Origin of the sequence: Patulibacter minatonensis DSM 18081 (assembly GCF_000519325.1) — a bacterium.
Lineage (GTDB): Bacteria > Actinomycetota > Thermoleophilia > Solirubrobacterales > Solirubrobacteraceae > Patulibacter > Patulibacter minatonensis.
In genome coordinates, this window is the sequence record NZ_KI912613.1 from 145631 (window position 1) to 200774 (window position 55144).

Genomic DNA, 55144 nt, shown 5'->3' on the forward strand with positions numbered 1-55144 from the left:
ATCATGGGCGTCGTCCCGGCCGAGAAGGCGGGCGTCGGCTCGGCCGTCAACGACGCGACGCGCGAGCTCGGCGGGACGCTCGGCGTCGCCGTGATCGGCAGCGTCTCGCTGTCGCTCTACCGCGAGGCGTTCGAGGGCGACCGGCTCCCCGCGGCGGTCCTCGAGCCCGCCCGCGAGTCGATCGGCTCGGCGCTCGGGGCGGCCGCGCGGCTCGCGGCGAGCGGGGACGGCGGGGCCGCCTCCGCGCTCGTCGCGACGGCGCGCGGCGGCTACCTCGACGGCCTGCAGGCCGGGTGCCTGGTGGCCGCCGGCGTCGTGCTGGTCGGGGCGGTGCTCGTGCTGCTGTGGCTGCCGGCGCACCCGGGGGCGGGGCGCGAGGACGCCGACGGCCGGACGTCCGGGGTCCCCGACCTCGACGACGCGGTCACCGACCCCCCGACGCCCGCACCCGCTCCTCCGGCGCCGGGCCCGGCACCCGTCGTCACCGGCGACCTCGCCGTCGGCACCTCGGCCGCCGTCCACCGGATCGTCGCCGCGGCCGAGGCCTCCGCCGCGGAGATCGAGGCCGAGGCCCGGAGCCGCGCGTGGGCCACGGCGCAGGCGGCCGATGCGGACGCCGCCGCCGTCCGCGCGGCCGCGGTCGCCGACGCCGTCGAGCTGCGCGACGCCACCCACGACGCGATGACCCGGGCGATCGCGCGACTGACCGCCGTCGAGGAGGCGTCCGCGAGAACGCTCGCACCGCTCGGGATCGACCCGCGCACCGACGACGCGCTCACCCGCTGACGCGGTCGACGCCGTACGACCGCGTCCCACCGCTCCGGCCCACCCCCGCCCAAGGTGGGGCATGCCCCCGGATCCGGGCCGGACGCCGACGCACTGTCGTACCCTTGACCGGTGCCCGTCGTCCTCAGCGAGCGTCACGAGGAGCTCGCGGACCAGCTCGTCGAGCTCTTCCTCGCGGAGGGCTTCCGCGGCCTCACGCTCGGCGACCTGACGCAGCGGCTGCGGTGCTCGAAGACGACGCTCTACGCGCTGGGCGAGAGCAAGGAGCAGCTCGTCGGCAACGCCGTCGTCCGCTTCTTCCGCGCAGCGACCGGCGAGGTCGAGGCCGCCACCGCCGCCGCCGACGGGGCCGAGGCGAAGATCGCCGCCTACCTCTCGGCCGTCGCCGACGCCCTGCGCCCCGCGTCGGCCGACTTCATCGCCGACGTCGCCGCGCACCCGACCGCCCGCCGGGCCTACGCGAGGAACACGAAGATCGCCGCCGGCCGCGTCCGCGACCTGGTCAACGAGGGCGTCGCGTCGGGCGACTTCCGCGAGGTCCACGCGGCCTTCGTCGCGGACACGATCGCGGCGACGATGCAGCGGATCCAGTCCGGCGACGTGCTGCGCACCACGGGCCTGCACGACGCGGAGGCGTACGAGGAGCTCGCGCGCCTCGTGCTCCGCGGCATCCGGTCGTAACCCCGCCGCCGACGGCGCCTCCGCCGACGGCACGCCGCGCCTCCCCGGCGCGCCACCCCTGACGCGACCCCTCGCGCGCCGCCCGTGTGCGGTGTACAGTCCGCGCCGTCCCCCGCTTCCGAGTCCCCACGACGAAAGCGGTCCCCATGCGTACGCGACTGACCCTCGCGACCCTCGCCCTGACCCTCGCCGCCGCAGGCTGCGGCGGCGACGACGGCGATTCCTCCGACGGCCCTTCGACGCCCGAGCAGGCGATCGAGGCGTCCCTCCGCACCCTCTTCACCACCGACGACGACGAGAACTGCACCCGGCTGGCGACCGCCGGGCTGGTCCGGAGGACCTACGGGTCGGTGGAGAAGTGCCGGGGGGCCGGGCGGCGCAGCGCGAACGCGAGGTCGATCGACGTCGAGCGCGTCCGGGCGTCGAGTGCGCGTGCGTCGGCGCGGGTGACGCCGACCGGGAGCGATCTCGACGGCCAGGACTTCGACGTCCGCCTGCGGCGCGTCGGCGGCGACTGGCGCTTGGACGCGATCGGTCTGCCGAAGAACCAACGGGCCGAGCTGCGCCAGGGTCTGACCGCCGGCCTGCGGTCCGAGCGGTACTCGGCGCGGGTGCAGCGCTGCACGCTCCGGAGGCTCACGGGCGCGGTCCGCCGCCTCGACGTCGTGGACTACGCGAGCGACGAGAGCGACCTCCCGAAGCCGTTCCAGCGCCGCCTCGAGAAGACGCTCATCGCCTGCAACCGCTGATCGTCCGGCCGGGCCCACACCCTCCCGCGATCGGTCAGGAGCTGCGCACCCCTCCGCGGCGGCAGGGCACCCCGGGTGCCGCCTCCGCCGGCCGTGTGCATCGGGCGCGCCGGGCCACGTCCGGGAGTCCGGGACCCGCCTCGGGCGGCCGTCCGCGACGTCCTCTACGACGGCCGCGTCCTGAGCGCCGCCGCGGCGCGCTCGGCGGTCCCCCGCGCCCACGCGCCGGTGGACGCGAACGCCAGGACGACGATCGCCACCGCGCAGCCGGCGACGATCCACCAGCCCGGGTGGCTGCTCTCTGCGACCGCCGCGCCGCTCGTCGCCGTGCCGACCGCGACGGCGCCGACGATCGCGACGCCCAGCGACGACCCGACCTGCCGGCTCGTCGACGCGACCGCCGAGGCGACGCCCGCCTGCTCGGCGGGCATGCCCGAGACCGCGGTGTTCGTGATCGGCGGGTTGACCGAGCCGAAGCCGACCCCGAACAGCACGTAGCTCGCGAACAGCCACGCCACCGACGTGTCGCGCCCCAGTCCGGTGAGCATGATCGCGCTGACCACGATCGCGGCGCCCCCGGCTGCCAGCGACCAGCGCGTCCCGAAGCGCCCGACGATCCTGCCCGTGACCGGCGCGACGACGACCGTGGTCACCGCCATCGGCAGCGTGTAGAGCCCGGCGTGCAGCGGCGACAGCCCGCGCGCCTCCTGCAGGTACAGCGTGTTCAGGAAGAGGAAGCCGCCGAGCGACACGAACGCGAGCACGGCGATCAGCGACGCCCCCGCGAACGGTGCGGAGCGGAAGAACCGCGGGTCGATCAGGGGTTCGTGGCACCGCGACTCGTAGACGACGAGCAGGACGAGGCTCACCGCCGACACCGCCAGCAGGCCGAGGGTCTGCAGCGACGCCCAGCCGGCGTCGGGCGCCTGGATGATCGCGAAGACGACGGTGGCCAGGAACACGATGACGAGGACCTGCCCGACCGGGTCGATCCGGCGGGCGGTCGGAGCCCGCGACTCCGGGACGAACCGGTGGGTCAGGACCATCGCCGCGACGCCCACCGGCACGTTGATCCAGAAGATCGCGCGCCACGACTCGAGCTCCACGAGGCCGCCGCCGACGACCGGCCCGAACGCCATCGACAGGCCGATCATCGCGCCCCAGACGCCGATCGCCTGGGCGCGCTCGCGCGGGTCGTCGAACGTGTTGCGGATGATCGACATCGCGACGGGGTTCAGCATCGACCCGCCGACGCCCTGGAGCATCCGGAAGACGATCAGGAGCTCGATGTTCGGCGCGAGGCTGCAGAGGAGCGACCCGGTCGAGAACACCGCCAGCCCGATCTGGAACATGCGGACGCGACCGATCCGGTCGCCGGTGGATCCCGACAGCATGAGCAGGCTCGCGAGCACGAGCGTGTAGGCCGACACCGCCCACTGCAGCCCCGCGGTCGAGGCGCCGAGGTCCGCGCGCATGTTCGGGAGCGCGACGTTCACCGCGGTGCTGTCGAGCACGACGACGAAGAGGCTCGAGCAGCAGATGGCGAGGATGAACCACCGGCGCGGATCCCGGACGACGTCGGCGGCGGTGGCCGAGCCGGTCGGGGCGGGCTGCTCGGCGGGGGTCACGGCCATCCCCTCCAGTAGACCACCGCGGGCGACCGGACCACCTGGTGACGCGGATCGCGACCCGTGACGCGTGGGCCGTCCGACCGCACCCGACCACCTCGTGCGCACGGAGGAGGCACGGAACGGCCGTCGCCCCTCCGACGTCCGTCGAGTCCGGAGGCCGGAACGTGGCCGGTGCCGGTCAGCGCGGTACCCGTCCGGTATCAGCGCGGCCGACCCCTCCCGACGGCCGACCGGGACGCCGATGATGGGACGGTGAGGGACGATCCGGGGCAGACGCAGGAGCGGGGCGGGACGACGGTCCCGGCCCTCGCGACCACGCCCGAGACCCTGCCCGACGGGCTCTACCGCGAGGTCTTCGAGGGCGCCGCCGCGGGATTCGCGATCACCGCGCTCGACGGACGGGTGATGCGGGTCAACGCGGCGTTCGCGGCGCTCGTCGGTCGGGCCGCCGGCGACGTCCGGGGCCGGCTCGTGCCCGAGCTCGTCCACCCCGCGGACGCTGCGTGGTGGGAGGCCGCCGCGGGCGCGGCGCTGGACGGCTTCCGGGAGCGCTCGGAGTTCGAGTCGCGCTTCCCCCGACCGGACGGGCGCGTCGTCACGGCGTGGCTGGCCATCGCGCTGATCCGCGACGACCGTCGCCGGCCCGTCTGCTTCACCGTCCAGCTCGTCGACGTCACCGCGCGGCGGGTCGCGGAGTCCGAGGCGGTCCTCGGTCGCGCGCGGCAGCGCCTGATCCTCGGGAACCTGCCGGGCACGATGGTCGTGCTCTACGACCCCGACCTGCGCGTCGTCGAGGCGGACGGGCTGACCGGCGACGCGTCGGGCGTCACGCGCGAGGGCGTGCAGGGCCACCACGTCCGCGAGTTCTTCTCCACCGACGACGCGACGCCGATCATCGAGGCCCTGGAGGCCGCCCTGGAGGGGACCCCCGGATCGCTCGAGTACGACACCGCGGACGGCCGGCACTTCCACGTCGAGACGACGCCCTTCGTCGAGGACGACCGCGTCGCCGGGGTCCTCACCGTCTGGCACGACGTGACCGCGCGCCGCGACGAGGAGCGCGCACGACGCGACGCCGACCGCCAGTTCCTGACCCTCTTCGAGCACGCGCCGATCGGGATGGTGCTCGTCGGGCTCGACGGCACGTTCGAGCGCGCGAACGCCGCGGTCAACACGATCACCGGGTTCGACGAGCCGACGCTCCGGGACCTGCCGCCGTTCTCGTTCGTGCACTCCGACGACGTCCCGCTCGTCCAGGAGGCGTTCTCGGCGGTCGGGATCACGAGCGACACGGCGTCGTTCGAGCACCGCATCGTGCGGGCCGACGGCGAGATCCGCTGGGTCCAGGCGCAGGTCACGATCATGCGGACCGACGCCGGCGTGCCGCGCAACATGCTCGCGCAGGTCATGGACGTCACGGACCGCAAGGCCACCGAGGACCGGTGGATCCAGCGCGCCACCCACGACCCGCTGACGGGGCTCCTGAACCGCACCCGGTTCGACGAGGAGCTCGGCGCCCACCTGACGCGGTGCCGGCGGTACGGCGCGACCGGTGCGGCCCTGTTCCTCGACGTCGACCGCTTCAAGGCGATCAACGACACCCACGGGCACGACGTCGGCGACCGCGTGATCGACGTCGTCGCCCGCACCCTGAGCAGCACGCTCCGCGAGTCGGACGTCGTCGCCCGGCTCGGCGGCGACGAGTTCGCCGTCCTCCTGCCCGCGGCCGACCGCGAGCAGGCCGTCCGGGTCGCCGTGAAGGTCGGTGCCGCGATCGCGGGCCTGCGGATCCCGGCGGGGAACGAGCCGACCACGACCCCCGACCGGTCGTCGATCCCGGCGATCACCGCCAGCATCGGGATCCGCGTGCTCGGCGACCCTCTGCCCCTCTCCGCCGCCGACGCGCTGCGCGACGCGGACCGGGCGATGTACGCCGCGAAGGCCGGCGGGCGAGGGCGCTGGGCCGTCCACGCGGCCGACACCCCGGCGGCGCGGCGCGACCGCTGCTGACGACGCCGCGTTCCGGAGGCAGGGCGCGGCGAGGAGGAGGTGAGGCACGGCGCGCGGGAGCCGCGCACGGGAGGCCGGGCGCGGCGCGCCGGACCGCACGGGGATGCCGGGACGCGCCTCAGCCCGGGCAGCCCGCGCCCCAGAGCCCCAGGCGAGCGGCCCGGGCGTGGCGCTCGGCGTGCTCCAGCGCGGGGAGCAACGTGAGGTCCTGCCCGCGGGCGTCGACGCGGGCGAGTCCGGCCTCGACCTGCACGAACGCGAGGTCGCGGGAGCCGTCGGACGGCTGGACGTAGCGCAGCAGTCGGCCCGCGCCGTCGCGGTCCGGCGCGGGCGGGTCGCGGATCAGGTGCACCAGGCGATGGTCCGCAGCCCACCGCGTCGCGTTCGCGGCCGCCTCGTGCCCGCACGGCTGCGCCGACGTGCCCGCGCCGACGTCCGCCGGGGCGGCGATCCCGAGGACGCCCACGCGCTCCGCCCGCCCTTCGGCACGGACGATCAGCGTGTCGCCGTCGACGGCCCGGACGACGTGGTCGTCCCCGGTGATCGAGCGGAACGAGCGGTCGCGGTCCCTGCGGTCTCCGGTGGAGAGCACGACCGCCGCCACGACGCCGCACACGGTCGCGAGGCCGAGGAGGACGCGGAGGAGGGTGCCGGAGGTCGAGCCGCGGAGGGGACGCATGGGACGGACCCGCAGGCTAGTGGGCTCACGACGCACGAACTTCCCGCAACGTGCGGGAAACCGCTGGTCCGCACGTCCGATTCCGCCGCCCGTCGTGCGAACGTGTGTTCGCATGAGGCCGTCCGGCAACCGCACTCCCGACCCCGGCCAGGACCGCCTGCAGATGGCCCTCCGCGCCCGCAATCCCGACCGCGCGCTCGAGGCCGCGCGACTGATGGGCGACGTCCCCCTGAGCGCCGCCGCGCAGATCACGTCGCTCCTGGCCGAGCGCGACGACCCGCGCTACGACGTCGCCGCCGCGCGACTGGCCGCCCGCCTGACGCTCGAGCGCCGGCTCGGCCTCGAGGACGCCGACACCGTCCTGACGAGCGTCGCCCGGCTCCCGGACGAGGAGGCCCTCGCCCAGCTGCTCGGGTACTGCCGGCGCGCAACCCCGTGACAGCCGTGGACCGAGGACGACGCGACGGGCGACCCGTCACACCACCTCGCGACAGGTAGTTGTACGGTGAAAGAGTGTCGTCGTCGAGTCCAGCACCAGCGGAGCCCGGCGAGGACCTCCGGCTCCGGCGCGGGTCCGACGACTACCGGCGGCTGTCGATCGCGATGTTCGCCGCGGGCCTGGCGACGTTCGCGCTGCTCTACACGACCCAGCCGCTGCTGCCGCTGCTCTCGCGCGAGCTGCACGTCAGCTCCGCCACCTCCAGCCTGACGCTCGCCGCGACGAGCCTCGGCGTCACGGTCTCGCTGCTGCCGGCCGGGTGGCTGTCGGACGCGTGGGGCCGGACCCGCGTGATGAAGCTGTCGCTGATCGGGTCGGCGGTCCTGATCATCCTCGCGGCGGCGTCGCCGAACTTCGAGGTCCTCGTCGGCATCCGCTTCCTCCAGGGCGTCGCGCTCGCCGGGCTCCCCGCGGTGGCGATGGCGTACCTCGTCGAGGAGGTCCACCCCTCGTCGCTCGGCAGCTCGATCGGGCTCTACATCGGCGGCAACGCGATCGGCGGGATGGCCGGCCGGCTCGTCGGCGGCGCGTTCGCGGACCTCGGCGGCTGGCGCGTGTCGCTCCTGGGCGTCGGGCTGATCAGCCTCGCCTGCACCGCGGTCTTCCTGAAGCTCGCTCCCGCGTCGCAGCACTTCACGCGCAAGGCGTTCGCGATGCGGCCGACGCTCACGAGCCTGCGCGACCACCTGCGCGACCCCGGCCAGCTGCGCCTCGACGCGATGGCCGCGCTCCTCATGGGGACGTTCGTCGCGGTCTTCAACGGCCTGAGCTTCCGGCTGGAGGACGCGCCCTACGGCCTCGGCGAGACCGCGATCGCCGCCGTCTTCCTGGTCTACCCGCTCGGGTCGCTGAGCTCCGCGGTCGCCGGCCGGCTGGCCGACCGCATCGGCCGCCGCGCCGTGCTCCCCGTCGGCGTCCTGATCGCGGGGGCCGGGCTCGCCCTGACCCTGCTGCACCCGCTCCCCCTCGTGATCCTCGGCATCGCCGTCCTCACCATCGGCTTCTTCGCCGCGCACTCCGTCGCCTCGAGCTGGGTCGGCCGCCGCGCCGCGCACGCGCCGGCGCAGGCCTCGGCCCTCTACCTCCTCGCGTACTACCTCGGGGCGTCGATCGCCGGACCGCTCGGCGGCACCGCGTGGGACAGCGGCGGCTGGAACGAGGTCGTCCTCGTCGGCGCGGTCCTCCTCGTCCTGGCGTTCGTCGTCTCGCTCCGCCTGCGCGGCACCCCGCCGCTGCGGCAGCCGGGCGAGCCGGAAGCGCCGGTCGTCGTCTAGGGGATGAGGGCCGGGCCCCGACCCGAGCGACGCGGGTCCGGGACGCGCCGGACCGCGGCGGGGCCCGGGCCACCCGGAGGGGATACCGTCCACGACCGATGCCCGCGACCCGTCAGCGCCCGTGAGCGGCGCCGCGCACGGCGGCAACGAGGAGCTGCTCGGCCTCGACACGCCGCTGCACCGCCTGCCGCCGCAGACGAAGGTCGCGGCGCTCGGGCTGTTCGCGATCGCGGTCGCCCTGACGCCGACCCACGCGGTGTGGGCGTTCGGGCTGCACCTCGTGCTCGTGCTCGCCGCGGCGACGGTCGCGCAGATCCCGCCCGGCGACCTGCTCCGGCGGCTCGTGATCGAGGTCCCGTTCGTGCTCTTCGTCGTCGTGCTGCCGTTCGTGGCGACCGGCGACCGCGTCCACGTCCTCGGGATCCCGCTCGCGACCGACGGCCTGTGGCTGGCGTTCGGGATCGTCGCGAAGGCGTCGCTCGTGCTGCTGGGCACCGCGGTGCTGGCGGCCTGCACGCCGCCGGCGTCGATCCTCGCCGGCGCCGAGCGACTCCACGCCCCGCGGGTGATGACCGCGATCGCCGGGTTCGCGATCCGCTACGTCGAGGTGATCCTCGCCGAGCTCGCCCGCATGCGGACCGCCCGGATCGCGCGCGGGGACGACCCGCGGTTCATCTGGCAGGCCCGGGCGACCATCCGGTCGGCGGGCACGCTGCTCGTCCGCTGCTTCGAACGCGGCGAGCGCGTCCAGCTGGCGATGGTCAGCCGCGGCTGGGACGGCGGCATCCCCGCCGGGCTCCTCACCGCCCCCGCGAAGCCCGCCGAGTGGGCCGGCGCCCTGTCGCTGCCGCTGCTCGCCGCCGCGACGGTGATCGCCGCGCGGCTCGTCGGCGGCTGACGGACGGCGGCGGGGCGGGCGGCCGGGCGGGCCGGGCGAGCCGGGCGGTGCTCGTCGGGTTCGGTACCCCCGCGGTACGCAACCCGACACGAAGCGCCCTGCCGTCTGCGGCCCGCGGTGCTCGTCGGGTTCGGTACCCCCGCGGTACGCAACCCGACACGAGGCGCCCTGCCGTCTGCGGCCCGCGGTGCTCGTCGGACTCGGTACCCCCGCGGTACGCAACCCGACACGAAGTGCCCCACGTCCGCCGCCCGCCGGCGCGCACGTCCGACCGCCGCCTTCCGCCCACGCCCCGCGTCCCACGCCCGCCGTCCGACGGCCCGCACCCCCACGACCCGCCACCCCCGCGGGTACGATCGCGCGGTCCGGCGAGCACCACGGCGAGGGAGACGGTCCGCGATGAGGTACCTGGCGTTGATCTACGGGAACGCGGAGATCTGGAGCGGCGACCCCGAGCGGTTCCGGGCGATGGTGGCCGAGGTCGACCGCTTCAACAGCGAGCTGACGGCATCCGGGGAGATGGCCGCCGTCGAGGGTCTCGGGCACGGGGTCGTCGCGATCCGTGGTGGCGGCGACGGTCCGGTCGTCACCGACGGCCCCTACCTCGAGGCCAAGGAGCACGTCGGCAGCTACTTCCTGCTCGACGTCGCGTCGCCCGAGCGCGCGCTGGAGATCGCGTCGTCCTACCCGGCGCTGACCCACTGCGACGGCGGTGGCCTGGAGCTCTGGCCGCTGATGCAGCCCGGCGGCCCCACGGAGTGAGCGTCGGCGGTCCCGTCGAGGCCGTCCTCCGGGACCTCACCCCGCAGGTCCTCGGGCTGCTCGTCCGCCGCCACGGCGACTTCGCCGCGTGCGAGGACGCGGTCCAGGAGGCGCTGATCGACGCCGCCCGCCAGTGGGACGAGGTCCCCGAGCACCCGCGCGGGTGGCTGATCACGGTCGCGACGCGCCGGCTGATCGACCGGCGGCGGGCGGACGACGCGCGGGACCGGCGCGAGGAGCGGGCGTTCCTCCTCGAGCCCGCCCCCACGACCGACGTGCTCGACCCGGACCGGGGCGACCCGTCCGCGGAGGAGGACGACACCCTCGGCCTGCTGTTCCTCTGCTGCCACCCGGACCTGTCGGCACCGTCGCAGCTCGCGCTGACGCTGCGGTCGCTCGGCGGCCTCGGCACCGACGAGATCGCCCGCACGTTCCTCGTCCCGGAGGCGACGATGGCGCAGCGGATCTCGCGCGCGAAGCAGAAGCTCCGGGGCGCGGCGTTCGGCGTCCCGCCCGCACCCGAGCGTGGCCCCCGACTGGCCGTGGTGCTGCAGGTGATCTACCTCCTCCACACCGAGGGCCACACCGCCGGTGCGGGGCCCGACCTGCGGCGTCCCGACCTCGAGGCCGAGGCGCTCCGGCTGGCCCGCCTGCTGCACGCGGAGCTGCCGGAGGAGGGCGAGACCGCGGGCCTGCTCGCCCTGCTCCTCTTCTCCCACGCCCGCCGCGACGGCCGGACGGACGACGGCGAGCTCGTCGCGCTCGCCGACCAGGACCGGTCGACCTGGGACCACGAGGTGATCGCCGAGGGGGTGGCGCTGATCACCGGCGCGCTGGCGCACCGGGAGCTCGGGCCCTACCAGCTGCAGGCCGCGATCGCCGCCGTCCACGCCGAGGCCCCGACCGCCGAGGAGACGGACTGGCCGCAGATCGTCGCGCTGTACGACCTGCTGCTCCGGATCGCGCCGAACCCGGTGACCGCGCTGAACCGGGCCGTCGCGGTCGGCGAGGCCGACGGACCGCGGGCCGGGCTCGCGGCGCTCGACGCATCAGCGGACGACCCCCGGCTCACCGACCACCACCGCACCTGGGCCGTCCGCGCGCACCTCCTCGACCGCGCCGGCGACCACGACGCGGCGGCCGCGGCGTTCGACGAGGCCGCACGGCGCACCGACAGCCTCCCCGAGCGCCGGCACCTCGAGCACCGGGCGGCGGCGCTCAGGGCCGGACGGGGCTGACCTCCCGGGCCGGTCTCCGCGTGCCCGGCCCCCGTTCGGGGCATCATCCAGCCATGAGCCTCGCCACCCGTCTGCAGGAGCGTCTGAGGAGCACCCTGGGCGGTGGGGCTCCGGGCGTCGCGCTGCCGGTCCCGCCGGTCGGATTCACCGACGGCACGGTCGCGCTGCGGCCCTGGCGCCCGTCGGACGGCCTCGACCTCTCCGCGCTCTGCGACGACCCGGAGATCCACCGGTTCACCGCCGTCCCCCGCGACTACCCGGCGCGCGAGGCGGCCGGCAATGCCGCGTTCGCCGAGGAGCAGCGGCTCGAGGGCCGCGGCGTGCACCTGGCGATCACCGACGCCCACGACGCGGTGCTGCTCGGGGCGATCGACCTGGCCGTCAGCGGGCCGGACCGCGACGTCGGCCGGGTGTCGTTCCTCCTCGGCGCCGCCGCACGGGGCGAGGGCCACGCGACGCGGGCCGTGCGGCTGCTCGAGGGGTGGGCGTTCCGGACTGTCGGGGTCGGCGGTCTGGAGCTGCGGCCGCAGCGCGAGAACGCGGCGGCGATCGCGGTCGCCGATCGCTGCGGGTTCGTCCGCGGGACGGACGGGGGCGACGGCCGGGTGACGTTCACCCGGCCGGCGTAGCCGGACCCGCGGCGCGCCGGACGGGCGCCACGGTCGCGGCGGGGTGGCGGGCGACGGGCGCCCGCGCGATCAGGACCAGGGGCCCGACGGCACCGACGGCGGCACGCGCAGCGGGGTCGTCGGAGGCTGTCCCGGACGCGGGGGCTTCACTCGGGCTGATTTTCGCGGCATGAGCAGGCGAAACACGCTCCGCAGGCGTTGCATGACGCGACCGTACACATCAGGGCCGCCGAAGGCAACATAACTCTGCAACCCGACCGGCGTCTCGGGCGGAGCCGACCGTCGCGACCCGTCGGCGCACCCCGACGTCCGTCCGTGCGACCCGTCGATCCGCCCCCGCACGCGTACGGTGCTCCGGTGCACGTGGCCCGGCTCGTTGTCCTCGCGATCTGCTGCTCGCTCGCCGCGGCGGGGTGCGGCGGGTCCGCGGCGTCCGGCGACGAGACTCCGGAGCAGGTCCGGGCGACGCTCCACCGCTACTTCGTCGCGCTCCGGGACGGCGACGGCGCGGCGACGTGCGGTGCGCTGACCGCGACCGGGCGACGCTGGCTGACGTCGGCGTTCGCGCGGAGCGCCGGCGGCGGTGCTCCGGTCTGCGAGGAGGCGATCGTGCTCTTCGCCGGCGCGCGGAAGCAGCTCGAGGCAGCCGGGGATCGCGAGGGGACCGTGCAGCGCCTCGGCCTGGAGCTCGGCGTGAACGCCACCAGCACCGTCGACGGCATGTCGGTCGAACGCACCGGCGACCGTGCCACGGTGACGATCGACGTGCTGCCCGAGCACCCGACCATGCGCCGGGTGGACGGTCGCTGGCTGATCGACGGCTTCGGCGACTGACGACGCCCGGGATCCGGCACCGGGGTCGCACCTGGTCGGCATCCGACCGTCGCCGACCGTGCCTCCCGCGGCCGGGCACGCCGGGGTCGCACCTGGTCGCTCTCCGACCATCGCCGACCGCGGTGCCCGCGGCTGCCGTCCGTCCGCCGGCGCAGGCCCGATTCCCCGACCGTCCGCGGCCCGACGGACCTCGACGCCGGAGCGGGAGCGCGACAGAACGGGGGCCGGGTGCATCCGCCGGGCCGTCGACGCCGTTCCCAGTGCATCGGAGTCCGGCGCCCCCGCCGGGTCCCCACTCCCCCATCCGCCGACCTGGAGCTCGCACCGTGCGACCCATGCATGTCCCCGTCCCGGGCGCCGCCCAGCGCCTGCTCCGACCCGTGCTCGACCGGGTCCCCGCCGTGGTCGACCGCGCCGTCCGCGTCGAGACCGCCGTGCACGACTTCAGCGTCCGGCGGAGCGTCCTGATGCTGCGGATCTCGCTCGGCTTCGTCTTCATCGTGTTCGGCGTCCTGAAGTTCTTCCCCGGCCTCTCGCCGGCGCAGCAGATCGCCGAGCAGACGACCGCCGTCCTGACCTTCCACCTCGTGCCGGTCAGCGGCCTGCTGTTCGTCGTCGCGTTCGTGGAGGTCCTCGCCGGGATCCTCCTGATCCAGGGGCGGTACATGCGCGCGGTCGTCTGGCTGCTCCTGTTCGAGATGGTCGCGATCCTGTCGCCGCTCGTGACCCTCCCGGGCGAGCTCTTCAACGGCCCGCACCACCTGCCGAGCCTGCTCGGGCAGTACATCCTCAAGGACGTCGTGCTCTTCTCGGGCGTCCTCGTCCTCGCGGCCCACACCCGCCGGGGGAGCATCGTCGTACCGCAGGACGACGAGCGCACGGACGTCGCCGCCGCGGCATCCCCGGTGCCGGCGGGCTCGGCACCGATCGCCGTCGCCGGACCGGCCGGGACGCCCGTCGCCGCGCTCGCCCCGGTGTTCGTCGCGGCCGCCGACGACACCGCCTCGGCCGGACGCCCGCCGGCGACGCCGGTCCCGGCGTCCGTCCCGGCTGCCCGCTCCCGTGCCCGCCGAGCGCGAGGTCCGCAGCCGACGTTCGCCCGTGCGTGGCCCACGCCGACCGCGACGGCCGTACCCGGCGCGCGCCCCGGCCGGACCTCCCCGGTCCTCACCGCGTCGGCCTTCGTCGCCGTCGGGCTCCTGGCGCTGACGAGCCGGAGCATCGCGCCGACGCCGTCGCGCTGACGGGCGTCCAGCGGCCGGCGCCGGCTCGACCGTCAGAACCGGCGGATCGCCACCCGGATCCGCTGCTGCTTCCCCGACCCGGACGGCCAGGCGGTCAGCGCCCAGCGCCCGGCCGACCGCACCACCCCGGAGGCGCCGCCCTGCGAGCCCGCGCGGGCGGGGGCGGACAGCGGCGAGATCCGGCCGGTCGGCCCGACGATCCGGGCGTGCCAGGTCGAGCGCGATCCCGTCGCGCCGAGCTGCTCCCATGCGACCAGCGCCCGCCCGCCGCTGAGCGGGGTGATCGCCGGTGCCTGCACCCCGGCGCGGGCCAGGCGCGCGGCCGGTCGCAGACCGGAGGGCGCGAGGACCCGGGACACCAGGCCACCCCCGCGGCCCTTGCACGCGCGACCACTCGCTCCGCAGTCGTCCTCGCGGTCCGTCGTCCAGACCGAGGCGGCCAGGTCCGTGCCGACCGGCGCACCGTCGAAGACCCCGACGAAGTTCCCGTCGACGGCCGTCACCGCCGTCCCCGGGTCCGCACCGGCGAGCCCGGACGCCACGGCGCCCGTCCCGTCCCCCGTGTCCCCGGCGACGACCGTCCGTCCCGCCGAGCTCGTGCGGACGCCGAAGTCGCGGAAGAAGGTCTTCGCCGGACCGAACGGGAGCGGCGGCCCGAACGTGCCGCCGTGCGGCCGCACGTGGACGTTCGAGCGCTGGTCGGGGGTGTCCTCCGCCGTCGCGAGGACGGCGCGACCCGTGGCGTCGACCTGCAGCGTCCGGTCGGTCAGCGGGCCGACGTTGCCGCGCCCGAGGTCCTGCTCCGGCGCGTCGGGGTTGCCGGCGGCGTCGAGGTGCTGCGTGACGACGTGGACCGGGTCGCCCCCGAGCTTCCCGGGCAGGCGCTCGTAGGCGAGCTGCCAGCCGCCCGTCGGGTCGAAAGCGGCCGCCACCCCCTCGGAATAGAACTGCGGCGCGGGGATCGAGAGGTGCTTCCAGGGGCCGTCGGCGGTGGCACGGACGTCGACCTCGACCGTCTTCGCGGTCGCGGTGTTGCCGTCGGCGTCCACGCCGCTGACCGCGGCCGGCCGGATCACGAGGACGGCCCCGCCCGGCCCCACGGCGAGATCGCCGCCGAACTGCGGCGTGCTCCTGCCGGGGATGCGGTGGACCTTCCACGCGCCGCCGGACCCGGCGCGCGTCCGGACGACGATGCCGCTCTCGGCGTTCGTGACGATCGTCGCGGTGCCGTCGTCGGCGACCGCGGCGGCGCCGAGACGGACGGTCGAGGCGTCGACCGACGGCGCGGCGGACCACCCGGCCGCCGTGGCGCCCGGCGCGGACGCCCCGGCGACGGCGAGACCACCGGCGGCGAGGAGGGTGAGTGGGATGCGGGGGGAGCGCATACGGAGTAGAACGCGCCGGTGACCCCGGAGTTGTGGTGCGCGAGCAGCCGCGGCGCCGGATCAGGCCTGGAGGCCGGCGACCGCCGCGCCGACCGTGCCCGCGCTCATCGCCGAGAACGACAGCACCGTGACGACGCGGTAGCCGAGGGTGCCGGACGCCGACTCGCGCCACGCCATCGGGAGGAACAGGAGCGGGTTGACGACCGCCCCGGCGATCAGGACGACGCGGTTCCACGTCGCCAGGTCGGGCAGGACCGCGCCGACCGCGATCAGGATCACGCCCATCACGATCAGGTCGATGTGGGCCTGCAGGAGCCTGCCCGGGCTGGTGATCCCGGCTCTGCGCAGGACCTCGGGGTAGGCGACCTTCAGCATCACGACCCAGCCCGACAACGCACCGACGGCGAGCTCGATCAGACCCGCCTGGACGACGACGTTCACGACGCGGGCGGCCGCGCGGCCCGCTCGCCGTGCACGGCCCGGTCGATCGGGGGCCGCATCTCAGCGGTCCCCGGCCTCGAGCTCGTCCAGCCACTGCAGCCGGCCGGCGACCGGGACGTCGTAGACGGCGGTCGGTGCCGACGAGAGCGGGATCACGGTCGCCACGACGTCGTCGTCGAACAGGTCGATCCGGCTGAGGCCACCGATGTCGTCCCACGCGCGCATCTGGCCTTCGGGCGGCAGCGGGTCGCTCGTCACGCCCAGGGCCGGGGCCGACCAGACCGGGATCCGCGCGAGCGTGCCCGCGGACACCGCGTGGGCATGGCCGCAGACCATCATCCGGACGTCCGTGCCCTTCACGACGCGCCGTAGGCGGTCGGGGTCCCGCAGGCCGATCCGCCCGAGCATCGGGTGCACGGTCGGGATCGGCGGGTGGTGCAGCGCCAAGAGGGTGCCGTGCTTCGCGTCCTTCGCCAGCACGTCCTCGAGCCACTCGAGCTGTCCGGCCCCGAGCTCGCCGTGTGGGCGCCCCGGGACCGTCGTGTCGAGCCCGACGATGCGCAGCCCGTCTACCGTGATCGCGCGGTGCAGCGGCTCGCCGTCGAGCATGCCCTCGCGGAACGGGCCGGCGAGGTCGTGGTTGCCGGGGATCGCCAGGACCGCCGCGCCGAGCTCCGCCGCGACGGGGTCGACCGCCGCCCGGACCCGCGCGTAGGACTCGGGGCTCCCGTCGTCGCTGAGGTCGCCCGTGAGGAGCAGCGCCAGTGGCCGGACCTTCGAGAGCAGGATCGTCTCGAGGGCGAGCGCGAGCCGGACGTCGGCGCCGGACTCCTCCGCCACCAGGTGGGGATCGGAGAGCTGCAGGACCGTGCGTTCCGGGTGGCGCATGGATGGACCGTACGAGGCGCGGGGGCGGATCGGTCGTGCGCGGTCGCGGCGACCCGTTCGCGGGGCGCCTCGCGGGGCCTCCGGGGCCGGTCGCGGCCCCGTCCGTCCACCACCTGTCGCGCTCGTCGCAGCGATCGGGTATCGTCGTTAACCAGTGAGGGTCCTTGATCGGGGGATTCGGGGTCCTCACGTGACGCGCGGCACCGCGCCCGATCCATGAGGCACCGCGAGGTGGGATCGGTCGGCGCGGGAACGCCGGCAGGAGCTTCGCTCGGCCGAGAACCAGTGCCGGTGGCCCTTCGGGACCACCGGCACCGCGTCGTTCTGCGGGACGCGTCGACCGCCTAAGGTGCGGCCATGGGCGCACGCGAGGAGGACCGGGAGAAGGCCGCGGCCGCCGATGCCGCCGCCGGGCTGGTCGACGACGGGATGCTCGTCGCCCTGGGTTCGGGGTCGACCGTGGCCCTGGTCGCCGCCGCGCTGGGCGCCCGCGGATCGAGGGCCCGCTTCGCGGCGGCCTCCCCCGCCACCGCGACCGCCGCGACCACGGCCGGCCTGTCGCTCGTCGACGCCGCCTCCACCGGCCGCTACGACCTGGCGCTCGACGGGGCGGACCAGGTCGCCGCCGACGGCTGGGCGATCAAGGGCGGCGGCGGGGCCCACACCCGTGAGCGGATCCTGATCGCGGCGGCGGACCGCTTCGTCTGCGTGGTCGGGTCGTCGAAGCTCGTCGACCGCCTCTCGTGGCCGGTGCCGCTGGAGCTCCAGCCCTTCGCCCTCGCCGCGACGCTGGAGCGCCTGCCGCGCGCGACGCTCCGGGACGCCCCGCCGACCGCGGACGGCGGCGTCCTCGCCGACCTCGACGCCGACCTCACCGACCCCGGCGCTCTCGCCGCCCGCCTCGACGCGACGCCGGGCGTGATCGACCACGGCCTCTTCGCCCCCGACGTCGTCCGTGAGCTGCTCGTCGCCCACGGGGACGAGGTCGAGCTGCTGGCGCGGTGAGTGCGGCGCCGGCCCGGCGCTCAGCCGGCGGCCGCCACGTCCAGCACCACCGCGGCGTCCGCCACCGGCGCCCGGTCCGCGTCGACCGCGGCCACGTTCAGCAGCCTCGTGGTGCCTCGGGTCCATGCGCCGCGATCCTCGTGGATGTGGCCGAAGATGCAGGCCTTCGGCGCGACGCGGTCGATGCAGTCCAGCTGGGCGGTGCTGCCGACGCGGTCGCCGCCCGTCGTCCGGTCGCCGTAGCCGCGCGGCGGGCCGTGGACGACGAGGACGTCGGTGTCGTCGGGGACCCGGGCGAAGCGCTCGGTCAGGAACGCCTCGTCGGCGTCGCCGCGGGGCGCGTTGAACGCCCAGTCGAAGAACCACGGCGTCCACGGCACGCCCCAGAACCGGACGCCGTCGATCGCGCAGCCGGAGTCCTGCAGGTAGGTCCAGGGCAGCTCGGGCGGGCGGACCGGGCCGTCCTCGAACACGTCGTCGTGGTTGCCCGCGATGCCGACGATCCGTCCTGCCGGGCGCTCGGCCAGCCACGGGCGGAACGTCGCGTGGAGCCAGGCGGCCTGTCCGGGCGGGTCGTGCACGAGGGGGAACGGCACGAGGTCGCCGGCGATCACGAGGACGTCGCACTCCGGGGTCTCCGGCAGGTGCCCGTGGAGGTCGGCGATCGCGGCGATGCGCACGGGCCGATCGTCGCACCTCGGACGGCGGGCGTCGCCCGCGGCCGTTCCCGCGCGCACCGGCACCCGCCGCCGCAGCGTTCCGCCCGCGCGGTCGCAGACCACGCCCGGCGAGGGCACGTCACCGCAGCCTTCGGCCCGCGCGGTCGCAGGCAGCAGGGGCACCGTGGGCACCGCGCGATCCGCACCTTCGCCGTCGCGCGCGGCCAGGCAGCGGCGGAGGGTCCCGACCGGCGCGCGCCGGCCGGGGCCCCGCCGTCACCGCCCGAGGTCCCGCCTCACGGTGCGGACGACGGCAGGACCGTGATCGTCGTCGTGCCGCGCGGGCCGTCGGACCCGGACTCCGCGGCCAGGACGACGAACGTCACGATCGTCGCCGTCAGCATCAGCGCGAAGAGGGCGGTGACGACCTGCAGCGAGGTGATCCTCCGCCCCGTCGTGGGTGATGCGCCGGTCGACCGATCCATGGTGGTCATGGTGGCGTACCCGAGCGATCTGGCGCTTCGGCGTTCACGGGTCGACCGATCGGCTGATCCGCAGCTCATCCGGCGCAGCACCGGATCCACCCGGCAGGTCGATGTGCTCCCGGCCCCGCGGCAGCAAGGTGGATGTCGCACCGCACGACGACCCCGGAAGGACGGACCCGATGCCGATCATCGAGGTGGACCAGTTGCACAAGCGCTACGGGAGCACCGTGGCCGTGCAGGACGTGAGCTTCAGCGTCGAGGAGGGCGAGATCTTCGGGATCCTCGGCCGCAACGGCGCGGGCAAGACGACGACGGTGGAGTGCCTCGCCGGGCTCCGTGCCCCCGACGGCGGTCGCGTCCGCGTCGCGGGCCACGACCCGCTGACCGACACGGCACCCGTCCGCCGGATCGTCGGCGTCCAGCTCCAGGACGCCGCGCTCCCGGACAAGCTGCGGGCCGGGGAGGCGGTCGACCTCTACGCCTCGTTCTACGACGAGCCCGCCGACCCGCGGGCCGTGCTCGGCGCGCTCGGGCTGGCCGACAAGGCCGACACCCGGTTCAAGGACCTCTCGGGCGGCCAGCGGCAGCGGCTGTCGATCGCGCTCGCGCTCGTGGGCCGGCCTCGCGTCGCGATCCTCGACGAGCTGACGACCGGCCTCGATCCGCACGCCCGGCGCGAGACCTGGGCGCTCGTCCGGCAGATCCGCGAGATGGGTGTGACCGTCGTCCTCGTCACCCACGTGATGGAGGAGGCCGAGCGGCTTTGCGACCGCGTCGCCGTCATCCACGACGGCCGCGTCGCCGCCCTCGACACGCCCGCCGGCCTGATCGCCACGGCCACCGACGGCGGGCCCCGCGCGTCGCTCGAGGACGCGTTCGTCGCGCTCACCGCGCCGGCGGACGCGGACGGCGCGCGGCCCTGGCCGTTCCCGTTCCCGGTCGCCCGCTGACCGGCCGACCGCGTCGGCCGGGGTCACGAACGGTCGCCCAGCGACCACGAGTGACCTCCACCCACCGACCACCGACGACCGCGGTCCCGAATGGTCGCCCACCGACCACCCGTGACCTCCGAACCGCCCACCACCCCCGAAGGAGTCCCCCATGTCCACCACCGCCACCCCCGACGCCCTCTCCCCCACCACCGCGCGCGGCCCGTCCCCCGGCCGACGCCGCCGGCCGTCGCAGCTCCTGCGCACCCAGGCGCGGCTGTTCCTCCGCGAGCCCGTGACGCTGCTCTGGACGCTCGCGGTGCCGCTGATCATCCTCGTGGCGATCGGCGCGGCCGCCGGCGGGAAGCACGAGCAGGACCTCGGCGGCCTGCGGGTGATCGACACGTACGTCCCGACGCTGGCCGTGTTCTCCCTGGCGATGCTGGCGGTCAACGTGCTCCCGCCGACGCTGGCGACCGACCGCGAGCGCGGGATCCTCCGGCGGCTGGCGACGACCCCCGTCCGCCCGAGCCGGCTGCTCGCCGTCCAACTCGTCATCCACGCGGCGGTCGCCGTGGTGTCGCTGCTCGCCGTCGTCGCGGTCGGTCGCCTCGCGTTCGACGTCGCGCTCCCCGACCCGTTCCCCGCGTTCCTCGTGATCCTCGTCCTGACCGGCGCGTCGCTCCTGGCGATCGGCGTGCTGATCGCCGCGATCGCCCCCACCGTCCGCGCCGCCAACGGCCTGGGCGCCCTCGCGTTCTTCCCGCTGATGTTCTTCGGCGGCCTCTGGATCCCCCGCGAGACGATGTCCGACACCCTGCGGCACGTCAGCGACGCGACCCCCGTCGGCGCCGCGGTCGGCGCGTTGCAGGACGTCACGACCGGCGGCACGTGGCCGTCGGTCGGGGCGCTCGGGGTCATCGCCGCGTGGGGGATCGTCGTCGGCGTCCTCGCCACCCGCCACTTCCGCTGGCAGTAGGGTCGCGGCCAGGATCCCCCGTGCTGCAGGACGACGCGACCCCTCCCCCGCTCGCCGACCGGCTGCGCCACGTCGAGCCGCCGGCGTTCGGCGCGATCCAACTGGCGCTGCTCCTGATCTCGACGGTGCTGGCCGCCGCCACGGACGACCCGTCCGACGGCCGGCTCGCCGCCGAGCTCGGGCTGAGCGCTCTCGCCGCCGTCTGGGTCCTCGTCGGTTGGCGGTGGCGGCGGCCGCAGTGGTCGGTCGCGACGCCCGCCGGCACCGCGCACTTCGTCGTGCTGCTCGTGCTGACCGGGGCGCTCGTCGCCCTCTCGCCGCTCTACGGCTTCTTCGCGTGGACCGGCTACCTGTTCGTCGTCCGGGCGGCGAAGCGCCGCCGGTTCCTCCTGGCGGTCGCGCCGGTGGCGATGATCTCGGCCTGGTCGCAGACGGGCGGGACCGCGGGCGACTCGGCCGGCGACCTCGCCGTCTGGGTGCTCCTGGCGGTCGTCAACACGGCGGTGGCGGGGACCGTCATCTGGTTCTCGTGGGTCGGCAAGGAGCAGGACGAGCACCGCCGGCGGGCACTCGCGGACCTGACGGTCGCGCACGCCGAGCTCGAGCGCTCCGCGGCGGAGAACGCGGCGCTGCAGCAGCGGCTCGTCGAGCAGGCCCGCGAGGCCGGGATCCAGGACGAGCGCGGCCGGATGGCGCGCGAGATCCACGACACGCTGGCCCAGGGCCTCGTCGGGATCGTCACGCAGCTGGAGGCCGCCGAGCAGGCCGACGAGCGCGGCGGCGACTGGCGCCGGCACCACCGCACCGCGGTCGCGATGGCGCGCGAGGGCCTGACCGAGGCCCGGCGCTCCGTCGACGCGCTGCGTCCCGAGGCCCTGCAGGACGCCCGGCTGCCCGACGCGCTCGCCGACGTCGCACGCGAGTGGTCGGCGCGGCACGAGGTCCGGGTCGAGGTCACGACGACCGGCGACGCCCGCCCGCTGCGCCCCGAGGTCGAGGTGACGCTGCTGCGCACGGCGCAGGAGGCCCTCGCGAACGTCGCGCGCCACGCGTCGGCGGACCGCGTCGGCCTGACGCTCTCGTACATGGGCGACCAGGTCACGCTCGACGTCCGCGACGACGGCGTGGGGTTCGACCCGGAGGCGTGCGCGCGGGAGCTCGCAGCGCGCGACGGTCGAAGGGCGGACGGGCGTAACGGCGACGGATCGCACGGCCCGACGGCGACCGAAGACACGGACGGACCGCACCGCCCGACAACGGCGACCGGCGACACGGCCGGACCGCACGGCCCGACGACGGGCGCCGCAGACCCGGACGCCCGGAGGACGGCGGACGGTGACCCGCCTCGCGACCGCGCCGCCCCCGGCCACGAGGGCGGCTACGGCCTGATCGCGATGCGCGAGCGCGTCGCCGGCCTCGACGGGACGCTGGAGATCGAGTCGGAGCCCGGAGGGGGCGTCGCGCTGTCGGCGACGGTCCCGGCGCGGTTCCCGGAGGAGACCGCATGACCGACGACGTCCCCGCGCCCGTCAGCCTCCTGATCGTCGACGACCACCCCGTCGTCCGCGACGGGCTCGGCGGGATGTTCCGCGGGGCCGACGGGTTCGAGGTGCTCGGCACGGCGTCCGACGGCGCCGAGGGCGTCGAGCTGGCGCTGCGGCGGAAGCCCGACGTCGTGCTGATGGACCTGCGGATGCCGGGCACCGACGGCGTGACGGCGATCGGCGAGCTCCGCCGACGCGGGTCGACCGCGCACGTCCTGGTCCTGACGACGTTCGACACCGACCGTGACGTGCTCCCCGCGATCGAGGCCGGCGCGACCGGCTACCTGCTCAAGGACGCACCGCGCGAGGACCTCTTCCGCGGCGTCCGGGCCGCCGCGCGCGGCGAGTCGGTGCTCGCCCCGTCGGTCGCGGCGCGCCTGCTCGGCCGGGTGCGAACGCCGGAGCGCGACCCGCTCACCGACCGCGAGCTCGAGGTCCTGAAGCTCGTCGCCCGCGGCACGACGAACCGCGAGGCCGCCAAGACGTTGTTCGTCTCCGAGGCGACGATCAAGACCCACCTCCTGCACCTCTACGCGAAGCTCGACGTCGGCGACCGGGCGGCCGCGGTCGCCGCCGCCTACGAGCGCGGACTGCTGACGCCGGGGCAGCTCGGCGAGCCGTGAGCCGCACACGGCCGGGCCGCGCGCCGGGACGTCTCGTGCTCCGCCACCAGCGACCGTCCTGAAGCGCCTCCGCCGACCTTCGCGGAAATCGGGTGTCACAGCTTTCGGGTGCTCGACACTCCCCGGGCAGATGGCCAGTTCGTCCCTCGCCCGGTCGCGCACCGAGCCCGTGCAGTTCACCGCCTTCTACGAGGCCGAGGCCTCGCGGGTGCTGCGGTTCTTCGCGCGTCGCGTGCTCGACGGGGAGGTGGCGCTCGATCTGACCGCGGAGACGTTCGCGCAGGCGTTCGCCGCCCGTGGGCGGTTCCGTGGCGCGGACGACGAGGACGGGCGCGCGTGGTTGTTCGCGATCGCCCGCGCGCAGCTGGCGGCCTTCCTCCGTCGCGGGTACGCGGACCGCGCGGCGCAGGCGCGGCTCGGGCTGGAGCGGCCACCGGTCACCGAACAGGACCTGCTCCGCGTCGACGAGCTGGCCGGGCTGGCGGAGCTCCGCGAGGCGGTCACCCGAGCGCTCGCGCGGCTGCCCGCCCGCCAGCGCGACGCGGTCCGGCTGCGCATCGTCGACGAGCTCGACTACCCCGAGGTCGCCCAACGACTGAACGTCAGCGAGCAGACCGCACGCGCCCGCGTCTCGCGGGCCCTGCGGCGGCTGGCAGAGGAGGTGTCGCCCGCATGAGCGACCTGCACGACGTCCCGTTCCTCGTCGCGTTCGGCGAGGAGCTCGATCGGATCGCGACTGCGACGCCGCCCCCGGTCGCGCCGGGGCGACGCCGGTGGCGCCTGCCGATGCTGGTGCTCCCGGTGGCGATGCTGGCCGTGGGCGGCACGTCCGCGGCCGGGACGCTGCTGGTCCTGGACGGCTCCCCGATCCCCGGGTTCGCGCGCTCCGACGACGCCGCCCAGATCCGCCCGACCCTGGGGACCGCCCGGATCGCCGCGCTGCGGGCCCCGGATCCCGATCGGACCGCGGCCCCGTGGACGCTGCGTCTGTCGACGTCGGGGGACCTCAGCTGCGTCGCGGTCGGCCAGGTCGAGGGCGACCGCTTCGGCCTCGTCGGGCTCGACGGGCGCTTCCGCGGACTGCCGGTCCGCGGCGGCGACTCGTGCGCGACCGCCCCGCGCCCGGGGGCGCCGATCGCCGGAGCGCGGACCCTCGCCGGGAGCGACCGCGACGAGGTCCGCACGGTGCTCTACGCGGACGGGGGCGCCGACCTGACGGCGGCCCGCGTCCGCCTGCCAGGCGGCGAGAAACGCGACGTGCCGGTGTCCGACGGCGCGACCGTCGCGGTCCTGCGCGGCTATCCCGAGGACGCCCGCCCCACGCTGGAGCTCGAGTGGCGCGACGGGAAGCGCTTCCGCCAGACGTACGGTGCCAGCGACCTCGTGATCCCCGACCCGTACGGCGGCCCGGCGTGGAAGACCGAGGCCGGGGTCTTCGATCGCGGCGTGGGGCGCACCATGCCGTTCTGCTTCCGCGTGCTCCCGGCACGCGAACCGGTGCCCTACTGGGGCGGTCCGGCGATCTGCGCCGGCGGCAAGCGCCGCGTGCTGTTCGACGTGCTCACCCTGCGGCCGGGGCAGGGCGGTCCGGCCCGCGGCTTCGCCACGCGCTGGCGCTGGCGCGGCCCGGCCCGCACGTTCATCGCCGGTGCCAACCTGCCGGTCCGGTCCCTCACGCTCACCCTGCCGGACGGCACCCGACGACCGCTCGGGACCAACCGCGTGGGGCGGATCCTCGAGGTCCTGCCGGCCACCCCGACCGGGGACGTCTCACGGGTCCGCATCGACGCCGTCCTGAAGGACGGCACCACCACGACCTATCGCCCGGGGCAAGGCGTGACCCGGCGCTCCGGAGGACTGCGATGACCACCCGCCCCCTGCTGGTCCTTCCCGCGATCGCCGTCGCCGTCGGTGTCGCGGCAGGCGTCCTCAGCAGTCGCGACGACGGTCCCCGACCGACGGTCCCCGTCGCGCTCGCCGCGGCATCGGGCATCGCCGACGGGCCGACCCGTCTGCCGCGCATCAGCCCGCTGCAGGCGCCTTCGACGCCGAGGATCGTGCTCCGGCGGCGGGACCCCGGCGGCGGGGCGGACTGGGCGGTCCGCAGCTTCACCGCGAAGGCGTACGGCGGAGCGGGGCGGATGCCGTGCCTGCAGCTCGGGCGGATCCGCGGCGGTCGGTTCGGCTGGATCGTCCCGGGCCAGACCCGGCTGCTCGCGCAACCCCTGACGGGCTACGGCGACGTCACGACCTGTCAGCAGCGGGGCCGGGACGACCCGAGCGTCCGGCTGATCACGCTCGCCGCCTATCCGATCGCGGGCCGCCCGCGCATCACGGGCACGCTCGTCTGGGGCACCGCGGGCCGCACGCGGTCCCGGCTGCGGGTGCGTTTCGGCGGCGCGCGCCTCACCGCGCGCGGCACCGCTCCCTTCCTGCTCTTCGGTACCCGCACGGCCCGAGCCGACGACCTCGGCTACACGGGGGCCGACGGCGCCGGCCGGCGCGTCCACGTGGCCGACTACGCCGCCGCGAGCGGGCCGGCGGGAGGCCACGACCTCCGGATCGTCGCCCGGGCGGCCGACCCCCGCGGGGGCCTGCCGTTCGGCATCGCCGCGGGGAAGGCCGACGACGGACGGCCGTGCGTCACCCACACCGACCAGGTCCTCGAGGGTCGGCTCGGGTTCCCGGACCTGGACTACGGGACCTGGCACGACACGGCCTACTGCTCGGTCGAGCGGGCGATCCCGCGGTCGAAGCCGATGCAGTTCGGCACCGCCGGGGGCGTCGTCGAGGCTCCGCACACCGAAGCCGCGCGCCGCGCCCGGCTGATCGCCGACGCCCTCCGGCTCCCCGCCGGCCGCGTCCTCGTCTACGGACGGGTCCACCCCGACGTCGTCCGCGTCGAGATCCGCTCCCCCGACGACACCCGGACCCTGCTCCCCGGCAAGGACCACGTGATCATCACCGTCTTCGCCGACCAGTTCCCGGCCGGCGGATCGAGCACCGCGACCGCCGTGTTCCGCGACGGGACGAGGAGGACCATGCCGCTCGGGCTGTCGCTCTGAGGCGTCCTGCGTCACCCCGCGCCGAGGAACGCCCGCAGCACCGACTCCTCCGCGAGCCCGTAGACGATCTGCCCGTCGCGCCGGATGAGCTGCGGCACGCCCGGGCGGCCCGTCCGCTGCCAGGCCCGCCACCACCCGTCCGTGGTCGCGGCCTGGGCGTCCGGGGTCAGCTCGCCGAATCCGTGGCGGGCGGCGAGGTCCGCCAGGATCGCCGGGTCGGAGAGGTCGGCGCCTGCGGTCCAGAGGGCGCGGTAGACGTCGAACACGAACGCACGCCCGGCGACGGGGTCGGCCTCCAGGGCCGCGGCGCCCCAGCGGATGGCGAGCGCCGTGTTCGGCTTCCCCGGCGGGACGACGATCGGCAGCTCGGGGGCGAGCGACCGGATCGACGCGACCTCCCCCGCGAGGTCCTCGCCGCCAGGACGGCCGGTGGCGACCATCGGGACCGGCAGCTCGGGCGCGTGCTGCACGCCGAGCCAGCGCACGTGGCCGGCGAGCCCGAGCGCGTGCAGGCGCTCCTCGGTCGCCCAGCAGAACGGGCAGTTGGGGTCCGAGAAGACGACCGCGGACTGCGGCGTCGGCGTCCCGGAGCTCACGCCGGGCCCCGCCGACGGGCGCCGCCCGCACGATTCAAGCGGCCACCGGCTCGTGCTCGAGGCAGTCCACCCGCAGGTCCGAGGGCGGCAGCGGCGCGTCGAGCAGCGCGCAGCGGTGGACGGCGCCCGGCCCCTCGTCGCCCGAGCGGCGGAAGAAGCGGCACGTCGTGCAGGTCCGGGCGACGGACAGCACCCCGCGCTCGTGCAGGCCGCGGATGACGTCGAGCAGGAGCCCGAGCGCGTCGACCTTCACCGGGGTACCGATGCGGGCGAGCTCGGCGCCGACGTCGTCCGCCCACGCCGCCGAGGCGCGCGCGATGTCGCGGCCGCGGTCCGTCAGGTCGAGGAGCTGCACGCGGGCGTCGCCCGGCGACGGCGACGAGGTCACGAGCGCCTTGCGGCGGAGCGCGGCGACCGCGTCGCTGATCGTCGGCTGCGTGACGTCGAGCTCCGCCGCGAGCTGCCCGACGCGCCGGCGCTCGGGCGGATCCGTCGACAGCCGTTGCAGCAACTGGACCTGCACCGGGCTCAGCCCATGCTCCTTCGCCTGCTGCCAGAGCGCGACCCGGATCGCGTGCCCGACGCGCTCCAGGGCACCGGTCAGCCGGGTGTCGAGATCGACGCCGCCGGCCCCGTGACCCGGCGCGGCCTCGGCCGCCGCGTGCCGTTCCGCGGGACGCTCACCCGCTCCGGAGGACTCCATAGGACTCCGAACATACAGCACCACGTCATGTCGGAGTGCATTACATAGGACTCCTTTCTTTCTGCTACCTTGGCGCCGTGGCCGGGCATCGGGTCCGGCCGGAACGAGGAGCACGAGATGCCGCGTCTGACCGTCGTCGACCCCGCCCAGGCCGAGGGCCGGGCGAAGAAGCTGCTGGACCAGGTCCAGCGGGCCCTGGGGGTCACCCCGAACATGATGCGGGCGATGGCCGAGAGCCCGGCCGTCCTCGACGCCTACCTGTCGTTCAGCGGCGCGCTCGGCCGTGGGTCGCTGTCCGGCGCCGCCCGCGAGCAGATCGCGCTCCTCACCGCCGCCGAGAACTCCTGCGGCTACTGCGCCGCGGCGCACACCGTGCTGGGCGGTCGCGCCGGCGTCTCCGACGAGGACCTCGCCGCCGCGATCCACGGCGACGCGTCCGACCCGAGGACGGCCGCCGCACTGCGCCTGGCGCGGGCGATCGTGGCCGAGCGCGGGTTCGTCTCCGACGAGGACCTCGCCGACGCCCGCGCCGCCGGGCTCACCGACGGCGAGGTCGGAGAGGTCGTGGGCAACGTCGCTCTGAACGTCTTCACGAACTACTTCAACTCCGTGGGGCAGACGGAGCTCGACTTCCCGTCCGTCGCGCTGCCCACCGCCTGACCGAGCCCGCCCGGCCGCACGGGCCGGGCGAGCCGCCCGGCTACCGTGTCCCCATGTCGTCCCCGCCCGCCCGCAGCCGCGCCGCCCGGGTCCCGGCCGTCGTGCTGGACGCGGACGGCGGGGAGCGCCGGGGGCCCGAGCGGCTGGCGGGCGAGGAGCCGCTCGAGATCCGGGTCGCCGGTCCCGACGGGGCGGTGGTCGGGACGACGGCGACGATGCGGACGCCGGGCGACGACTTCGAGCTCGCCGCCGGCCTGCTGCGCGCCGAGGGCGTGATCGCCGCCCGCGAGGACGTCGCCGAGATCCGGTACTGCACCGACGTCGACGTGCAGCGCTACAACGTCGTCACCGCCCACCTGCGCCGGGCACCGCGGCGCGACCTGGCCGCGCGGACGCTGATGGCCACGGCGAGCTGCGGGGTCTGCGGGACGGCGTCGATCGACGAGCTGTGCGAGCGCGTCCCGCCGGTCGGGGGCACCGCGGTCGTCGACGCGGCGGTCCTGGCGACGTTGCCGGACGCGCTGCGGGAGGCCCAGCCGCTCTTCCATCGCACCGGAGGCACGCACGGCGCCGGCGTCTTCGCGCTCGACGGCACGCCGCTGGTGGTCCGCGAGGACGTCGGCCGGCACAACGCCCTGGACAAGGCCCTCGGCGCGCGGTTCCTCGCCGGCGCCGACGACCGGGACGCGATCGTCGTCCTCTCCGGCCGCGTCTCGTTCGAGCTCGTGCAGAAGACCGCCGCGGCGGGCATCCCCGTGATCGCCGCCGTCTCGGCACCGTCGAGCCTGGCGGTCCAGACGGCCGGCCGCCTGGGGGTCACCCTCGCGGCGTTCGTGCGCGACGGCCGCGCGACGGTCTACGCCCACCCGCAGCGCGTGCGGGCGGCGTCGGGCGTCGCGGGCTGAGGCCGGGCCCGCACGCCGCCGGGCATCCGGCGCACCGTCCGGCGGTCGCGGCCGGATGGCCCGGTGCGCGGGCGGGCCGACGGCCGAGCCGACCGGCCGACCCGGACGGGCGACCGATCAGCGCCAGGCGAAGTCCTCGGCGGTGCCGGAGCCCGCGCGACGCAGCGTCCGGGTCGCGCCCGACGCCCGGTCGACGGCGACGATCCGGTAGCCGCTCCGCAGGCGGACCCCGAGGTCCCGGGCGCGGGCGAGGAACCGGGTGGCGACGATCGTCCGGCCGTCGGGGGAGAACGCCGGCGACCCGAACGTCCCGCGCGAGACGACGAGGAGCCGCCGCAGGCCGCGACCGTCGGGCCGGACGACGTAGAGGCCGGACCGCCCGTCCCGCGTCACCCCCACGAACACCACCGTGCGGCCGTCCGGCGCGATGTCCGCGTCGCCCGTGAAGGCGAACCTGCGCGCGAGGCCGGGGATCGTCCGCCCCGCTCGCCCACCCCTGGGGTCGAACAGGACCAGCTGCCCGCGACCGTCGTCCGGCCGGTAGGCCGAGAACACGATCGTCCGCCCGTCGGGCGACCACGCGGGGTCCGCGAGCCGCGTGCCCCGCGGCGCGCGTCCGATCGTCCGCCGGCCCTGACCGTCCGCGCCCACCAGCTCGACCGTGCCCGCCGGCCGCTGCGCCAGGTGGTTGCGCGCGACGACCACCGTCCGGCCGTCGGGCGAGATCGCCGGTCCGGTCACGTCGTCCAGCGTCTTTCGCACGACCCGGCGTCGCGAGGACCCGTCGGTCGCCTCGACCACCACCCCGTCGCCGTCGCGGTACGCGATCACGCGGCCGTCGGCCGACACCGCGGGTGCCGTCGCGTCCGCGATCACCCGCCGTCCGCCGGACCCGTCGGGGGCGACGCTGACGATCCGCGGACGGTCGAGGTACCCCGTCGAGCTCCGGAGCTCGTCGAAGGTCCAGGCCGCGAAGACGATGCGCCCGCGGACGGGCTGGGGCCGGTCGTCGTGGTGCGTCACGAGGATGACCGCCCCGATCGCCGTCCCCACGAGCACCGGGAGGCCCACGAGCAGCGGACGACGGCGGGCTCCCACGGATCGGAACCTACCGGCGGCGGGCAGGCGTGGCACGAAACCGAAGCGGCGAGCTCGCGACCCCGCCGCTGTAGGCTGCCGCGATGCCCGGGCTCCCCGACCCCGTCCGCCCTCGATCAGCCGGGAGCGCCGGACCGCGCCGCGACCGATCGCCCCGGGGCGCCGGACCGCGGCGTCGGCGCGCCGCCGCGTCGGCCCTGGTGGTCGCCGGCGCGATCGCGACGGGAGCCCCCGCCGCCCGGGCCGCCGGTTCGTCGCCCGCGAGCGCGACGTCGCCGGCGGCCGGCCGCGTCGCCACGTCGGCGGCCGGGACCACTGCCGGCGGTGCCGCGACCCCGCGCGTCGTCGGCGGCCGCCCGTCGGTGGCCGGGGCGCACCCGGCCCAGGCGTTCCTGACGATCGGCACCGGGACGGTCCGGACGATCTGCGGCGGCACGCTGGTCAGCGCCCGGTACGTGCTCACGGCCGCGCACTGCGTCTTCGGCGCCGGTGGCACGACGGCGACGGCGCGCCTGGGCAGCCTGCAGTCGGGGTCCGGCGGCGCGACGTTCCCGTCCGACGCGATCACCGTCCACCAGGGCTGGAACTCGCAGACCGTCGAGAACGACGTCGCCCTCGTCCACCTGGCGCAGCCCGCGCCGCAGGAGCCCGCGCGGCTCGTGTCCGAGGCCGAGCGCGCCCGGTGGAACCCCGGGGTCACCGGGACGCTCGTGGGCTGGGGGAAGACGGGGAGCTTCGCCGACGGGTCGCCCGACCTCCGCGAGGCCCAGGTGACGATCGTCCCCGACGACGCGTGCGCCCGGAACCTCGGCTCCACGTTCAGGGCCGCGACCCAGGTCTGCGCCGGTGGCGCCGGCACGACCGCCAGCTGCCAGGGCGACTCCGGCGGCCCGCTGTACGCCCCCGGCTCCACCGTCCCGCTGCTCGTCGGCGTGGTCTCCGCGGGTCCGGCCAGCGGCTGCGGCTCCGCCGGGACGCCCGACATCTACGCGCGCATCGGCGGACCGGCGCTGAACGCCTGGATCCGCGCGCGGATCCCCACCGTCGCGATCACCGGCTCCGGCATCGCCGGCCGGCCCGCGACGTTGACCGCCGTCCCGAAGGCCGCGCCCGGCGGGTCGCCGACCCCGTCCGTCACCTGGGACCTCGACGGCGACGGCGCCTACGACGACGCGTCCGGAACCACGATCACCACCACGTTCCCGGCGGCGGGGAACGTCACGGTCGGCGCCCAGGCCGCCTACCCCGACGGCGACCGCGCCACGATGCGGGACCTCGTCGCGGTCGCCGCCCCCGTCCCCGGTGCGGGCTGCACCGCCGACGGCGCGGCGTCCGCCGCACTGCTCAGGCCGACCGGCAGCGTGCGGGTCGCCACCGTCCGCGGCGGGCGGCTCCGCCAGCCGTTCGTCTGCCAGTACGCGGCCCGGGTCACGACGACGGCGACCGTCGACGCCCGCACGGCGAAGGCGCTGGAGCTCCGCTCCCGCACGATCGGCACCGGCACCGCCCGCCTCGCCGCCGCCGGGAAGGGCAGCGTCGCCGTCCGCCCGACCGCCGCCGTGAAGCGCGCGCTCGCCGGCCGCCGCGCGGCCGTCCGGATCACGCTGCGCACGACGGTGAAGACGGCCTACGGCTCGTCGAAGCGGACGACGAGGGTGAGGGCGCGGCGGTAGGTCGCGGCGCCGCCGCCGTGGGCGAACGCACGGCGGCGGCGCGCACGACGCGGCCGCCGCGCCGTCGCGCGCGTCCCGCGAGGGGACCTGCCCCGCGACGCGACCGTCCTCCTACCCGCCGCCGGCCTGCAGCGCCACGGTCAGGACGGCCTTCGCCACCGGGGCGGCGGTCGCGCCGCCCTGGAAGTTCTTCGCGCGCAGCACGCCGATCGCGATCGGGTCCTGGCCCCCGCGGCGCGTGACGGGCGCGAAGGCCGACATCCAGGCGGTCGTCGACTTGCCGTCGGCGTTGCCGCACGGGGACGGCGGCTCCGGGGCCTGCGTGACGTCGTCCGGCTGCGCCTCCGCGGCCTTCGCGGCGGCCTCCGCGTCGCACTGCGGACCCTGGGTCGACGCGAGCTCCGCGGTGCCGGTCTTGCCGGCCGTCGTGATCCCCGGCAGGGCCACCTTGGCGTCCTTGCCCGTGCCCTCGCTGATCACGGCCGACATGAGGGTCCGCATCGCCGCGGCGGTCGCGGAGCGGACGACCCGGCGGGTGGGCGCCGGGGCGTCGGTGCGCAGGAACGTCGGACGCGGCTGCATCCCGCCGTTGGCGATCGTGGCCGAGAGGAGCGCGACCTGCAGCGCGGTGGCCTCGACCGCCGCCTGCCCGATCGCGGACGTCGGGGCATCGGTGTCCGGCAGGGGATCGGGGATGCGCGCGGGCGTGTCCCCGATGACGCCGGGCGTGTCGCGGTTGAAGCCGTACGCCTCCGCCATCTGCACGAGCCGCTTCCCGCCGAGCTTGGCGCCCAGCGGGACGAAGACCGAGTTGCACGAGTCGGCGAACGACTCCACGAGCGTGCCGCCGCACAGCTCCCCGTCGGAGTTCTGGACCCCGAAGCCCTTGGCCTCCGTCTCCCGCGGGTAGACCGTGGACGTGGTCGCCAGGCGGTCCTCGATCGCGGCCGACGCGGTGACGATCTTCATCGTCGAGCCCGGCGGCTGCAGGTCCGTCCACGCCCCGCCCTGGAACGCGAGGACCTCGCCGGTGCGGGCGTTCAGGACCACGGTGCCGGTGGCGTCCGGCGCGTTCGCCTGCGCCTCGGCCGCGGCCTTGACGACGTTGGGGTCGATCGAGCTGCGGACCGGCGCGGCCTTCTTCGCGTCCGCGCGGGCGATCACGCGGTCGCCCGCCTCCAGGGTGCCGCCCGGGGTCCCGACGAGCTGCGCGTTGAGCTGCCGCTCGAGACCGGAGACGCCGACGGTGGCGTCGGCCGGCACCCCGAGGCGCCGGAGCGCCGGGAGGTCGTCGGCGCTCGGCGTGCCCAGGGAGCCGACGATCTGCCCCGCGATCCCGGGGACGTCGGACCGCCGGTCGGGCCCGGACGCCAGCACGGTGCCGTCACGGGCGAGCAGGTCGGCGCGGGCGGGCATCGTCGTCGTCCGGGTCAGGCGCTCCCCCGCCCGCAGGCCGGGCAGCGCCATGCGGCGGGTCCAGTCGATCCGCGCGTCGTCGCCGGAGCCCTGCAGCGGGACGTCGACCGTGCCCCGCAGGACGCCGAAGACGCGGGTCCGCACGGTGACCGGGACCGCGTAGCCGTCGCCGTCGCGGCGGGGCTCGCCCGTGGTCAGGGACGTCGCGGTCGCGGTGCTGAGCGTCCCGCGCATCAGCTCGACGAAGCGGTCGGGTCGGATCCGCAGGCGGCTGTCGCTGCCGAGGTCCTTCCACATCCCGGCGAAGTCCTGGGCGCCCCACTGGCGGACGTACCGCTCGACGACGTCCTTCTCGGCGTTGCGCGCCGCTCGGGCGTCGAGCAGCAGGAAGATCACCGCGGCCGCGACGACCGCGACGACGGCCCCCGACCCGCGTGCGAGCAGCCTGCGGCGGCGCGCCCGGAGGCGACGGGCCTCGGCGAACTCCGCCGCGGACGGGCGGCGGGGACGTGCGGGTGCCCCGGACACCGCGTCAGTGTTGCGTATACGGCGCCCATCGGCGCCCGGACGGGCCGTCAGTGGGCCAGCGCTGCGAGCGTCGCGGAGGGCGCCGCGGCCGGGACCTCCGGCGCGATCGGATCGTGCCGGCGGATCCAGAGCGCGGTGAGCCACCGCTCGAAGCGGACGCTGTCGAGCGCCCACGGCACCGTCGCGGGGCCGTCGAACCAGCGGCCCGTCGCGAGGAACGCCGTCCATGCCAGGACCTCGAGCTGGTCCGGGCCCCACGCCTCGGTCGCGCGGATCGCGGGGTCCTTCCGGCGACCGTAGTCGTACCCGTAGGCCGCGAGCGCCTCGATCGTGACGGCCGTCAGGCTCTGCTCGCGCAGCGCGACCGGGCCGAAGCGCCGCCACAGCCGCTCGTCGGAGCTGAGCAGGTAGACCGCCGCCTGCCACGCGGTGTCGTCCGGATCACGCAGCCTCGAGGCCTCGGCGAACACCGCGTCGGCGGTGCGTAGATCGTCGATCCAGCGGGTGAGGTGCTCTGCGGGCATGGTCGTCGGGCTCTCCTGGAGGAGTCTCGGCCCGGGGGACTCGGCCGGCGACACGGGGTGGTCACCGGATGGTAACGCGCTGGGTTACGACGTCAACCTGTGTGGACCCAACGCACGCTGTCACCCCAGCGCGGTGAGCAGCGTCACCAGACCGGCCACGACCAGCAGCGCGCCGATGAAGACCCGCGTCGGCAGCGTGGCGGGCGCGACCTCACGGCGGCCCGGGTCCGACGGGGTCGCATCGCGCGTCAGCAGCCGCTCGCCGCGCGGCGAGAGGACGAAGACGCCCAGCGCGAGCAGGACGAGCGAGAGCACGATTCCCATGGGTGCACGCTACCCGGGCGGGGACCGTGTACGCGACGGCGTCCCGGCGCCGCGACGAGGACCGGCCCATGTGCGGCCCACCCGGATCGTCCGCAGGGCGCGGCGGCCCCGGAACGCGCGACGGCGGGCCCGGAGGCCCGCCGTCGTGGGGGTGTCGTCGTCCCTCGGCGCCGGGAGCGGCCCGGCCGGAGGGTGGTGGTCCGACACGCCCGGGCTCGTGGCCCGGGCGTGGCGAGGGAGCAGCGTGGGTCAGCCCTGGACCTGCATGACCGAGAGCGTGGCGTCGTCGAAGCGGTGCGACGTGGCGGCGTTGTTGCCGTAGTGCTCGACGGTGACCGTGTGGGCGCCCGGCGCCAGAACGCCGCTGTAGCGCTGGACGGTGACCGACTCGTACTCGTCGCCACCGACGCTATCGACCGCGAAGTCGTCGCCCTGGGCGGGGGTCAGCTCGGTCCCGTCGACGAGGATGCGGACCGTGCACCAGTCGCCCCCGCTGTAGCACTTCGACTCGCCCTGGACGGTCGCCAGGACGCGACGCGGGGCGCCGTCCGGGATCGTGATGTTCTGCGTCAGCGGTGCCATCAGCGTCGGGGTCGTGCCGGTCGACGTCAGCGGGTTCGCCATCGACGACAGCCCGACGTTCGGGATCGCGTCGGAGCCCGCGTTCCCGGTGTCGCCCTTCGCGCCCGTGTCACCCTTCGCCCCCGTGTCGCCCTTGGCGCCGGTGTCGCCCTTCGCGCCCGCGTCGCCCTTCGCACCGGCCGCGCCGGCCGGCAGCTGGCCCGCCTTGAAGTCCTTCGCCTGCAGCGACGCGTCCCTGATGTCGCTGGAGGTCAGCGAGTTGTTCTTCACCTGCTTGGAGGCGACGGAGTTCGACGGCAGGCTGACCGCCGCGTAGCTCGTGCCGCCGAGCGCGACGAACAGCGCGGCGCCGGCGAGGACGTGGGCGGAGGTGATGCGTCGACGGCGGGGCGTCTCGGTCTCGGTGGCGGCGTCGGCGTTGCGGGTGGTGCGGAACATGGTCGGTCTCCTCGGTGGGTGGCGGTGGGCGGGTGCCCCTCGCTCGATGGATGGAGATTCGCCGAGGTCCGGCGGCGCGTCGCAGGCCTCGGTCACGCCGCGAACGGGTCGTCCGTCACGTTCGGCGGCAGGGTGCGTCGGGCGTCACCTCCGGGCGACGCGGTGGCGCACCGGCGCGCGGTCGGCGATGATCCGCGTCCCTCCCGCGGCACCATCCGTCCCGCCGCGGCCGCCGTCCCAGGACCCGGAATCCCGATGAGCGCACCAGACCACCGGACCGCCACCGGCGACGACGCCGGCCGGACCTGTCCCTACTGCCGCTTCCCCGTGAAGTCCGGCTCGGCCGTCGTCGGGTGCGGGGACTGCTCCACCGTCCATCACGACGACTGCTGGGTCGAGGGCGAGGGCTGTGCCGTGACCGGGTGCGCGTCGGGTCCGGCGGGTTCGGTCGCGGGCCTGGCCGGCGGTCCCGGTGTCGCGGCCGATCCGGTCACCGGTCCCGCCCCGAGCAGCGCCGACCGCCTGTCCGGACCGGGCGCGGACGTGGCGGCGGCCGGCGCCGCCGACCAGGCCTGGGGCTCACCCGACCACCGCGCCGACGCGCTCGACGCCCCGACGCTCGCGCACCACGCCCCGAGCGCCACCTCGTCCTCGTGGGGCGCTCCCCCTCCCCCGCCGTCGCCGCCCGCGGGGCGCGACCGCCACGGGCTGCTCGTGGCGTCGATCCTCGTGCTCGCGGTCGCGATCGCCGGCAGCGCCGCGGCCGTGCTGCTGCTCTCGGGAGGCGGGGACGACGGTCGCCCGGTCGCGGCCACGACCACGGGACGGGGCGCCCCGAAGGCCGATCGCCCGGTGACGACGGGCGCGCAGACCTCGACGGGCCCCGCGCGGACGACGACGCAGGGCGCGTCGACCGGCGGCCCGGACCCCGGCGGCACCGGGAGCCCGGGGGCGGCCACGACGTCCGTCCCGGGCACGGGCCCGGGCGGCGGCTCGGGGTCCGGGTCCGCGGGCGGGCTCCTCGCGAGCACCCCGTTCCGCGGCGGCGGGTTCCTCATCAACCCGCCGGCCGGGCGCTGGGTCCGCGACAGCACCGAGAAGCTCAAGGGCGACCTTGCCGTCGACGGCTTCTACGAGACCCGCTGGCACCTCAGCGGTCGCCCCGACGTCTCCGTCCTGGTCGACCGGCGCCCCGGCGCGACCGACTCGCCGCGGTCCGGGGCCGAGAAGGGTCGTCGCAGCCGCATGGGCCGCGCCGACTACGTCGAGCACGCGTTCCGGGCCGTCGGCGGCGACTTCCTCTGGGAGTTCACGACCGAGGACCGCCGCAAGTACGACCGCTTCTCGCGCTCGTGCGGCAACGGCTACGCCACGCTCGGCGCCGCCCCGGAGGACGAGGCCGACCGCTGGCGCCCGACCTTCGAGGCGTTCGCGGCGTCGCTGCGCCCGACCTGCTGAGGCCGCGCCGACGACCGGGCGAGCGGCGCGGTGCTCGTCACCGCTTCGGCACGAACACCTGCCCGTGCGAGCCGGTGGGGAAGCGCTGCTCCTCCACCAGCTCGAGCTTCAGGTGCTCCTCCAGGTCGGCGAACGGTCCGCGGCCGGCGCCGATCACGATCGGCACCGTGGTGAACTGGTACTCGTCGACGAGGCCCAGCCGGGTCAGCGCGGCGGCGAGGGTCGGGCCGCCGTGGACGAGGATCGTGCCCTCGTCGTCGCGGGCCTTGAGCTCCGCGACGGCGGCGCCGAGATCGCCGAAGACCTCGACGGGCCCCCAGTCGGCGTGCTCCATCCCGTGCGAGAAGACCGCCTTGGGCTTCTCGTTCATGGACGTCGCGATCGGTCCCTCGGAGGCCTGCCAGTGCGGGGCCATGATCTCGTAGCTCCGGCGACCCATCGCGTGGGTGCCGGCCGCGTCGAGCGCGCGCTGTCCCCACCCGTGGTCGTCGCCGAAGAACTCGAACATCCAGTCGTGCGTGCCGTCCAGGCTCGTCGCGAAGCCGTCGAGCGAGAGCACCATCTTGAGGACCACGGTTCTGTTCGTCATGGAACCCAGGACGCCCCGAACTCCTCGCGTTCATCGGTGGCGACGACGAGTCGGCGGGACGGCAGTCGTCCGTGGTCGCCCTGCAGCGGGTCGCGAGGTCAGGCGTGGTCGGTATCCGACCATCCGTGGCCGTGGCCCCACCTTTCTCCCCTCGCCGACCGGACACGAAGGTCACACGTGGTCGGTATCCGACCATCGGTGACCACGACCCCGACCCGCGGCGCCCGGCCGCCCTCGACCCGACCCCGACGACCGGCCCGCCCCCCGGCCACCCGCCCCGCCCGTCGGGCGCCCTTTACCCTCCCGTTGTGGCCCTCCGTCCGTCCGACGCCCGCGCCGGCACGGCCGGGACGCCCTCGCCCGACCGCCCGTCGCTCGTCCTCGTCGGCCACGGGTCCCGCGACGCCGACCACGTCGAGGAGTTCTGGGACCTCGTCCGCCACGTCGGCGAGATCGATCCCGACCTGCACCACGCCGGCGGGTTCATCGAGCTCGCCGAGCCCTCGGCGGACCAGGCGATCGACAAGCTCGTCGCCGACGGCGCCACCGACATCGTCTCCGTCCCGATCGTCCTGCTGGCCGCCGGGCACCTGAAGAACGACGGTCCCGCGACGCTCGCCCGCGCCCGGATCCGGCACCCCGGCGTGCGGTTCCGCTTCGGCCGCGACCTCTCGCTGGACCCGCGCGTCCTCGAGGTCGCCGAGGACCGCATCTCCTCCACGCTCGCCGACGCGCCGGCCGAGACGTCGGGCGTCGTCCTCGTCGGCCGCGGATCGAGCGACCCCGACGCTTCGGGCGATCTCGCGAAGGCCTGCCGCCTGCTGTCGGACCGCCGCGGCCTGCCGATCGTCGAGCCCGCCTGGATCTCCGTCGCCGAGCCGCGCGTGCCCGACGCCCTGGAGCGCTGCCGGAGGCTCGGCGCGACGACGATCGCGGTCGTCCCGTTCTTCCTCTTCACCGGCGTCCTGCTCGGGCGGATCTACGAGCAGGCCGCGGCCTGGGCGCAGCAGCACCCGGAGCTGACCGTCCGCGGCGGCCCGCACCTCGGCGCCGACCGCCGGCTGGCCCGCGTCGCGCTGGACCGCTACCGCGAGGGCTTCGAGGGCGACGTCCGCATGAACTGCGACCTCTGCGTCTACCGCGTGACGCTGCCGGGCTACGAGGAGAAGGTCGGCCTGCCGATCTCCCTGACCCCGCACGGCGACGGCCCCGCGGGCGGCCGGCGCCGCAACCGCCGGACGACCCGCGCGCCGCAGAAGGCCCCGGAGCTCGTGCTCGCCCAGGCCGAGGAGGGCCGCGGCGGGACGCGCTCCCGCGTCCGGACCGGCGCGATCGGCGGGCCCGGCGGCGTCGCCGAGGACGCCCCGGTCGCGGTCGGGATCGACGACCTGCACTTCGCCTACCCCGACGGCTCCGAGGCCCTGGGAGGCGTCCACCTGACGATCCGCGAGGGCGAGCGCGTCGCGCTGCTCGGCCCCAACGGCGCGGGCAAGACGACGCTGCTCCTGCACCTCAACGGCGTGCTGCAGCCGCAGCAGGGCTCGGTGCGGATCGGCGGGACGGAGCTGACGAAGAAGACCGCGCGGGAGCTCCGCCGCAAGGTCGGCGTCGTCTTCCAGGACCCCGACGACCAGCTGTTCATGCCGTCGATCGGGACCGACGTCGCGTTCGGCCCCGCGAACCTCGGCCTGAAGGGCGACGAGCTCGAGCAGCGCGTCCTCGCGTCGCTGCGCACGTTCGGCCTGGAGGAGCTGCGCGAGATCGCCCCGCACCAGCTGTCGCTCGGCCAGCGCCGCCGCGCCGCCGTCGCGGGCGTGCTGGCGATGGAGCCCGAGCTGATGGTGCTCGACGAGCCCTCGTCGAACCTCGACCCCGCCGCCCGCCGCGAGCTCGCCGACGTGATCCGTCGCCTGCCGACGACCACCATCCTGGTCACGCACGACCTGCCCTACGCGCTCGAGCTCTGCCCGCGCGCCGTCGTGATCGACCAGGGCCAGATCGTCGCCGACGGCCCGACGCGCCAGATCCTGGCCGACGAGAACTTCATGCGCGCGCACCGCCTGGAGCTCCCGGCGGGCTTCAACCCGCTCGCCGCGTAGCCCGCGGAGGACGGTCGTGGCGCGGTTCCTGGCGTTCACGTCGCCGGCGGCGGGTCACCTCTTCCCGCTGATCCCCGGCCTGCTGGAGCTGCAGGCCCGCGGACACGACGTCCACGTCCGGACCGGCGAGCGCCTCATCGGGGTGGTGCGGGACGCCGGGCTGCGGGCGGAGGCGGCGGGAGCGGGCAGCGCCGGCCCGACGGCGGAGGCGCCCGCGAAGGCCGCCGGGCCGGGTGCAGGCTCCGCGAGGCGCATGCGTCGTCGGGACCGCGAGGCCGGGACCGCCCGCGGCGAGCTGCGCCGGCAGGCCGCGCGCGCCGCAGGTGACGCCGCGGACCTCCGCCGCGCGATCGCCGAGGTCGACCCCGACGTCCTGCTCGTCGACCTCGCCGCCTGGGGTGCCGCTGCCGCCGCCGAGGCGTCGGGGCTGCCGTGGGCGATCTGCAACCCGTACCTCTGCCCCCTGCCCGGCCGGGGCGTCCCGCCGTTCGGGCTGGGGCTGCAGCCGCGCTCCGACGCCGCCGGCCGGCTCCGCGACGCGGTCGGCTGGTGGCTCGTCCGCCGCACCGTCTCGCGCGCCGTGCTGCCCCATCTCGACCCCGTCCGCGCGGGGCTCGGCCTGCCCCCGCTGACGGGCGCGCTCGACCAGCTCGCGCGGCCGGACGCCCTGCTGCAGCTCAGCGGCGGCGCGCTCGAGCACCCCCGCGCCGATCCGCCGGCGAACCTGCGCGTCGTCGGCCCGCAGCGCTGGGACCCGTCCGCGCACACCGCGGTCCCCGCGTGGCTCACGGCGCCCGGCGACCCGTGGGTCCTCGTCACCTGCTCGACCGACGGCCAGGACGACGCGCCCCTGGCGGCCGCGGCGATCGAGGCGCTGCGCGACGAGCCCGTCCGCGTCGTCGTCACCCTCGGGGCCGCCGACCCGGGCGGCCTGCCGGCGGCGCCGAACGCGCGCGTCGAGGCGTTCGTCCCCCACGGCCCGGTCCTCGACCGCGCCGCCGCCGTCGTCTGCCACGGCGGGATGGGGATCGTCGGCGGGGCGCTGCGGGCGGGGACGGCGCTCGTCGTCGTCCCCTACGGTCGCGACCAGCCGGAGGTCGCGGGCCGGGTGGCGCACGCCGAGCTCGGGACGCGGGTCGCACCGCGTCGCCTGACCGCGGAGACGCTGCGGGCGGCATACCGCGAGGCCGAGGCGCGCAGACCGGCCGTGCGGGCCGAAGCCGAAGCGCTCGCCGCGCAGGACCCCGCCGGGGCGTTCGCGGACGCGGCGGCGGCACTGGTCGGCGGATCCTGAACCCGGAGGGACGGGGACGGGCCGGCGCGTCGGGTGGCGTCGGCCGTTGCACGCCGGAGGAGAGGAGCAGCCACTCCAGGTGCGACGGGAACGGGCGAGGGCCCCGTCTCCGGGGCCCTCGGTCCTGCGTCCTCGGCGTGGCGCCAGGTTCCGGGCAGCCCTCCCGGCTTCCCGGCGCACGGCCACGGTCACTTGATCGTGATCGAGATCGTCCGCGCCTCCCCCACGAAGTCCGGGGTGCTGGGCAGGGCCTCGAGCTTGTACGAGCCCTTGGCCAGCTTCTTGCCCTTCAGGCGCCCGGAGAACCGGACGGTGTTCTCGCCCTTGGTGTCCTGGTGGTTGAACGAGCCGTACTCGACGGGGCGGGTGCAGCGGTCCTTCTTCGCCACGGCCTTGCCCTTCTTCGGCGCGAGGCAGTCGTCGCCGACCTTGCGGCCCGGCTTCGGCTGGTAGACGGTGAACGTCGTCAGGGACGGCGCGCTGACGTCCCACGAGAGCGTCGTGCCGGTCTTCTTCGACCCCGAGGCCGGGTTCGTGCCGCCGCTCGTGGCCGCCTTGAACGACCGCGGGGTCGCGGCGAGGTCGTCGAGGATCACGCCGTCCGAGCTGCCGTCGTCGAAGGTCAGCGTGACGCTCGGGTCGTCGGTCGACGAGACGATCTGCGTGTCCGTCGCCGTGGCGATCGTGCCGGAGGAGCCGGCCCCGCCGCCGCCACCGGCGACGCCGCCACCACTGCCGTTCAGGCCGCCGGCACCGCCGAAGAGGCCCGCCCCGCCGCCGCCACCGGCGCCCGAGTCGACCTTCAGCGCCGTGTCGTTCGCGGCGCCGCCGAGTCCGAGCGCGCCGACCGGGGCGCCGACGCCGCCGGGAGCGGTCGGCGTGGCGCCGAACCCGCCGGAGCCGCCGGTCGCCCCGACGCCCGCCAGCCCGTTGCCGCCGGTCGCGGCGGAGGCGTCGCCGCCGGACCCGCCGGCGTTGCCCCCGCCGGACCCGCCGCCGCCCGCGGCGACCACGATCCGGGAGCCGAGCGACCCGGCCGCGGCCCGCTCGACGGTCCGCAGGTCGGAGGCGCCGCCGCCCCCGCCGCCCGCGCCGCCCGCGTTCGAGTCGACGCCGAGGACGTTCCCGCCCTTCGCGCCGCCGTTGAAGCCGCCCGCGCCGCCGGTCGACCGCGCGCCGTCGCCGCCGCGCCCGCCGACCTCGACGAACAACTGCTGCCCCGGGACCACCAGGACGTCGGAGGTGACCTGGGCGGCCGCGCTGCCGAGCGTGCCGGCGACGATGCCCCGGGCGCCGGCGCCGCCGCGGCCGCCGATCGCGACGACATGGAGTGAGGTGACGCCCTCGGGGACGACGAACGTCTGCTCAGCACCGGTCGAGGTGAACGTGGCCGAAGCCGCATCGGCGGACGGGACGGCCACGGCGGCGGCGAGCGCGGCGGCAGCGAGGGTGGAGGTGAGGATCGTGCGGTGCGACATGGTGGGCTCCTGAGGGGCTCGGTGGGTTGGTGGAACGCACCCTGCTGGGGAGCCCATGAAGCGGACGTGAAGTGGAGGGAGGACCTTCGCGGAGCCGGGACGGTGGCCCGCGATGGGGCCGCGACCGCGGACGGCCTCGCCGGTACGCGTCACCGATCACCCACCTGCCGGGTCCCGTTTCGGGAACGCGACGCCCTGCTGCGCCCTCAGGCGGCCGGCGTGACGTCCGTGAACGTCGCCACGACCGTGCACGGCACGTCGTGGGTACCCGGCATCCGCCGGGTGGTGATCCGCAGCCACCGGACGTCGCCGAGGATGCCCGCGAACCCGACCAGGGCGTCGCGCACCGGGATGCCGGTGGTGCGGGTCACCTCGACGGGGAGCTCGTGGGCCTCCAGAGGGGTGCCGTCCTCCCGGATGGCGCCCCACTGGACGGCGCCGACGGGTCGCTCCTCGGTCATCAGCTCCGCCAGGTCGGCGAGGAGCTTCCGGGACAGGCGGTTGGCGTAGACGAGCTCGCCGGCGACGCCATGGACGCTGACCGCGACGCCGAGCGCGTCGAGGACCGCGAGCGCCTCGTGGTGCTCGAGCGGCGGTCGCGCGTCGGTGGTGTCGGTCGCGGGTCCCATGTCGCGTCGGAGGATCGACGACGGAGCACGGGCGGTCAAGCCGATGCGACGGGTGGACACCTGGGAGCTGCGTGGCCGGCTTCCGGAGGACTCACGGGCGGCGGGGGTACGGCGGGCGGAACGGGCCGGCCGGCGGTGTGGCGAGCGGCGCGGCGCGGTGGACGCGGCGCGGTGGACGCGGCGCGGCGGCAGGCGGTGCCTGCGGGGTGGTCGCTAGTGCGCGACGACGAAGACCGGGGCGCTGCGGCGGGCGGCCTTCGGGGCGGCCGGAGCGGCGGCGCGGACCTGGCCGCGGTGGTTCGCGTAGGCCACGGCGCCGAGGAGCGCGACGTTGAGGACGACCCAGGCGGCGAGGAGTACGAGTGCGATGAACATGGGATTGATCCTGCGCTCCACGCCCATCGAAACCGCCTCCGAAAGGTGTCATTTGCCTATCCGTCCAGACACTCTTGACAACAGGCGGATCTATGCATCCCCCTATTGGTGAACGCTGTCTCCCCCACCTCCGCACCGATCGGTGGAGGGCGCCGCTCATCCCCCACGAAACGGTGGATTCTCGCGACCGCGACGGCCCGTCCGGCGCGGTGGTTCCGGGGGTCCGGCGGGCGCCCGGCCACGGCACGTGGTCGCGATTCGGACGCCCCCGGAGGCCAAAGGCCGACCACGTCCCCGGCCCGCCACACGTGGTCGCGATTCGTGCGCGCCCACCGGTCCGGGTCCCGTGGGAGCATCGCCCGGCAGGCGGTCGTCCCGGTCCGCCTGATGACTTTCCGGCCGCCCCGCCGTCACACCGACCATGACCCCCTCCACCGACACCGACCACGACGCCTTCGAGGCGCAGGTGCGCCGCCACACCCGCGAGCTGCGCGTCCACTGCTACCGGATGACGGGCTCCCTCGAGGAGTCCGAGGACCTCGTCCAGGAGACGTTCCTGCGCGCCTGGCGCAAGCGGGAGCAGTACGCGGGACGCGCGTCGCTCCGGGCGTGGCTCTACCGGATCGCGACGAACGCGTGCCTCGACGCGCTCGACAAGCGCCCGCGGACCCCGACGGCGTCGGGCGAGGTCCTGTGGCTGCAGCCGTTCCCGGACGCGCTGCTCGCCGAGCTGCCGTCGGACGACGAGGGCCCGGAGGCCGCGGTCGTCGCGAAGGAGACGTTCGAGCTGACGTTCCTGGTCGCGATCCAGCGCCTCGCGCCCCTGCCGCGCGCCGTCCTGATCCTGCGCGACGTCCTCGATCTCTCCGCCCGCGAGACCGCCGAGGTGCTCGAGACGACGGTCGCGTCGGTGAACTCCGCCCTGCAGCGCGCGCGGGCCGGCCTGCGGGAGCACCTGCCCGAGCCCCGCGCCGCGTGGCGTCCCGACCAGGACCCCGACGCCGCCCAGCGCGACCTCCTCGCGCGCTACGTCGAGGCGTCCGAGCGCGGCGACGTCGAGGCCCTCGCGGCGCTCTCCCACGAGGACCTGCGCTTCTCGATGCCGCCGCAGCCCGACGTCTTCGAGGGCCGCGACGCCGTCATCGGCTGCTGGGTCGACGGCGGCTTCGGCTCCGAGTCCTTCGGCGAGACGCGCTGCGTGCTCACCGGCGCCAACGGCCAGCCGGCGGTCGCCTGCTACGTCCGGACGCCAGGGGCCGACGCGTTCCGCCCGCTGGCCGTCGACGTCCTGCGCTTCGAGGACGGCCTGGTCCGCGAGGTCGTCACGTTCGACGGGTCCCTCTTCCCGAACTTCGGGCTGCCGGCGACGGTGTAGGGCGCGGCGCTGCCGGCGGGGCCGGGCGCGTCCGGCGGACGCCGGGCCGTCGTCGGCCCGGCGCGTCGTCGCCCCTACCGCTTGCCGTTGTGCGCCTTGTAGGTGACGCGCTTCCACTTCGACGCGTTGCCGGCCAGGTCGATCGCCCGGACCCACTTCGCGGCGGACGGCTCGACCCGGAACGAGCGGCTGTTCCTCAGCTTCAGCACCTTGGCCTTCTTGGCGCTCTTCTTCGCCGAGTACTGGATGCGCTGGACGCCGGAGCCCGTGTCCTTCGCCGCGACGCGGGCGGTCGCGACCTTCGTCGCGGCGCGCGAGTTGACCGTCGCCGCCGTCACGGTCGGGGCGGTCGTGTCGAGGAGGATGTCGTCGGAGTACGTCTGGTCCGCGTCGATCCCGGGACCGACGAACCGGACGTAGACGACGCGGGCGCGCCGCTGGCTGCCGCGCGCGTCGAGCGTCCACGCGTACGTGTCGTTCGCGGCGACCGGGACCTGCGTCGGCGCGTCGAACGAGCCGTCGTTGCTGATGAGGACCGCGGTGGCGCCCGAGGGCTTGCGGATCCTGAGCGACACGGCCGTGGTGTTCGTGGCCTCGGCGCCGTTGTTGATCGTCACGCCGGTGCGGGTGCCGGTCGGCGGGGTCGTCGTTCCGGACGGGGTGACCGCGGTGCTCTGCGCGGTCGCGCCGCCGGCGGGGTTGCTCGCCGTCACCGCGCAGGTGATGGAGCGGCCGGCGTCGGCGGCGACCAGCGGGTACGTGTCGCCGGTCGCGACCTGGCTGCCGTCGCGCCGCCAGCTGTAGGCGTAGGTCGTCGGGAACCAGGCCCAGTCGCCGCGGGTGCAGGTCAGGGTCTGGCCGATCTGGGCGGTGCCCTGGATCTGCGGGACGCCCGTGTTGACCGGGGTGTTCCAGGTCGACGAGGCCGGCGCGCTCGAGGCGACGGTGGAGCCGGACGCGTTGACCGCCGTGACCTCGCAGACGAGCTGGCTCCCGACGTCCGCGCCGGAGATCCCGTAGACGTCGCCCGTCCCGACGACCGTGCCGTTGCGGAGCCAGCGCTTGTCGTAGCGCGTCGGGGAGTTCGTCCACGTGCCCGGGGTGCACGTCACGACGGCGCCGGGGTTGCGGTCGCCCACGATCGTCGGCGCGGCGGTGTTCGCCGGGGTCTGACCGGCCGGCGGACCGCCGGTGGTCCCGTTCGCCGTCGCGGTCCAGAACGTGTAGCCGTACGGGTTCCAGCGCTGGACGCGCTCGTTGCCGCTGTCGGCGATGAACAGGTTGCCCGCCTTCTCCGTCCCGTCCTGGCCGGCGATGTCGAACGCCTGCGGGGTGTTCAGCTGCCCGGCCGCGGTGCCGGTGCTGCCCAGCACGCGGAACTCGCCGCCGGCCGAGTCGTAGAGGTGGATCTTGCTGTCCGTCACGTCCCCGACGGTGAGGACGCCGAACTCGTCGACGAAGAGGTCCGACGGCGTGTAGCCGTACGTGCGGGTCGCGTCGGGGCCGGCGGCGAGGTTCGTGGGCGCGAACGAGGCGACGGCCTTCGCGTCGGGCAGCCCGACGTAGACGGCGCGCGTGTTCGCGGGGCCCGTGAGGTAGCGCGGCGACGTGATGCGGCCCGGGCGGGACGTCGTCGTCGTGGTCTCCGCGACCGCCAGCGTCGCGGACGCCGGATCCAGCTTCAGCACCTGGTTGGCGCACGGATGGGCGACGTAGAGCGCGACCGGGGTGGTCGACGCGCCGTCGACGCGGACGTCGAGCCCGCCGTACTTCGTGGCGTCGGGCGTGCCGTTGGTGCAGGCCGAGAGCTGGGTGCCCTTGACGAACGTGCCGCCCTTCGTGAACTCCTGGACCCGGCGGTTCGTGTCGAGGACGAAGACGTGGCCGTCGGTCCCGGGCGCGACGCCGATCGCGACGATGCCGCCGAGCTGGCCCGCGCCGCTGCCGGGCGTCCCCCAGGCCGGCAGGCCCGTGGTCGTCCCGTCGACGGCGATGCGCTGGATCCCCCCGGTGGCCGCGTAACCGACGTACGAGGTGCCGTCCGAGCCGGTGCCGATGGCGGACGGACCGACCGCCATGGCTGAAGCGGCGGTGAGGAGCAGACCCGCTGCGGCGAGCGAGAGCGTCAGGAGGCGACGGGACATGGGGATCCTTGGGCGATGGGAACGTCGACGCACGGTGCGCGGGCGCCGGGGGGAAGCGCGGCGAAGGCCTCGGCCGCCTGAGACTACGCACCGAAACACCCACCCGGCAACGACGAACCAGGGTGATCTCGCATCACCCGTGTGGTGATGTTCCACACGTCCTGTGCACACCTCCACCAATTGCCGGATGGAGGACTCCACCGATGGTGGGAGGCAGGTGGCCCCTGGCGTCCCGGGTCGTGGGACCGACGTCCTCGAACGCCGCCCGCGACGCGCCGGATCCGCGACGCGCGGCCGGGTGCGGGATCATCGGGTCACACGTCGGCCGCTGCTACGTAGAACAGGGAGATGCCGGACGACACCCCCGACGCCGTGCTGCTGGCCAGCCGCGTCCCCGACGACTTCGGGCGCTTCTACCGGCGGCACGTCGGCGCCGTGACGAGCTACGTCGGTCGGCGGACCGAACGGGCGGACGTGGCGTTCGACGTCGTCGCGGAGACCTTCGCCCGCGCGCTCGCCCGGCGCGACCACTTCGACCCGGCGCGCGGGCCGGCGATCGCCTGGCTGCTCACGATCGCCCGGAACCTGATGATCGACGCCGCCCGCCGCGGCCGGGTCGCCGACGAGACCCGCCGGCGCCTGCGGCACGAGCCCGTCGCGCTCGACGACGACGACCTGGCGGCGATCGACCGACGCCGGGACGTCGACCTCGCCGCCGCGCTCGGCGCGCTTCCGGAGGACCAGCGGACCCTGGTGCTGCAACGCGTCCTCGAGGAGCGGTCCTACCCGTCGCTGGCCGCCGACGTCGGCTGCTCGGAGCAGGTCGTCCGCAAGCGGGTCAGCCGGGCGCTCGCCTCGCTGCGCCACCTCGTGAAGGAGCAGCAGTCGTGACCACGGAGCCGGATCCGTTCGACCGCCTCCACGACGCGCTCGTCGCCTCTGCCGCCGCGGCCCCCGGCGCCGAGGTGTCCACCGCGCGGCGTCCGCGGCGCCGGCTGCCCCGGCGGGCGGGCCTCCTCGCGATCGCGGGCGTCCTGGTCGCCGGCAGCGCCGTGGCGGCCACGACGCCGTGGAACCCGGAGGTCGGGTCGAAGGGCGGCGGACCGGAGGGCCGGCGGACGCTGTCGAGGACCCACGTGCCAGCGGCGCAGGTCGCCGCGCTCGGCGTGCTCCGGCGCGGGCAGACCGACCGCGACCGCTCGACGCCGACCGAGGACCTCCTGGCCGCGCTCGGGAGCCCCGGGCGCGGTCTGCGTCTCGGGTCCGTCCGCCTCCTGCGCGCCGACGACGGGTCCGCGACGGTCCTGACCTCGGTCGCCCGACTCGGGGACGCCCGGTACGCGCCCCTCATCCGGGATGCGCTGTGCGTCTCGCAGACGACCGGCTTCACGGAGCGCGAGCGGGCGTCGCGGGCCACGGTGACCTCGGCCGGCCGGAAGATCCCCGCACCCGTCCCGATCGGCGGATCGGGCTGCGGCTCGTTCGAGGACCTCCTCCGCGGACGACTGCGCACGGTGACCACCGGGCTCGTGCCCGACGGGGTCGCCCGCGTCGAGGTGAAGCTCACGACCGGCAGGGTCATCTCGGCCCCGGTCGTCGACAACTACTACGTCCTCCCCATCGACGCCTCGAACCCGGGGATGCCCGGCTCGGCGCAGGAGCGCCGCTTCCGGTCGGTCAACGGCCGGCGGATCGACTGGGTCGCCCCCGACGGGGAGGTCGTCCGGAAGAACGACATCGCGCGGACGCTGCGCCTCGCCCGCGGCAGCTGACCCGCGCCGCGTGCGCCGGGTCGGGGCGCGTGGGAGCGCGTCACGGGACGCCCGAGCCTCCATGTCCCCAGCGTCACGGCCCGGTCGTCGCCCGTCGTGCGGGTCCCGTGGTGGTCCGGCGCGCGGTCAGCCCGCGTCGGTGCGGTACCGCGACAGCACCACCCCGGAGCGGAACGTCCGGACCTCGACCGGGCGGAGCTCCGGCACGGTCGTCCGGTCCTCGAACAGGCGGCGGCCGCGGCCCTCGACGTGGGGGTACGTGAAGAGGCGGTACTCGTCGACGAGCCCGGAGTCGATCAGCGCGTGCGCCAGCCGGACGCTGCCGGTCAGCACGATGTCCCGGCCCGCGGCGGCCTTCAGCGCCCGGACCTCCTCCTCGACCGGCCCGCGGAGGATCGTGGTGCCGTCCCATCCGGGATCGTCGAGGGTGCCCGACACGACGTACTTCGCCACGCGGTCCAGGTGGTCGGTGACGCCGGTGGCGTCGTCCTGCTGCTTCGGCCAGAAGCCGCGCATCTCCTCGAACGTGACGCGCCCCACGAGGAACGCGTCGGAGGCGTCGGCCTGCGCCATCAGCGCCGCGTTGAGGTCCTCGTGGTCGTCGCCCGGTCCGGCCGGCCCGAACCAGCCCGTGTCGTTGGAGACGACGCCGTCGAGGGTGATGTTCTGGGTGATGATGAGATCGCGCACGGTTTGTCCTCCCGTCTCGTTTCCCCTGCGACCCGCCGGGGGCGGCAGACTCATCGGTCTCGGACGGCTCAGGCCGGAACGTCCGCGCCGCGGATGTCCCGCGCGATCCGCTCGGCGATCGCGACGGTGGTGAGGTGCGTGTTGGCGCGGGGCACGTCGGGCATGACCGAGGCGTCGGCGACGCGCAGCCCGGTGGTCCCGAGGACCCGGCCGCGAACGTCGACGACCGCGCGGGGATCGTCCGGCGCGCCCATGCGGCAGGTCCCGACCGGGTGCACGTAGTTCGTGACCGCGGCGCGGAGGAAGCCGTCGACGTCGGTGAGCGACGCGAGCGGCTCCTCCCCGGCGAGGGCGACGTCGCAGATGGCGCTGATGGCCGGCTGCTGCACGAGGTCGCGCGCGCGGAGGACGCCGTCGCGGAGCCGCTCCAGGTCGCGCGGGTCCGACAGCATGCGGAGCTCGACGACGGGGTCCGCGTGCGGGTCGTCGGAGGTCAGCGACACCCGACCGCGCGAGAAGACCTGGGTGGCGGCGACGTAGAGGCCGCCGACGCCGGCGGTCTCGGGCTCCAGGCCGACCATCCCGAGCGGCAGCATCTGCATGTCGGCCTCGCCGGCCCCGGCGAGGCCCGAGCTGTAGCGCAGGAGCCCGCCCACGACCGGCCCCGTGGGATCGGCGCGACCGGCGTCGTTCAGCACCAGGACGATCGGCGCGGCCGGGTGGTCGATCAGGTTCTCGCCGACGGGGAGGTGCTCGCCAAGGCCCGATCGCAGCAGGATCGCGGGCGTGTGCATCGTGCCGGCGCAGACGACGACCTCGTCGGCGTGGAGCTCCTCGCCGTCGGCGAGTCGGACGCCGAGCGCCCGTCCGTCGTCGAGCAGGATCCGGTCGACGGGCGCCTCCCCGCGGATCTCGAGGTTCGGGCGTGTGCGCGCAGGGTCCAGGTAGACGTCGTTGGTGCTCCGCCGCCCGTGGTCGTCGATCGTCAGCGCCGCGGGACTGAAGCCGATCGCGCCCGGGGCGTCGTGGTCGGGCGCGAAGCCGTACCCGAGGGCGGCCGAGGCGTCCCGCACGGCGCGGTCCAGCGGGTGCCACCGGTCGTCCGGGAGCCGCGTCTTCGGCACCGTGACGTCCTCGACGGCGTCGAACTCCCGCGCCATCGACTCCGGTCCCCACCCCTGGCACCCGAGCTCGGACTCCCACCGCGCGTAGTCCTCCGGCAGCCCGCGGATCGCGACCAGCGCGTTGACCGCGGAGCTCCCGCCGACGCCGCGGCCGCGCAGGTACGGCATCGGCTCCTGGCCGTCGGCGTGCACGGCCGTGAGCGTCGGCCACACCCGGCCGGGCTCGCCGCACGCCGCCCAGAAGTTCACGCCGGCGACCCCGGCGGGCGTCCCGGCCCCGTCGTGGTCGGGCCCGGCCTCGAGCAGCAGGACCGAGGCGTCCGGATCCTCCGAGAGCCGCGCCGCGACGGCGGCGCCCCCGGATCCGGCACCGACGACGATGAAGTGACGACCCATGACCCAGCCTAGTTCGGTGGCGGCGACGGGCGCCATCGTCCGGGCGGCGGGGATCCGTCTCCCGGTCGGGCAGGACGTCGACGTCGCCACCATCGTTCTCCGGCAGGAGCCGCCGGGACGATCGGACGGGCCGAGGCGAGCAGGCCGTGGCCCGATGCCGAGACGTCCTCGAAGGGCGTTACGGTCGTCGCATGTCATCCACGAGCGCGCGTCGCGCCCTTCCCGCTCTCCTCATCACCGCCGGACTGGCCGTCGCCGGCTGCGGCAGCGACAGCGGCGGGGTGACGAGGCGACGTACGTGAAGACGTACGAGGCGTCCTGCAAGAAGATCGTCGACGCCACGAAGGAGCTCACGACCTCGTCGTCGAGCCTGGCCGCGCAGGCCGGCAGCGATCCCGAGAAGGCGGTCACGGCGTTCAAGGACGCGGCCACCAAGCTGTTCGACACGTTCGGTTCGGAGCTGAAGACGCTCGCCGACGCGAAGGCACCGGACAAGTTCGCCGACTTCCAGGACTCGATCAAGGACTCGAGCGACAAGACCGACGACGCGATCGCGAAGGCCAAGAGCGAGGTCTCGAACATCAAGTCGCTGCAGGACATCTCGGGCCTCGGCGAGAAGCTCGACGGGATCAACATCGACGGCGGCAAGGATCTGCCGAAGGAGCTCGCCGAGAAGGCGCCGTCGTGCGCCACGCTGGACCGCCAGTAGACGCGCACTCCGAGGTCCCGGCAGTCGATCGGTATGCCGGACGCCGTCCCTAGAGGGCGAGGTGGAGGCGGAGGGCCTCGTCGATCTCGCCCATCACGTCTGCCGGGAGGTGGGCCAACGTCGGCCCGAGACGGTCGACGGAGATCGAACGGACCTGCTCGGCCTGCGCCTTCGAGTCCACTCGGAGGCCCGAGCGCTCTACAGGAAGCAGCACCTGGAACGGGTAGATCCGGCGGACGTTGCTCGTGACCGGCACGACCGTCACCACCCCGCGCCCCAGTCGGGCAGCGGTCGCGTTCGCGCGGTCGTTGCTGACGAGGACGACGGGGCGACGCTTGTCCGCCTCGCTGGATCGAGCCGGATCGAGGTTCGCGAGTCGGACCTCACCCCGCCGCATCGCCGACCCCGTCACCGGTGGACGATTCCCAGACCGCGCGCTCGCCGGAGGACTCCCAGTCGTCCCACGCGTCCGCGTAGTCCTGCTCGAGCTCCGCCGTTCGGAGGAGCCGGATCGCGTGCTGGACCGCAGCGGAGCGTGAAGGCAACCCTGAGGTCCGGGCGAACCGATCGAGCTCGGCGACGTCGTCGGCGGAGAGGCTGACACTGACCTTCATACCGTCGATGCTACTCGAGTAGCAACGGCTGACAGCCCCGTCCGCAAGCCCTCGTCGGTGGAGTCCGACACGAGCTCGACCGCGAACGCGTTCCGTCCCGCAACGGAATGCTGGCCGGACGCCGCGAGGCCGCGGCCGGCCCACGCTCCCGGCCAGCCGATGCGTCCGGATTCGATCGTCTATCGGGCAGCCGGCGGACGAGCCGTGGTTCCAGCGGAACAGGCGTTCGAGGTGAACACTCAATCCTGGTAGTCCTCGAACTCCCAGGCCGCGAAGCGCCCGACGCGCTCCGCGACCGCCTGCCACGTCCCGGCGGTACAGGCATTGACGCGTGTCTCGAGGTACTGCCGGACGTCACCGAAGGACGTTCCCGGTGACACCAGCACGTGATGCCGCAAGCCGATCGGGCGATCGTCGGCCCGATCGGCCAGCCACGCCAGATTGCAGACAGTGACGGCGAACAGGTCCGCGCCATCTTCGTCATCCGCGGGTCCTACGGACAGCTCCAGCAAGATCGAAGTCGGCTCCGACGGGCACAGCCAGCAGTCGAGATCCTCGACGTCCGGGCTATCGACGGCCGAGCTCCGGGGAGCGATAGGCACCGACCAACTATCTCGCTTCTCGCCGTCACGCCGGTCCATCGTCGTCTCAGCGACGATCGTCTGCGGGGACCCCGGCCGCCAGGTGCATCCCACTGCGGTACCGTTTTGGGATGAGCAAGCAGGTCGCGGTCCGCCTTCCCGACGAGCTCGTCGCATTCGTCGATGGCCTGATCGCCGACGGCGACGCCCCGAGCCGCGCGTTCGTCGTCACCCGTGCCCTGGAGCGCGAACGGCGGCGGGCTGTCGCCGCCCGGGACGCCGAAATCCTCGCCCGCGCTGAGCCCGACACCGACATGGACGCCCTCGCCGAACATGCGTCGTCGATCGGGATCGACCTCGAGTAGTGCGGCCGATCCACCTCGCTGATCTCGACCGGACCCGGCCGGTCCTTGTCCTCACCCGGGAGCTCGTCCGCCCGCACCTCACACGAGTGACCGTCGCGCCGATCACCACCACCATCCGCGGCCTGTCCACCGAGCTCCCGGTCGGCCCCGCCAACGGTCTCGACACCGCGAGCGTCGTCAACTGCGACAACATCGCGACGATCCCGGCCGCAACACTGGGCCGCCAGATCGGCCTCCTCCTCGCCGACCAAGAGCTCGAGCTCACGGCAGCGATCCGAGCAGCCTTCGATCTCGACTGACGTCGTCCCACAGCCGATCGTCTGGCGGGACGCCGGCGCACGCCGTGGGCACCGCGACGCCCCGCGAGGTGATCGCTGGGATCCACCGCAGCTATTGACACCAAAGATGTCTACTTGGCATGATTGCTGTCATGTCCAGTGCGGTTGACCTCTACGCGGTGTTGCGCCTGGTGCGGCCGCTGCACCAGTACGCGGCCAAGGCGGTGGCCGATCAGCTCGCCGACGAGCAGATCACGATGGCGATGCGGGCGGTCCTCGAGCGTCTGCGGGACGGTGGGCCGCAGCCGGTCCCGCAGCTCGCGCGGTCGTTGTGGCTGGACCGACAGCCCGTCCAGCGCGTCGTCGATCTCGCACGGGAGCTGGAACTCGTGGAGACCCGGGAGAACCCGGCCCACCAGCGGTCCCCGCTGATCGTGCTGACCGACGCCGGCCGAGCCGCGTTCGCGCGGATCCACGATGCCGAGCTGCAGAACCTCACCGCGCTGGCCGACACGCTGGATCCCGCGGAGGTCGCCTCCGCGGTCCGCGTGATCGAAGCGTTGACCGAGCACCTGCGCGAGGAGGCCTCGCGCGGAGCCCCCGACCACGGCTGGTCCGTCCCCGGACCACGACCCGGCGAGGAGATCCGATGAGCACGCACACCCTGAACGTCCCCGACGGACACCTCGCCTACGCTCGCGAGGGCTCCGGACCGCCGATCGTGCTGCTGCACGGCGGCGCGCTGGACCACCACCTCTGGGACCCGCAGGTCCCCGCGCTGGCCCCCCGGTTCACGGTCGTGCGTCCCGACCTGCGCGGACACGGACGCTCGTCGACGCCGACCACGCCGTTTCGTCACTGCGACGACGTCGCCGCCCTGATCCGGCAGATCGACCTCGGCCCGGCGATCGTCGTCGGGCTCTCGCTCGGCGCCGGGACCGCGACGGACCTCGCCCTCGAGCACCCCGGGCTGGTCGGCCGGCTGGTCCTCAGCGGCGCCGGCGGCGACAGCGCCCCGCAGTTCCGCGACCCGTGGCTGGTCGCCACCGTCGCCGAGTGGAACCGCGCCGCGGAGGCCGCGGACGCAGAGGCCTGGGTCGACGTCTTCCTCCGGATCGGCGCCGGACCGCACCGCACGCCCGCCGACCTCGATCCCGCAGTCGTCGACTACCTGCGCCGGACCGCGATGCAGACCGTGATCGACCACGTCCGCCCCGACGCCGTGGCCCCCACCGCCCTGCCGGGTGCCATCGACCGGCTCGCCGAGATCGACGTGCCGGTCCGCTCGATCGACGGGGAACTGGACGCCGCCGACCACCTGCGGCTCCCTCGTGAGGTGACCACCGCCGTCACCGACGGCGCCAGCACGACCGTGCCCGACAGCGCGCACTACCCCAACCTCGAACGACCCGACCACTTCAACGAGACGCTCTTGGCCTTCGGGCTCAGCACCGCACCCGAATGACCGGAACGGATCGCTTGGGGTCCTCGGTGCCCGTGCGCAATGCCGTCCTTGTCCCGGTCCGGTGCGATGGAGGGCCGTGGCCGGCGGGCGATAGCGTCGGGGGATGCCCGAGTTTCAGCGACGGTCGTGTGCGTATGGGGAGAACGCCGTGCAGCGACCGGCGGCGCTGGTCTGGAGTGCGGGTGACGATCCGTTGGCGATCGACAGGTTCGAGCTGGTCGACGGGGCGGCGCCCAGCTTCAACAACCTGATCGAGGTCGACCGGCAGCTGCAGACGCTCACCCACATCGCCGCCGCGCGCGACGTCGCCGGTCTCCCGGTCGGTGCGGTGGCGGTGGGGACCAA

General features: G+C 75.4%; 58 protein-coding genes and 2 pseudogenes (1 of these 60 only partly in view). 36 read left to right on the forward strand and 24 right to left on the reverse strand.

Annotated features, from left to right (window positions below):
• From PATMI_RS0100785 to PATMI_RS0100795, 3 genes and pseudogenes are all read left to right on the forward strand, one after another.
• A pseudogene (locus PATMI_RS0100785) lies at positions 1–786 on the forward strand (hypothetical protein); the annotation flags it as partial.
• A gap of 111 nt (positions 787–897) precedes the next feature.
• Positions 898–1467 (forward strand): TetR/AcrR family transcriptional regulator, encoded by a 570-nt coding sequence (locus tag PATMI_RS0100790; RefSeq protein WP_026909476.1) that lies wholly within the window; start codon positions 898–900, stop codon positions 1465–1467.
• A 146-nt stretch (positions 1468–1613) separates the two neighbouring features.
• Positions 1614–2216 (forward strand): hypothetical protein, encoded by a 603-nt coding sequence (locus tag PATMI_RS0100795; RefSeq protein WP_026909477.1) that lies wholly within the window; start codon positions 1614–1616, stop codon positions 2214–2216.
• A gap of 164 nt (positions 2217–2380) precedes the next feature.
• Here the strand turns inward: PATMI_RS0100795 and PATMI_RS26280 are convergent, their stop codons facing one another.
• On the reverse strand, positions 2381–3850 hold the full coding sequence (locus PATMI_RS26280) for an MFS transporter (protein ID WP_084269425.1): 1470 nt from the start codon (positions 3848–3850) through the stop codon (positions 2381–2383).
• Between the two features lie 249 nt (positions 3851–4099).
• Here PATMI_RS26280 and PATMI_RS0100805 point away from each other — a divergent pair, with 249 nt between their 5' ends.
• Positions 4100–5857, forward strand: coding sequence for a sensor domain-containing diguanylate cyclase (locus PATMI_RS0100805; protein ID WP_026909478.1), 1758 nt, complete (start codon positions 4100–4102; stop codon positions 5855–5857).
• A 118-nt stretch (positions 5858–5975) separates the two neighbouring features.
• Here PATMI_RS0100805 and PATMI_RS33530 read toward each other — a convergent pair whose 3' ends face one another.
• Entirely contained in the window at positions 5976–6536 is a 561-nt protein-coding gene (locus tag PATMI_RS33530) for a thermonuclease family protein (protein WP_051470898.1), read from the reverse strand.
• A gap of 112 nt (positions 6537–6648) precedes the next feature.
• Between PATMI_RS33530 and PATMI_RS0100815 the strand changes: the two genes are divergently transcribed.
• From PATMI_RS0100815 to PATMI_RS33540, 8 genes are all read left to right on the forward strand, one after another.
• A complete protein-coding gene (locus PATMI_RS0100815) occupies positions 6649–6975 on the forward strand; it encodes a hypothetical protein (protein WP_026909479.1) in 327 nt (108 codons plus the stop codon).
• 74 nt (positions 6976–7049) lie between these two features.
• On the forward strand, positions 7050–8309 hold the full coding sequence (locus PATMI_RS26290) for an MFS transporter (RefSeq protein ID WP_051470899.1): 1260 nt from the start codon (positions 7050–7052) through the stop codon (positions 8307–8309).
• 121 nt (positions 8310–8430) lie between these two features.
• A complete protein-coding gene (cbiQ, locus tag PATMI_RS0100825; RefSeq protein ID WP_051470900.1) occupies positions 8431–9207 on the forward strand; it encodes a cobalt ECF transporter T component CbiQ in 777 nt (258 codons plus the stop codon).
• A gap of 399 nt (positions 9208–9606) precedes the next feature.
• Complete coding sequence (locus tag PATMI_RS0100830) at positions 9607–9969, forward strand: YciI family protein (protein ID WP_026909481.1); 363 nt, start codon at positions 9607–9609, stop codon at positions 9967–9969.
• A complete protein-coding gene (locus tag PATMI_RS0100835; RefSeq protein ID WP_026909482.1) occupies positions 9966–11207 on the forward strand; it encodes an RNA polymerase sigma factor in 1242 nt (413 codons plus the stop codon). The genes PATMI_RS0100830 and PATMI_RS0100835 overlap by 4 nt, the downstream gene beginning before the upstream one ends.
• 53 nt (positions 11208–11260) lie before the next feature.
• Complete coding sequence (locus PATMI_RS33535) at positions 11261–11836, forward strand: GNAT family N-acetyltransferase (protein ID WP_051470901.1); 576 nt, start codon at positions 11261–11263, stop codon at positions 11834–11836.
• A 363-nt stretch (positions 11837–12199) separates the two neighbouring features.
• Positions 12200–12670: a hypothetical protein gene (locus tag PATMI_RS0100845; RefSeq protein ID WP_157260548.1), complete on the forward strand. Its 471-nt coding sequence runs from the start codon at positions 12200–12202 to the stop codon at positions 12668–12670.
• A gap of 335 nt (positions 12671–13005) precedes the next feature.
• Complete coding sequence (locus PATMI_RS33540) at positions 13006–13914, forward strand: DoxX family protein (protein ID WP_051470902.1); 909 nt, start codon at positions 13006–13008, stop codon at positions 13912–13914.
• A gap of 32 nt (positions 13915–13946) precedes the next feature.
• Here PATMI_RS33540 and PATMI_RS0100855 read toward each other — a convergent pair whose 3' ends face one another.
• From PATMI_RS0100855 to PATMI_RS0100865, 3 genes are read right to left on the reverse strand one after another with little or no spacing between them, the layout of a single operon-like run.
• Complete coding sequence (locus PATMI_RS0100855; protein WP_026909484.1) at positions 13947–15299, reverse strand: hypothetical protein; 1353 nt, start codon at positions 15297–15299, stop codon at positions 13947–13949.
• A gap of 60 nt (positions 15300–15359) precedes the next feature.
• Positions 15360–15740: a hypothetical protein gene (locus tag PATMI_RS0100860; RefSeq protein ID WP_026909485.1), complete on the reverse strand. Its 381-nt coding sequence runs from the start codon at positions 15738–15740 to the stop codon at positions 15360–15362.
• 60 nt (positions 15741–15800) lie between these two features.
• A complete protein-coding gene (locus PATMI_RS0100865; RefSeq protein WP_026909486.1) occupies positions 15801–16628 on the reverse strand; it encodes a metallophosphoesterase in 828 nt (275 codons plus the stop codon).
• Positions 16629–16985: 357 nt separating this feature from the next.
• On the opposite strand from PATMI_RS0100865, the gene rpiA reads away from it, so the two are divergent.
• The gene (gene rpiA / locus PATMI_RS0100870; RefSeq protein WP_026909487.1) at positions 16986–17633 is read left to right on the forward strand and encodes a ribose 5-phosphate isomerase A; all 648 of its coding nucleotides are present in this window, start codon (positions 16986–16988) and stop codon (positions 17631–17633) included.
• A 20-nt stretch (positions 17634–17653) separates the two neighbouring features.
• On the opposite strand, the gene PATMI_RS0100875 is transcribed toward rpiA, so the two are convergent.
• Positions 17654–18313, reverse strand: a complete 660-nt coding sequence (locus PATMI_RS0100875) for a metallophosphoesterase family protein (protein ID WP_026909488.1) — start codon at positions 18311–18313, stop codon at positions 17654–17656.
• A 275-nt stretch (positions 18314–18588) separates the two neighbouring features.
• Positions 18589–18777: a hypothetical protein gene (locus PATMI_RS0100880; RefSeq protein ID WP_026909489.1), complete on the reverse strand. Its 189-nt coding sequence runs from the start codon at positions 18775–18777 to the stop codon at positions 18589–18591.
• 179 nt (positions 18778–18956) lie between these two features.
• Between PATMI_RS0100880 and PATMI_RS26305 the strand changes: the two genes are divergently transcribed.
• From PATMI_RS26305 to PATMI_RS0100915, 7 genes are all read left to right on the forward strand, one after another.
• The gene (locus PATMI_RS26305) at positions 18957–19727 is read left to right on the forward strand and encodes an ABC transporter ATP-binding protein (protein WP_051470903.1); all 771 of its coding nucleotides are present in this window, start codon (positions 18957–18959) and stop codon (positions 19725–19727) included.
• Positions 19728–19878: 151 nt separating this feature from the next.
• Positions 19879–20685: an ABC transporter permease gene (locus PATMI_RS0100890; RefSeq protein ID WP_026909490.1), complete on the forward strand. Its 807-nt coding sequence runs from the start codon at positions 19879–19881 to the stop codon at positions 20683–20685.
• A gap of 20 nt (positions 20686–20705) precedes the next feature.
• Complete coding sequence (locus PATMI_RS37740; protein ID WP_026909491.1) at positions 20706–22193, forward strand: sensor histidine kinase; 1488 nt, start codon at positions 20706–20708, stop codon at positions 22191–22193.
• Complete coding sequence (locus PATMI_RS0100900) at positions 22190–22852, forward strand: response regulator (protein ID WP_026909492.1); 663 nt, start codon at positions 22190–22192, stop codon at positions 22850–22852. The genes PATMI_RS37740 and PATMI_RS0100900 overlap by 4 nt, the downstream gene beginning before the upstream one ends.
• Before the next feature lie 130 nt (positions 22853–22982).
• The gene (locus PATMI_RS26310; protein ID WP_036725057.1) at positions 22983–23528 is read left to right on the forward strand and encodes an RNA polymerase sigma factor; all 546 of its coding nucleotides are present in this window, start codon (positions 22983–22985) and stop codon (positions 23526–23528) included.
• Positions 23525–24718: a hypothetical protein gene (locus PATMI_RS0100910; protein WP_026909493.1), complete on the forward strand. Its 1194-nt coding sequence runs from the start codon at positions 23525–23527 to the stop codon at positions 24716–24718. Before PATMI_RS26310 ends, PATMI_RS0100910 begins: the two co-directional genes overlap by 4 nt.
• On the forward strand, positions 24715–25917 hold the full coding sequence (locus PATMI_RS0100915; protein ID WP_026909494.1) for a hypothetical protein: 1203 nt from the start codon (positions 24715–24717) through the stop codon (positions 25915–25917). Before PATMI_RS0100910 ends, PATMI_RS0100915 begins: the two co-directional genes overlap by 4 nt.
• Before the next feature lie 11 nt (positions 25918–25928).
• Here PATMI_RS0100915 and PATMI_RS0100920 read toward each other — a convergent pair whose 3' ends face one another.
• Both PATMI_RS0100920 and PATMI_RS26315 read right to left on the reverse strand, forming a co-directional pair.
• Positions 25929–26513, reverse strand: a complete 585-nt coding sequence (locus tag PATMI_RS0100920; protein WP_026909495.1) for a DsbA family oxidoreductase — start codon at positions 26511–26513, stop codon at positions 25929–25931.
• Positions 26514–26547: 34 nt separating this feature from the next.
• A complete protein-coding gene (locus tag PATMI_RS26315) occupies positions 26548–27216 on the reverse strand; it encodes a MarR family winged helix-turn-helix transcriptional regulator (RefSeq protein WP_084269433.1) in 669 nt (222 codons plus the stop codon).
• 117 nt (positions 27217–27333) lie between these two features.
• Between PATMI_RS26315 and PATMI_RS0100930 the strand changes: the two genes are divergently transcribed.
• Both PATMI_RS0100930 and fdhD read left to right on the forward strand, forming a co-directional pair.
• Positions 27334–27876, forward strand: a complete 543-nt coding sequence (locus PATMI_RS0100930) for a carboxymuconolactone decarboxylase family protein (protein ID WP_026909496.1) — start codon at positions 27334–27336, stop codon at positions 27874–27876.
• 53 nt (positions 27877–27929) lie between these two features.
• Entirely contained in the window at positions 27930–28781 is an 852-nt protein-coding gene (gene fdhD / locus PATMI_RS0100935; protein ID WP_084269435.1) for a formate dehydrogenase accessory sulfurtransferase FdhD, read from the forward strand.
• Between the two features lie 117 nt (positions 28782–28898).
• Here the strand turns inward: fdhD and PATMI_RS0100940 are convergent, their stop codons facing one another.
• Positions 28899–29879 carry a TolB-like translocation protein gene (locus PATMI_RS0100940; protein WP_026909498.1) on the reverse strand — a complete coding sequence of 327 codons (981 nt, stop codon included), beginning with the start codon at positions 29877–29879 and terminating at the stop codon, positions 28899–28901.
• 83 nt (positions 29880–29962) lie between these two features.
• Between PATMI_RS0100940 and PATMI_RS33545 the strand changes: the two genes are divergently transcribed.
• Positions 29963–31552 carry a S1 family serine peptidase gene (locus PATMI_RS33545; RefSeq protein WP_051470904.1) on the forward strand — a complete coding sequence of 530 codons (1590 nt, stop codon included), beginning with the start codon at positions 29963–29965 and terminating at the stop codon, positions 31550–31552.
• Positions 31553–31663: 111 nt separating this feature from the next.
• On the opposite strand, the gene PATMI_RS0100950 is transcribed toward PATMI_RS33545, so the two are convergent.
• The 4 genes from PATMI_RS0100950 to PATMI_RS37745 all read right to left on the reverse strand — a co-directional run bounded on the left by PATMI_RS0100950 (position 31664) and on the right by PATMI_RS37745 (position 35364).
• A complete protein-coding gene (locus PATMI_RS0100950) occupies positions 31664–33496 on the reverse strand; it encodes a penicillin-binding transpeptidase domain-containing protein (RefSeq protein WP_026909499.1) in 1833 nt (610 codons plus the stop codon).
• Between the two features lie 47 nt (positions 33497–33543).
• Positions 33544–34020: a hypothetical protein gene (locus PATMI_RS0100955; RefSeq protein ID WP_157260550.1), complete on the reverse strand. Its 477-nt coding sequence runs from the start codon at positions 34018–34020 to the stop codon at positions 33544–33546.
• A 120-nt stretch (positions 34021–34140) separates the two neighbouring features.
• Positions 34141–34344, reverse strand: coding sequence for a hypothetical protein (locus PATMI_RS0100960; RefSeq protein ID WP_026909501.1), 204 nt, complete (start codon positions 34342–34344; stop codon positions 34141–34143).
• A 249-nt stretch (positions 34345–34593) separates the two neighbouring features.
• Positions 34594–35364 (reverse strand): hypothetical protein, encoded by a 771-nt coding sequence (locus PATMI_RS37745; protein ID WP_026909502.1) that lies wholly within the window; start codon positions 35362–35364, stop codon positions 34594–34596.
• Positions 35365–35619: 255 nt separating this feature from the next.
• On the opposite strand from PATMI_RS37745, the gene PATMI_RS0100970 reads away from it, so the two are divergent.
• The gene (locus PATMI_RS0100970) at positions 35620–36822 is read left to right on the forward strand and encodes an RING finger protein (protein ID WP_026909503.1); all 1203 of its coding nucleotides are present in this window, start codon (positions 35620–35622) and stop codon (positions 36820–36822) included.
• 37 nt (positions 36823–36859) lie between these two features.
• On the opposite strand, the gene PATMI_RS26325 is transcribed toward PATMI_RS0100970, so the two are convergent.
• Entirely contained in the window at positions 36860–37411 is a 552-nt protein-coding gene (locus PATMI_RS26325; RefSeq protein ID WP_084269437.1) for a dihydrofolate reductase family protein, read from the reverse strand.
• A 308-nt stretch (positions 37412–37719) separates the two neighbouring features.
• Between PATMI_RS26325 and PATMI_RS38635 the strand changes: the two are divergent.
• From PATMI_RS38635 to PATMI_RS0100985, 3 genes and pseudogenes are all read left to right on the forward strand, one after another.
• A pseudogene (locus PATMI_RS38635) lies at positions 37720–38475 on the forward strand (sirohydrochlorin chelatase); the annotation flags it as partial.
• A 315-nt stretch (positions 38476–38790) separates the two neighbouring features.
• Entirely contained in the window at positions 38791–39510 is a 720-nt protein-coding gene (locus tag PATMI_RS38640) for an ATP-binding cassette domain-containing protein (protein ID WP_026909505.1), read from the forward strand.
• 16 nt (positions 39511–39526) lie between these two features.
• Complete coding sequence (locus PATMI_RS0100985) at positions 39527–40804, forward strand: glycosyltransferase (protein WP_026909506.1); 1278 nt, start codon at positions 39527–39529, stop codon at positions 40802–40804.
• A gap of 188 nt (positions 40805–40992) precedes the next feature.
• Here PATMI_RS0100985 and PATMI_RS36315 read toward each other — a convergent pair whose 3' ends face one another.
• The 3 genes from PATMI_RS36315 to PATMI_RS36320 all read right to left on the reverse strand — a co-directional run bounded on the left by PATMI_RS36315 (position 40993) and on the right by PATMI_RS36320 (position 43286).
• Positions 40993–42282, reverse strand: coding sequence for a hypothetical protein (locus PATMI_RS36315; protein WP_051470905.1), 1290 nt, complete (start codon positions 42280–42282; stop codon positions 40993–40995).
• Between the two features lie 206 nt (positions 42283–42488).
• Complete coding sequence (locus PATMI_RS0100995) at positions 42489–42911, reverse strand: hypothetical protein (RefSeq protein ID WP_026909507.1); 423 nt, start codon at positions 42909–42911, stop codon at positions 42489–42491.
• A gap of 213 nt (positions 42912–43124) precedes the next feature.
• Positions 43125–43286: a hypothetical protein gene (locus PATMI_RS36320; protein ID WP_157260552.1), complete on the reverse strand. Its 162-nt coding sequence runs from the start codon at positions 43284–43286 to the stop codon at positions 43125–43127.
• A gap of 421 nt (positions 43287–43707) precedes the next feature.
• On the opposite strand from PATMI_RS36320, the gene PATMI_RS0101005 reads away from it, so the two are divergent.
• Positions 43708–44661, forward strand: a complete 954-nt coding sequence (locus PATMI_RS0101005) for an RNA polymerase subunit sigma-70 (RefSeq protein WP_026909508.1) — start codon at positions 43708–43710, stop codon at positions 44659–44661.
• Between the two features lie 74 nt (positions 44662–44735).
• On the opposite strand, the gene PATMI_RS0101010 is transcribed toward PATMI_RS0101005, so the two are convergent.
• Positions 44736–46805, reverse strand: coding sequence for an NHL repeat-containing protein (locus PATMI_RS0101010; RefSeq protein WP_026909509.1), 2070 nt, complete (start codon positions 46803–46805; stop codon positions 44736–44738).
• Positions 46806–47153: 348 nt separating this feature from the next.
• Here PATMI_RS0101010 and PATMI_RS0101015 point away from each other — a divergent pair, with 348 nt between their 5' ends.
• Together PATMI_RS0101015 and PATMI_RS0101020 are read left to right on the forward strand one after the other, a co-directional pair.
• Positions 47154–47696 carry an RNA polymerase sigma factor gene (locus PATMI_RS0101015; RefSeq protein WP_026909510.1) on the forward strand — a complete coding sequence of 181 codons (543 nt, stop codon included), beginning with the start codon at positions 47154–47156 and terminating at the stop codon, positions 47694–47696.
• A complete protein-coding gene (locus PATMI_RS0101020; RefSeq protein ID WP_026909511.1) occupies positions 47693–48577 on the forward strand; it encodes a hypothetical protein in 885 nt (294 codons plus the stop codon). The genes PATMI_RS0101015 and PATMI_RS0101020 overlap by 4 nt, the downstream gene beginning before the upstream one ends.
• A gap of 126 nt (positions 48578–48703) precedes the next feature.
• Here the strand turns inward: PATMI_RS0101020 and PATMI_RS0101025 are convergent, their stop codons facing one another.
• Together PATMI_RS0101025 and PATMI_RS0101030 are read right to left on the reverse strand one after the other, a co-directional pair.
• The gene (locus tag PATMI_RS0101025; RefSeq protein ID WP_026909512.1) at positions 48704–49267 is read right to left on the reverse strand and encodes a dihydrofolate reductase family protein; all 564 of its coding nucleotides are present in this window, start codon (positions 49265–49267) and stop codon (positions 48704–48706) included.
• Positions 49268–49335: 68 nt separating this feature from the next.
• Entirely contained in the window at positions 49336–50787 is a 1452-nt protein-coding gene (locus PATMI_RS0101030) for a GMC family oxidoreductase (protein WP_026909513.1), read from the reverse strand.
• 298 nt (positions 50788–51085) lie between these two features.
• On the opposite strand from PATMI_RS0101030, the gene PATMI_RS0101035 reads away from it, so the two are divergent.
• On the forward strand, positions 51086–51496 hold the full coding sequence (locus PATMI_RS0101035; RefSeq protein ID WP_026909514.1) for a hypothetical protein: 411 nt from the start codon (positions 51086–51088) through the stop codon (positions 51494–51496).
• Positions 51497–51545: 49 nt separating this feature from the next.
• On the opposite strand, the gene PATMI_RS0101040 is transcribed toward PATMI_RS0101035, so the two are convergent.
• The 3 genes from PATMI_RS0101040 to PATMI_RS26335 form a co-directional block, all read right to left on the reverse strand.
• Positions 51546–51893 (reverse strand): type II toxin-antitoxin system PemK/MazF family toxin, encoded by a 348-nt coding sequence (locus PATMI_RS0101040; protein WP_026909515.1) that lies wholly within the window; start codon positions 51891–51893, stop codon positions 51546–51548.
• Positions 51880–52110, reverse strand: coding sequence for a ribbon-helix-helix domain-containing protein (locus tag PATMI_RS0101045; protein ID WP_026909516.1), 231 nt, complete (start codon positions 52108–52110; stop codon positions 51880–51882). Before PATMI_RS0101045 ends, PATMI_RS0101040 begins: the two co-directional genes overlap by 14 nt.
• A 239-nt stretch (positions 52111–52349) precedes the next feature.
• Complete coding sequence (locus tag PATMI_RS26335) at positions 52350–52712, reverse strand: Imm8 family immunity protein (RefSeq protein ID WP_169738304.1); 363 nt, start codon at positions 52710–52712, stop codon at positions 52350–52352.
• A 110-nt stretch (positions 52713–52822) separates the two neighbouring features.
• Here PATMI_RS26335 and PATMI_RS0101055 point away from each other — a divergent pair, with 110 nt between their 5' ends.
• The 5 genes from PATMI_RS0101055 to PATMI_RS26345 all read left to right on the forward strand — a co-directional run.
• Positions 52823–53056, forward strand: coding sequence for a hypothetical protein (locus PATMI_RS0101055; RefSeq protein ID WP_026909517.1), 234 nt, complete (start codon positions 52823–52825; stop codon positions 53054–53056).
• Positions 53056–53355, forward strand: coding sequence for a type II toxin-antitoxin system PemK/MazF family toxin (locus PATMI_RS0101060; RefSeq protein ID WP_026909518.1), 300 nt, complete (start codon positions 53056–53058; stop codon positions 53353–53355). The genes PATMI_RS0101055 and PATMI_RS0101060 overlap by 1 nt, the downstream gene beginning before the upstream one ends.
• 131 nt (positions 53356–53486) lie before the next feature.
• Positions 53487–53987 carry a MarR family winged helix-turn-helix transcriptional regulator gene (locus PATMI_RS26340; protein ID WP_051470907.1) on the forward strand — a complete coding sequence of 167 codons (501 nt, stop codon included), beginning with the start codon at positions 53487–53489 and terminating at the stop codon, positions 53985–53987.
• Positions 53984–54799: an alpha/beta fold hydrolase gene (locus PATMI_RS0101070; protein WP_026909519.1), complete on the forward strand. Its 816-nt coding sequence runs from the start codon at positions 53984–53986 to the stop codon at positions 54797–54799. The genes PATMI_RS26340 and PATMI_RS0101070 overlap by 4 nt, the downstream gene beginning before the upstream one ends.
• Positions 54800–54902: 103 nt before the next feature.
• Positions 54903–55144, forward strand: the beginning of a protein-coding gene (locus PATMI_RS26345) for a hypothetical protein (RefSeq protein ID WP_084269445.1). Its footprint extends 775 nt past the window's final position; only the first 242 of its 1017 coding nucleotides appear in the window; its start codon is at positions 54903–54905; the stop codon falls past the right edge of the window.

Bases quoted from the DNA above. Each gene is read 5' to 3' on its own strand.
- PATMI_RS0100795 (WP_026909477.1), top strand. From the start codon at position 1,614: ATGCGTACGCGACTGACCCTCGCGACCCTCGCCCTGACCCTCGCCGCC.
- PATMI_RS26280 (WP_084269425.1), bottom strand. From the start codon at position 3,850: ATGGCCGTGACCCCCGCCGAGCAGCCCGCCCCGACCGGCTCGGCCACC.
- PATMI_RS33530 (WP_051470898.1), bottom strand. From the start codon at position 6,536: ATGCGTCCCCTCCGCGGCTCGACCTCCGGCACCCTCCTCCGCGTCCTC.
- PATMI_RS0100815 (WP_026909479.1), top strand. From the start codon at position 6,649: ATGAGGCCGTCCGGCAACCGCACTCCCGACCCCGGCCAGGACCGCCTG.
- PATMI_RS0100830 (WP_026909481.1), top strand. From the start codon at position 9,607: ATGAGGTACCTGGCGTTGATCTACGGGAACGCGGAGATCTGGAGCGGC.
- PATMI_RS33535 (WP_051470901.1), top strand. From the start codon at position 11,261: ATGAGCCTCGCCACCCGTCTGCAGGAGCGTCTGAGGAGCACCCTGGGC.
- PATMI_RS33540 (WP_051470902.1), top strand. From the start codon at position 13,006: ATGCATGTCCCCGTCCCGGGCGCCGCCCAGCGCCTGCTCCGACCCGTG.
- PATMI_RS0100855 (WP_026909484.1), bottom strand. From the start codon at position 15,299: ATGCGCTCCCCCCGCATCCCACTCACCCTCCTCGCCGCCGGTGGTCTC.
- PATMI_RS0100865 (WP_026909486.1), bottom strand. From the start codon at position 16,628: ATGCGCCACCCGGAACGCACGGTCCTGCAGCTCTCCGATCCCCACCTG.
- rpiA (WP_026909487.1), top strand. From the start codon at position 16,986: ATGGGCGCACGCGAGGAGGACCGGGAGAAGGCCGCGGCCGCCGATGCC.
- PATMI_RS0100880 (WP_026909489.1), bottom strand. From the start codon at position 18,777: ATGGATCGGTCGACCGGCGCATCACCCACGACGGGGCGGAGGATCACC.
- PATMI_RS26305 (WP_051470903.1), top strand. From the start codon at position 18,957: ATGCCGATCATCGAGGTGGACCAGTTGCACAAGCGCTACGGGAGCACC.
- PATMI_RS0100890 (WP_026909490.1), top strand. From the start codon at position 19,879: ATGTCCACCACCGCCACCCCCGACGCCCTCTCCCCCACCACCGCGCGC.
- PATMI_RS0100900 (WP_026909492.1), top strand. From the start codon at position 22,190: ATGACCGACGACGTCCCCGCGCCCGTCAGCCTCCTGATCGTCGACGAC.
- PATMI_RS26310 (WP_036725057.1), top strand. From the start codon at position 22,983: ATGGCCAGTTCGTCCCTCGCCCGGTCGCGCACCGAGCCCGTGCAGTTC.
- PATMI_RS0100910 (WP_026909493.1), top strand. From the start codon at position 23,525: ATGAGCGACCTGCACGACGTCCCGTTCCTCGTCGCGTTCGGCGAGGAG.
- PATMI_RS0100915 (WP_026909494.1), top strand. From the start codon at position 24,715: ATGACCACCCGCCCCCTGCTGGTCCTTCCCGCGATCGCCGTCGCCGTC.
- PATMI_RS26315 (WP_084269433.1), bottom strand. From the start codon at position 27,216: ATGGAGTCCTCCGGAGCGGGTGAGCGTCCCGCGGAACGGCACGCGGCG.
- PATMI_RS0100930 (WP_026909496.1), top strand. From the start codon at position 27,334: ATGCCGCGTCTGACCGTCGTCGACCCCGCCCAGGCCGAGGGCCGGGCG.
- fdhD (WP_084269435.1), top strand. From the start codon at position 27,930: ATGTCGTCCCCGCCCGCCCGCAGCCGCGCCGCCCGGGTCCCGGCCGTC.
- PATMI_RS33545 (WP_051470904.1), top strand. From the start codon at position 29,963: ATGCCCGGGCTCCCCGACCCCGTCCGCCCTCGATCAGCCGGGAGCGCC.
- PATMI_RS0100955 (WP_157260550.1), bottom strand. From the start codon at position 34,020: ATGCCCGCAGAGCACCTCACCCGCTGGATCGACGATCTACGCACCGCC.
- PATMI_RS0100960 (WP_026909501.1), bottom strand. From the start codon at position 34,344: ATGGGAATCGTGCTCTCGCTCGTCCTGCTCGCGCTGGGCGTCTTCGTC.
- PATMI_RS37745 (WP_026909502.1), bottom strand. From the start codon at position 35,364: ATGTTCCGCACCACCCGCAACGCCGACGCCGCCACCGAGACCGAGACG.
- PATMI_RS0100970 (WP_026909503.1), top strand. From the start codon at position 35,620: ATGAGCGCACCAGACCACCGGACCGCCACCGGCGACGACGCCGGCCGG.
- PATMI_RS26325 (WP_084269437.1), bottom strand. From the start codon at position 37,411: ATGACGAACAGAACCGTGGTCCTCAAGATGGTGCTCTCGCTCGACGGC.
- PATMI_RS36315 (WP_051470905.1), bottom strand. From the start codon at position 42,282: ATGTCGCACCGCACGATCCTCACCTCCACCCTCGCTGCCGCCGCGCTC.
- PATMI_RS0100995 (WP_026909507.1), bottom strand. From the start codon at position 42,911: ATGGGACCCGCGACCGACACCACCGACGCGCGACCGCCGCTCGAGCAC.
- PATMI_RS36320 (WP_157260552.1), bottom strand. From the start codon at position 43,286: ATGTTCATCGCACTCGTACTCCTCGCCGCCTGGGTCGTCCTCAACGTC.
- PATMI_RS0101005 (WP_026909508.1), top strand. From the start codon at position 43,708: ATGACCCCCTCCACCGACACCGACCACGACGCCTTCGAGGCGCAGGTG.
- PATMI_RS0101010 (WP_026909509.1), bottom strand. From the start codon at position 46,805: ATGTCCCGTCGCCTCCTGACGCTCTCGCTCGCCGCAGCGGGTCTGCTC.
- PATMI_RS0101015 (WP_026909510.1), top strand. From the start codon at position 47,154: ATGCCGGACGACACCCCCGACGCCGTGCTGCTGGCCAGCCGCGTCCCC.
- PATMI_RS0101030 (WP_026909513.1), bottom strand. From the start codon at position 50,787: ATGGGTCGTCACTTCATCGTCGTCGGTGCCGGATCCGGGGGCGCCGCC.
- PATMI_RS0101040 (WP_026909515.1), bottom strand. From the start codon at position 51,893: ATGCGGCGGGGTGAGGTCCGACTCGCGAACCTCGATCCGGCTCGATCC.
- PATMI_RS0101045 (WP_026909516.1), bottom strand. From the start codon at position 52,110: ATGAAGGTCAGTGTCAGCCTCTCCGCCGACGACGTCGCCGAGCTCGAT.
- PATMI_RS0101055 (WP_026909517.1), top strand. From the start codon at position 52,823: ATGAGCAAGCAGGTCGCGGTCCGCCTTCCCGACGAGCTCGTCGCATTC.
- PATMI_RS26340 (WP_051470907.1), top strand. From the start codon at position 53,487: ATGTCCAGTGCGGTTGACCTCTACGCGGTGTTGCGCCTGGTGCGGCCG.
- PATMI_RS0101070 (WP_026909519.1), top strand. From the start codon at position 53,984: ATGAGCACGCACACCCTGAACGTCCCCGACGGACACCTCGCCTACGCT.